This window comes from Yersinia massiliensis CCUG 53443 (genome assembly GCF_000312485.1).
GTDB classification, from domain to species: domain Bacteria; phylum Pseudomonadota; class Gammaproteobacteria; order Enterobacterales; family Enterobacteriaceae; genus Yersinia; species Yersinia massiliensis.
This window is the reverse complement of sequence record NZ_HE997643.1, coordinates 5,392-48,466: the sequence shown is the minus strand read 5'-3', so window position 1 is coordinate 48,466 and position 43,075 is coordinate 5,392. Positions and strand designations below refer to the sequence as shown.

Below are 43,075 nucleotides of genomic sequence, written 5' to 3'. Positions count from 1 at the left end.
TTGCACTTGCGCCATCAGCATCAACAACTGCCGTCATTTTTTGGTCAATAGCGGCGGTTTGGTCTTCAAAGGTCGCTGTAACAAGTAATTGATATTCTGCAAATGCTCTGGCCGCATCAGCCTGAGTCGTCCATAGCTCAACAATTCCCGCTTTATTCTCCCCATACTGCGCCCACTGCTGTCGAATACTGGCGTTATTAGCGTTTGCTGTTTCAAGAATAGCCTCAGCATTCATGAAGTCGTCGTTAAGTAGTTGCTGCCCTGCAACGGTGTTTGTAATGAACTCATCGCCCACAAACTCAAGGATCGAACTTGTGTCTGTACTGGACATGCCACGAACCCAATCTATCCAGGGCGACTGATTACCGGATTTATCCACGATCCGCGCGCGGAACCAGAACACTTGGCCCGCCCTTAACCCCTGCATGGTGTAGTTCCGTTGCGGATGCGGTACATCACTCAATAATAAGGGATCAGTGCCATCAGCAGACAGGCTATATTCAATCTCTGTTTTTAACGAATCTTCGGCCCCTTCTGGATAACCCCAGCTCAGAGTAATACCAAAGAGAATGCCGGTAGCCGCAAAGCCGACAGGCATAGGAGGGTTGCCCTCTTTGCCGTTTAATGTGGTTTCCTGCGCATTCGCCCAAATACTGGATATCTCTGAGGGGTTAATGGCACGAACACGAGCCTGATATTGTCCCGCATAAATCCCCTCAACTTGGAATCCTTGTGCCGATGTCCGTGGTGCTGATATCCAATTTCCGTTATCGCGCCGCCACTCTGCCTCGTATGCTATCGCGCTGGCTGCTGGTTCCCACGTAACACGCAAGGTAGTTACTGCGAGTCCTTGTGAGAGCGCGGAGAAACTATCGATGACCACATTCGTTGGTGGAGGTTGAACACCCGGCGGAATGACGCTGATAGGCCGTTCATCAATGCGAGCACCCGTATCAATTCGCTCATATTTGTCAGGATCATGCTGCACAGCAGAAATTGAGTAAGTGTTATCGTCATTATCAGAAATACCAGTAACCCGATATTGCTGAATGGCTAAATCATCCGCATCGATAGACCAGCCGCCCTCGGCCTCAGGTATTTCACTGTAAGCCGTAGTAACCGTGATTACTCTCCCGTTGACTGCCTGCACCGTCCTGCCCTGCGCTACACCGCTCGGTAAATTAACCAGTAGCCGGTCGCCAGCTTTTACATCAGCCACGCGATCAAGCGTGATATTGCGGCCCGATGCTGAGCTAATGCGCCCGCCCATCTTCCGACCAGATAACATCTCATCTGCAACGCCAATGATATGACCGGGTAACGGAATGGCCCCGTCTAATCCAACATTGAAATTAACGGTTCGGTCTTTGCTGTTCGTCAGTAGCGCCCAGCGTCCACGCCTATTCGCCTCAGTTTGCCGGATACAGCCGATAGCTGTCATATCAAGCTGATTGACACCGTAGCGACGAACCAAGTCGTTATCTGATACTGCCTCGATTGCATCCTGAAAGTTGTTCGCGGGGTCGCTCCAGCTAACCATTGCAGTTGTGTAACGCTTTTTCTCAGAACCACCACCATAGGTGAACTGTCCGTCAATCACACTGGCTCGTGTGAATATATAGTCCACATCGCGTGGCATATCTGCCAAAGCGCAAAGCTGATTATTTCCCCAGTAAGTCATGCCACGGAAAATGGCAGCCAAATCACGGAGTACTGTAAAAGCCTCAGCCTGAGACTGAATATACACGTCACAAGTAAAACGAGGCTCAGTACCACTTCCACCCCGCCCGTCTGGAACAAGCTGATCGCAATATTGACCGATTCGATACAGTTCCCATCTGTCTAATTGGCTCGCCTCAATTCGATGACCAAGTCCAAAACGTTCAGTTAATACGATGTCGTAAAATACCCAGGCCGGGTTGTTGGTGTAAGCCCATTTAAATGAACCATCCCATACTCCTGAATAAGTGCGCGTTTCCGGGTTATATGTCGTTGGGACACGAATGATCCGACCTTTTGGCTCACACGAAATAACCGGGATATTCTGAAATTGAGTCGCGTCAAATTCGATATAGAGAAGTGCCGTGTTTGGATAACGTAACTTTGCATCAATGACTTCAGAGATAGCCTCAATATTCATCTTATCGGCAATACGGCCAGAGTTAGCATTGGCGGTAATACGGCGAGAGCGGATCTGCCAGCCGGTCGTGGCTTTAGGCAAATTAATGCGATGAGAGCGCTCATACAACGTTGTTGTTTTCCCATCTATAGCTGTATTGAGTAGCGTCGAGTAAGCCCCGCCATCGGTCGATACATCAATTGCATATTCAATACGATAACCACCAACATCACCGTTATCCGCCTGGCGTTGCAATGAGGGCCATCCAAGGCGAATACGCGTAGCAGATAACTGGGTATTTGTGACGGAGCGAACCCACGGCGTATCTGATTTAAGCTCAGTGTTAACCGTTATCTCATTCTCAACATTTGGCATGCCTTGGATGTAGTCTTGAGCCTGAGTGCCGGGACGATATTCCCACGTTACACCGGTGAAGTTACTGGTGCCGTCAGAGTTCTTAATCGGAGTTCCATCAAGATAAATATTGGTTCCATCCAAGCCCCCTGCAAACTCCCCCTCACCGAGGGCAATTAATAACTTTGCTCTTGCGGTCGATTGAATGCTATCCGGTGATTCAACTGGTGTTGTGGCATTACTGCTCCCACCTTTACGGCCTTTAATCGGTTTACGTGCCATATTTCACCCATAAAAAAGCCCACTAGATGTGGGCATTGGCGTATTTATTGATCAACTCAATGGCGATTATCGGCTGATCTTCTATTGTGTAAGGTCAGCCCACTTTAGCCTTGCGCGGCTTGAGTGTTATCTATCGGAGGAATGGCTGATTAACTCTGAGATAAGGAAATGACATGTCTGATTCAATTAATTCAGAAAAAGTTGAGATATCGGAATTGCTTAAATTAGTTAGCGATCTAAGACGTGAGGTCAATGTTCTAAATGTAGCCTTTTCATATCTACCATTGTCTCTGCCGGATGATGCATTACGGGTGACTATTGAGGCTTTACGATATGAATCAAATAATATTAAATGGACAGTAGAGCAAAGAGCTGCATTTGAAAACCTTGTCACTCAGATGGATGAGCGGACAAAGGGGCAAATAACGATCCCGTAATCTTTTCACTATATAACTCACCACTACAGCTCACCGATTGCTTAATTTCGATGAGCTGTTTTTTCAGCTCTGACACCTGCAGTTCCAACTCAGAGACTCTTTCGCTTGTGTTATCTCCATCATTTGCGCGTACCATGCCGCTGAATGATATTTCTGATTTACTTTCCATAACTCACTCCTGCCTTTCGGCTTTAATTAAAATAACCACTCTTACATTTGATCTTCAGCGAAAATACCCGCAGAGATAACAGCCCCGCCAATTCGACGCTTGCCGTACAATACGCCCACCGGATTGCCCTGAGCCGTAGAGTTAACCGGGCCACCAAACGCATAGCTCGGCTTATTGTCCGGTGATTGCCTCATGGCTAACCCACTCTGCTGAGGTGATAGCATTTGGATTACGCCGCCTAGGGCCATGGATGCGCCCATCATTGCTGTAAAACCGGTAACCCCACCCGCACTGAACACACCTAAAGCTCCAACGCCAGCGGGGGCAAAAGCCATAGCTGCACCAATCAAAGCAATACCTAATATTGTTTGAAATAATCCGCCGCGCTTGCTGCCGATAATTACAGGCACAATACGAATCTCTTGGCCGCCGCTGGCTAGTTCTAATTCATCTTTACCAATATTGCGCTTACCTTTGAAAATGGCGAAAGTTAATCCTCTCTGCTTTGCAGTAGCTAAATATTGCTCAAATCCGGGTATCGTCACACAAAGCGCTTTAAACACTTCACCTGAACTGCTTACTAATCGCTGATGGTTGCGCCCAAACATCGCAGCAAGGGAACCACTTAACTTAATTGGCGTCATTACTTCTTCTGAAAACACGGTCATTAACTATCTCCAGATAATAAAAAACCCGCACTTGGCGGGTCTGGTTAATTCGTTTGATGGACTATATACAATTATTAATATCTTCCACTGTTTCGTTTATTCTTACCTTTGGCCTAATAGTGCTACCTGTTCCAGCACCATAATAAATAATATGCGTTTTAGCGCCGGTATTTGTTATATCTATAAATTCGATATTAGCTGCGATCGGCGATAGTGACACACCATGCTCAATAGGCTTAGATACAGTATTAATCCTTACACCATTAAACGTTCTCTCATCTAGCCGAGGAATGAGGCAGGTTGTTATATCAGTGACAGACTTACTGCTTTCAAACTTTGCTGTCGGTTGACTCTTTATCTCGCTTGGCGACATGCCGCACCCAGCCAAAACCAGAACTGCCAAAGATAAGATTAGTTTTTTCATTCAATTCTCACTTGTTTATCCAATATTTACATCTATCCTCAAACTCGTCCCTGATACTGCGTGGTAACTGGTTCTTTATTTTTTCTAAATCGTCAGCATAGCGAGTTTGAAGATTCATAGGGTGTACGCCTGGATTTACTCGTTTTAGTTTATTAACCATTTCCATAACTGCGTGGTCATTGACGTCAAATCCCTCTTTTCTCCTAATAAAGAATGACTCGAACGATAAGTGAGATGGATTGAATCCATATTCAATATTTGACGATATTGCTTCCGCTTCTGGTTTAACATCACTCCCGCAGTGTTTGCATTTAATGGCTTCAGGTTTGATTAGTTCAGCGCAAAAAGGACACTTTCTCATTCCGTTGTCTATTTGTTTCTTTTCTATTGTCTTATTGTCAGCGCTCATAACTATTGAGTGAACCAGTGCCACAATAAACAGTAAAGCCCCGTATAGCCACCATATGCCAAATGATCGGCCCTTACTATTTGCTATAATAGCTGGTATTAAACCAAGAAAAATCGCCGCTATGATAATTTCCAATCGTTCACCCTCCATGAGTAACAGTTCGTTACATCATATCAGGGGATCGCTGCAAAACAACGCAAAAACCCACAGTTAAGTGGGTTGGGCTTTGGTCGTAATACTTAACTAATTAAGCTACATCAGCACCGTGGATCAGGTGGCGCAGAGCTTCTACCCCGTTAGCGTTGTATCGGAACGCCTCAACTTGCTTGCTGCTATACGCAGACTTATCCATTACATAAATACCGTACTGGTCAGTCTTGAGGTTATTGGCGTTAGATATACGGCCGATTTTTTGAGCAGAAATACCAAGCATCTCGCCAACCTGACCGGCGGTGTAGAAATGTTCTTCCAGCTTTGGCAAAGGGATGGCTTCAAAACCAGCAACTGGGTTAATAATGTTGGCCGCAGCGCATTGTTTAGACAGCTCACTAAGGTTTGGCATCATGTCGAAAAGCTGATGAACTGCTTCAACTGACATTTTCAGCGTTCTCGCCCTGCGATACTCAGGCAGCCCTGATGAACTTTTTGCAGGAAGCGCCTTGCCAGTTTCCAGTTCACGCCAGCGTTTTGATACTTTGTGGCGGAGTGGAATGCTGTAGCCGGTGATCAGTGTCATGGTTAAATCTTCATCGAGAAGATATTCCTGATATACGCGCCCTTTTGCATCCGTGTAATCGGCGGAAAAGTCCGCCGATTGAATATTAAGCGCTTCGAACATTTTGCGGCAGTCGTGCAGCACATCTTTATGTTGCTTACCAGTAAGAGTCGCAATCTCTCGGCTAGACATTTTCGTGACATCAGATCTACCATTTGCTAAAGTTAATGCAGACATAAAACCTCACACGGTTTAGTTTATTGAGCCGCCAGCGCTAACTGGCGGTTTTTTATTGCCTGTGTTCCGGCAAAGTTAGTGGCATCCAACGGCTCTTTCTACAGCCCGAACCTTGTGACGCAACATTTGAACATGGTGTTGTAAAGAGAGTAGGTGAAACAATGCGGCGTCGACTTCATATCCAGCCTTCTTCATATCATCAAGTAGCCGTCCGCATGGGTTAGGGTAATCAGCATCGGGAGTGAGCATATTAGCCGGATACTCCCATGGTGAACTTAGTGCGCGCTCACCTATAATCCACCGGTAACTATCGAACCATGACATTGGGTAGGATATTTTCGGTGCTGGTAGTGCTTCCTGCTTGCCGATGAATTCACCCTCAATAGGAACTCGCGCTGCCAGTGAGAGAGCTTCCGTGAACTGGTCTTCATTAATTTCTTTGTAACTGCAACCAAAGTGAGTTTTCAATGCTGACCACATAGTGATCATGGCTTTGGCTTGGTTCTCTTTTGGCAAAGCCTTGCCGCGATTCATTACCAACTGTTTAATCGCTTCCTGCTGTTCGATGGTGATTTTACCGGGCAATGCTTTCTTGGTGGACTTACGTGGACTTTCATAGCTTCCTGTTTTACGAATCGCGGGAAGAACTTCGGCAGTGACCCACTTGCCTACTCGGTGAGGTATGGTTCCCGGCTTTACAGCATCACGGCAGCGGAGTATCAGTGTATACATTCCTGACTCGCTTACTATATTGGCCTCTTCATTACCACGACTTAAGCCCTGAATTGAAGTTAGGGCTTTCTCATCATCATCTAAATTCATGATGGCTTTGGTTGGGTTCGATAATTCGAGCACTCGGCATAAATCAGCAGCAACGAACCATGGCTCATTATGGATACTTAGCACCCGAACAGCGTGAGCATCAAAATGGAACTGTGATATTGCGGAAGTTTGCGTGTTATTTGCGTTTGACTTTGCTAAACTATTCATTGTTAGTTCCTTGGTAGATACTGACAAATTAGAAACCCCTGCGGCTGCAACCAATGGGGTTTCGTCGTTTTACTGGATAACAAAATCACCTTTCTTCTCCATCTCAATCACCCTATCCATCAGGTAGTCCATCATACCCTGTACTGAGCGATAGGTTTTTTCTGCGTTTTTCTCCAAAAAATCCCGCGCCTCTGGTCTAGGTCGATAAGAGATCTGCTTGCTGTTAGCTTTTGAATCAGCCATTATTCACCTCATGTGTTTTATAGACTCAATGGTTCATACTGCATGAGCAAGTATGCACCAGATCTTTTTATAGAGTCAATGAATTTTAAAGGTGCATATATGAGTTTTGATGATTCTTTCTATAAGCGCGTCGCAATAGCGCGCACCTCACTTGGTCTAACGCAATCCGAATTAGCTCGCAGAGTTGGAATTGTACCTAGGCAGATCGCTGCCTATGAGGGGGGAGAAGCAAAGCCTAGGTTAAAAGTGCTTCAAAACCTTGCTGCCGCCTTGGGGACTACAACAGATTGGTTGACAATGGGAAAAGGCAACGGGCCAGATGTGAGTAACGTTAAGCGCACTGTAACAGTTCGTGAAATTCCTGTGCTTACTCATGTACAATCAAGGTTCGAAACATTGGATGAGCTACTAAAAACAGCAGCAGTAAAGGACTTCATACCTGCCCCACCAGAGGCCAATGAAAACTGTTTTGCTGTTGAAATTCAAGGTAATTCTATGTCCTCAGGCGAGGGGATTAGCTTTCCTCATGGCTCAATTGTCACTTTTGACTCGTCAATTGAAGCTGTTTCAGGCGACTTTGCTTTGTGTGTTCTGAACGATGAAACTGAAGCGACATTTAAACAATTTATACTAGATCAAGGCCGAGTGTATTTAAAATCCCTAAATCCTGAATTCCCCATGATCCCAGCTGAATTTTTGAAAGTTATCGGTGTCGCAATACATTCTCAATTTCGCATCAACAGAAGAAAACTCATCTCTCCCATGCCCCATAGCGAAGTTGAAAAACTAGTTGAAGAAGCCCATAAGGTCAGCCAAGACTTTTGGAGTAATTCTAAATTCGACGAAAACACACACCTCGATGAGCGGCTAAAACGCCTTGATGAAATTGCCGAGCGACTTGAAAAGCTTGCTGACTACAACTTGAAAGATGGTAAATACAACCATTAAAAAGATAAAAACCAGCATATCAAATAAATAACCCACCGGCGCACGGACGCGCCAGAAAGCAAAAAGGCCCACCGGAGTGAGCCTTTGAGTATATCTATCACTTTTTATTGTGGCAGTGATAATCACCGGTTTTACTATTCGTGTGGCAACCATCTGCATTAGTACCACCAGAGTGTGCGAAAGCACTTCCTGTGGCTGTTGTCATTAAGGCCAGAGCTATACAAGCAAAAATAAACTTCTTCATTAACGATTCCTTGTTTCATTGCCCAATTAAATAGATTAATTTTTGTGCGCTCTTAAACTACCACATAACAACAAGATGGCTTGTGATGAAAGTCACTTAGCGTTGGGGAGCTAGAATGCAAAAACCCGCCGGAGCGGGTTTGAGCTGAGAAGTTACACAAAATCATTTGCGATTATTTGGTGACATTATTGATTCTGCAGCCTGCTTTGAAGCTGTCTGTCTAGCAGTAAATCTTTTCACTATATCTGGACCAATTAGGCTAAACACAACGGTGACTAACTGCCAAAGAGTCAGGGATACCAAGAGCCCATAAGATATCCCCCTAAAAGCAACTTTATGAAGAATAATCCAATCAAACTGTTTAAGTAATGGCGCCACAATCCCAATTAATAAAACTGTTGCTAAAATAGCCGTAGAATGAACTATTGGCGTGAAGAGTCTTTGAATGCCTCCTCCATTGCCGTCTGATACTCCTCCCCTAAACGATTTTTTTAACCTTTCAGGGTAAATTATTGCAAACCAAGCGCCTACTACAGCAAAAATAATAGAAGCCGTGGTTCTTAATGCTTCGAATAACGGCCACTGCACTGCAAAAGAGATATGGCGCCCCAAAAATCCTGCGGAAAAAACGATGCATGCAGCAAAAAAGATAAGCGCCAATTTAAATCTCATAGCAATCCCGCACCACCAATTATAAGGTTTTTCTTACGAATCAACTCATCAAGCAAGGACTGAGACTGAACGAATTCGTCATTCTCCCTTATTAAATCCAATTCAAATTGAGTTCTCGCTAAAGAGTTGCTCAGCCAAAATATCTTGTTCGGATCTCCTTCGAAAACAAAGCCATAATCGTTCACTTCCGACTCATCCGCATCCCAATCATCAATCATGTCATTAATATCTTTAAGATTTACATCTGGAGATATTGTATACCTTACTTTAGTAGAAATTCCGGCACCTTCTTGCTGCCCAAGGCTCACCCAATCCAGCATTTTTTGCCACAATCCAAGATCCTCTGGCTGTGCTAAATCTAGCTCTAGCACTCGCTCAATCTTTTTAACATTATTCGCCCGCTGTCTGATTTCATCATGTTTACCTGGATTCTTAACAAGGTGTGTCGAAAATCTTGGATAATAATGCTTACGGTCCTCGTTATCATCATCAGGATTAAGCATATAACCTGTAATTTTAACTTCATGAGACCCATCATCAAGCTCAACTAATTCTGACCGAACATGCTTAGAAGATTGCTTCAAGAAACATTGTAAATATTGCTGCAATGAGCTTTGTGCCGTTAATTTGTTGTGCAGCCTAACGGTTGCCATCAATCCAGAGTTTGGCATGAACCAGAAGTAAGTTGCATATCCCGGTATGCTCCCGTCCTGAATAGGGTTCATAATCACTTCCGGATCTTCACCAAACCGAGCATTCTCACTCAAAGAAGGCATTCGTTGACCGTTACTAGGCACTTCATTCCACAATAGTAGAACCCAGTCATCTGCATTATTTTTTGTATCTACTAAATATGAAGGGTATCTATCCTCGTTTGCTTCGAATGTTTTTGTCTGTTTCAACGTCTTTGGAGCAGCCCAGTTTTTAAGTTCAGTTAACATTTCGCTGGTGTTACTGAATGCAGGATCTGCAGACCCTGTTCTATAAAAACCTGCTTTCGAAATACGATAAAAAGTAAATGTAGCCTGCTCTACTGCCATAAACCTCTACCTTGAGTAATTAGGAAAAGGTTTAATTTAATATTATTTTTACTTATCAGTTAGCTGATCATTTAAACAGCCTTAAATGACTGTATAAATACACAGTATCAATTATAGAGAATACTAACAACAAGATTTTTCCTATCATCGTTATCAAGTTACCAATCTTACTACCTTCACTGTCCTTTCCTGCCAATAGCCTCCATAAGGCACCCTCTGGCTAAGCTGTCCGTATAAATGGTGCAGCATCATCCCATCGCCCAGCAAAATCCCCGCATGATTCGCAACAGGTGCTGAAACTTGCATGATGATCAGGTCGCCCGGTTGTGCTGGGCCACTGAACTCACGGAAACCGCACTCATGCCAGTTATCCATATAGAAGTTTTCCGTGCCAGACTCCCACCAGTGCCGGTCAACACGATAGTCGTTCAACTCAATGCCATGCGTTTGCTTGAAGTAAGACATTATCAAGCCCCAGCAATCGGTATGGCCTAATACGAACTGCCGGCCGATTAGCGGGAGGTCGCCGCGCGGCTGGATAGTCCGTAAATCCCCTTCAGGCCAACTCACAATGTGCCAAGGTAACTCGTTATTATCGCATTGGGCCATGTCCAGTTCGGATGGTTGAGTAGTGGCGTCAGGGTGGCTATGAACAATCGACGTGATGGTTCCCCAATCTTCTGCCGCCACATAGTCAGCGGGATCGAGGTGAAACTGTTCAGTCGGGTTTGTAGCCAAGTTATTGCACGGGAAATATTTTTCCACTCGCGACTTCTGCGCCACCACTCCACAACACTCTTTGGGGTATTCAGCCTCGGCATGGGCCAATATCGCTTTAAGCGTTTTATCTCTCATCTCTACCTCTTGATCAGGGCCGCGCCGGGGAACCCACCAAACGACAGCGGGTTGTCGGCACCAAATCGCTTTTTGCAATCGACCAATAGCCCTGAACATTTATCTTTGCTCGGGTCATCTGTCGGATTGCCTTTCACATCGAAATAAAGCGTTCCGGCATAATCGCAGCCATTACCTGAGCGATAATCACCGCGCATACACCAGGTGCAGAGTGAGTGGATTTGTCGGGTGGGGATAAGCAGTCCCTGCAAATCCGCAGGGCTGGAAAGAGCGAATTCAACAGTTTCATTGGTTTCTGTCGATTTACTGTCGATATAGTAAACCTGTACTTTCTCCTGCTCCGGGTCAGCCTCAGAATTGCCATCAGGGAAATTCACCGCATCCAGATAATGTTTGAATGTGTCGTGAACAATAACTTTAGCCTGCACCATGTCGTCAAATGCAAGGCACAGCGCGGTGATGCTCCCATCAAGATTCGCTACCGATAACTTTGGCTGTGCACTCTGCCCATCACTGGACATCTCAATGCCTTCAACCTGTACCGGCCATGCTGAATACTCTTCTCCCTGCCACCAGATAGATTTAGCTGGTAGTTTGGTTTCGTCGCCACCGGCCGCCGCAATATCTTCTGGGGTATGGGGTAATGTATCGGCATGGAAACGCAACAATGGCCCATCAAACTTAGAACCATCAACTTCATACAGGCGAACGCGGTTACCCGGCTCCAGTCGTTGCAAGTCAGTATTAATTGCCATATTGGGTTACTCGATATTAAGGCTTGAAAGATTGCTCGAAAGTGAAAGAGACAGACATAACATTACCGCCTACCGGTACGGCCTTGATGGAGTCAGCAGTGACGCGCCACAGGCCAATAACGCCATAAGGTGCAGTCCACTGGCAGGACTTGGTAGTATGCCTGCGAACAAACGCCAGGATTGGCATCATATCTTTTTCCAAACCCTGAAAAGTCAACGGCCATGACTGGGTTTCAGGGTTTATTCCATCACCAGCGACTTGCTTGTAGCCATCGCCGAACTGAGCAGTCCTGACTCGCTGGTTAAAGCTACCTTCAGGAACACCCTGCGTTCGCCAAAGAAATGTTTCAATTGCCATTGTTACCGTCCCGTTTTGTTAGCGACAAAATTGGTGATGCGTCCACTTTGCCCCATAGCGCGATCAAGCTGCTGCGTAACAATAGCTATGACTTCATTTCTCGCAGCCTTGCTAACCAACTCTCCATTATTTGCGCCGCTATCCTGCTGTTGGTTTCCCTGGGTGGTTATTGTCATGCCACTCAAATCGACTGATATGGCCGTCCCTCCGCCCTGCATGCCAAGCATTGGCGCGGTGGCAGTTACCGCATTACTGACCAGCCCACCATCGGCATAGCCCCGCATCATCTGGTAGAGATTATCGATACCAATTCTGTTGGTGGCTTCTTTGGTAAAGACAAACTCCCCGCCATGAACCACGCCTTTCGGTTCGAATTTACCGCCGTCACCTGTGTAGCCACCACGGTCATATTGCGGAATGTACCCACCATCATAGGCAAATGTGAGGTTGTTATACGCCCCACCGGAGAATGAACTATTGGCCGCTGCGCCAGTTCCAGCCGATGCCCCGCCACTCATCCACCCCATAGCAGCCTGAATGGCTTGGGCAATCAGTAACCGGTTAATGATATCGACAATGCTGGTCAGGAAGTTGGTAGCAAACTGCTTAACGTTAGCTGAGCCGGTTGTCATCATCTGGGTCGCCATGGATGTCATGCTACCCATTGTGGTTTGGGCCAGTTGAGCGGTAGCAGAGAAAACGTTATTGGCGGTTTCACCGTACTGTTCTAGCCCCTGAGTCATACCCGCTAACCAGTCACCTTCGTTCAAATCCTCCTGTTCAAATCCAGCATGCAACTCAGCTTTTGCCTTGCTGTACTCTGCTGTGATTTTCGCCAGTTGTTCAGCATCATTTATGCCCTTGGTATCCTTACGGAAAGTGTTATCAAGCTGAGCTTCCTGATCTACCCTTCCTGCCTGCTTAGAAGTCAGACCAAAGCGATCTTGGTTCTGCTTATTCTTTGCTGCAATGGAAGCTGTATACTCTTCCATCTTTTTCAGGGCTTCAGTGGCCTTCTTGCGCTCAACGTTTTCGCGTGAAAGTTGGGCTTCAAGCTGCATACTGGCAGTGATTTCACCAGAACGGGCCAGAAGTGATTTTTGGTCAGCAGTGAGGATGGTTTTGCTTTTCAGGTCAGCAATTTGCTGGGTGAATTTAGCTAGCTGCTTTTCCTGATCCGTCATGGTTAATGTGACGGTTGCCTGTTCACGCAAAGCGGCAACACGCGCCTGACTATCCAGTAATGCTTTAGTGGCCGCATCATCTTGGTAGGCTTTGGTTTTTGGTGTTTTGGGATCTTTGTTCTGTTTTTCAATCCCAGCGCGAGCTTTGGCAATTTCAGCTTCAGTGAATAACGCTACTGTTGCGTCTTCTGCATGAGCTTTCTTATTCGCTTCTATCCAGCGATTTAATTCCTTTTCCCCTTTTTCCCTTTTTTCTGCCGAGGTCAGCCCCTGCTGTATAAGCTTATTAACCTCTTGCTGCGCCTTTATCGCTTCTTGGTTTATTTGGGATATGTTGGTCTGCTTTTTCTCAACTGCATCCAGTGATGCCAGCTCTGCTTTCCACTGAGATAACGTTTCATTGGATACTGTAGGTGAGCCACCATTGGCACGGCGTGGATCATTTTCAGCAAAGCCTATTTTGGCAACAAGCTTAGCTCTTGCCTCAGCCTCGGATGGGTCGCGACCAAGTCCCCAGATCCCATCCCACATTTTTGATGCGCTTTTACCTATCTCATCAAAAAATGATGGCAAAGTACCCATAGAGTTCTTTATCTCTGCGGCCCTTTGCGCCATTGCCCCGCTAAGAGCTTCAGTAGCAGCCGTCACTGCTTGCGCTGTGTTTCCCTCCTCAGCAAGAGCGGCAATATGCTGATATTGCGCTGCGGTCAGATAATGAAGCTTCTCAGTCAGTGCGACTGAACCACCAACTGGGTCATCAGATAAACGAGCAAACTGCCCTACCAAATCGTCAATTGATTGCCCGGAGTATCGGCTGAATTCTACAATCGACTTCCCTGCGTCTTGGAGGTTTACCGATGTCTTGACACCGGCCGCCGTAAGCTTCGTTAAAGCCTCCGCTGTATCACTATAAACACTGCCAGACTGACTGATGTTATAAGCCATGTCCTTCAGTTGACTGGCGGTTACACCTGAATATCCCCCAGTAGTAATAATCGCCTTATTGAAGGCACTATTTTGCTTCTCCGCTTGAAAGTATGCATACCCCATAGCTGCAACGGCAGCCGTTGCCCCACCTAACAGAATAGTGGTTGGAGTGATCAGGGATGCCATAGCTTTAAGCGCATTACCAATACCGCCAAAACTATCTTTAATCTGACCGCCCTGCTGAATGGCGATCATGTACAACGGCATACCACCGGCGATTGAGGTGGCGATATCGGTAAATTGCATGGGCAATTGGCGCATAGCCATACGATACTGACCAGCAGAGACAGTACCTTTCTTCCATGCATCCTCTTGTTCTTTCAGCTTTGCGATAAATGGCGCGGCTTGCTCTGTAACCCCCATTTGCGCAGCTTTATATGCCTGAACCTCTGAAGCCGTTTTCCCTTGAAGTTCAGTTTGCTCACGTAAGCGAGTGATGAAGTTTTCTTTTGCTGTTGTGGCTGCACGGTCTGCTGCTGCCTGCTCTGCTGCTGCCCTTCCTGCCTTAGTACTCGCTTCCGCTGCTGCGGTTAGCTCCTGTCGCGCGCGCCCTATCGCCACCGCAGATTCTCGGTAGGTTCTGTCGTCAACAATCCCCTGAGAGCGGAATTTTGATAACTGCAACTGCATATCATCAAGTTTGTTCAGTGCGTTATTGACGGGATTAATTTTCGCCAATAAGTCCTGAAGTGCTTGCTGTTGCTGCTTCAGGCTCTCGTTGTTTTGCTTTTGACTCTGCGCCCCAGCCTTGAAGGCATCATTCAAGCCATCTGCTTGTTTGGTGGCCTTCTCCGCTGTTTGCCCGAAGTGATCTAACGCTTTATCGCCCTGCTCTAAGCTGGACGTGTCAGCGCGTAGTGATATTGTTGCGATATCTGCCATTTACTTGCTCCGCTTGTGAATAACGGACAGCGCAACGCTCTCCATATGCCTTATGTCATCAAATACGGTTGCTTTACTCTCTACACCTACCCAATCCATGACTTGCGATAAACAGCCATAGTCCAACCCAGTAGGCCCAGACATTCCGGTGCGCCACTGAGTGGACATTGCTCTAATCACATTGAAAGCAGGCCAGACATCCGGCCATATCTCGATAATTACATCGTCGAAATCATCAGGGGTGAGTCCATTACCTGCTAGTTCTTCGCGGGTGGGTTCAGGGGTGTAGAAAGCAGTGGCAACCGAGGTTAGTTTTTTTCGCGATTCCCGAGCAGTTCGTGATAAAAAGCACTGATGACATTCTCGATAGCTTTCGGGTAGTTATTCGCGAGCACTTCAAGATTTTCACGATTGAATGGCTCAGGAAGCGCCCAGCCTTCGATTATCTTTTCTGCGAAATCTAACCCTGTTTGCCCTTCTGCTTTCTCGATGTCCGATACTTTATTCAGTGGCAAATGCTTAAAGGTAAACGTTAACTCGCCGTCATCTAGGCCAGCGCGAGGGATTTTCACATCAGCTTTAAATGTCGGCGACGGTACGAGGGTGAATTTTACTGCCATGGCTCATGTTCCTTATGCGGTTACGGTGACGGCGCAAGTAGCGGTCTTCGCGCCATCTGCTGTTGTGTAAATGATATTGGCAGTACCAGTAGCAACGCCGGTGACAACACCAGTCACTGGATCAACCGTGGCTTTGGCTGGTGCTGATGATGACCATGTGCCGGATTTGTTAGTTGCGTTTGATGGTGCGATGGTTGCCGTCAAGGTTTCAGTGGCAGCCACAGCAAGAGAAGTGGTGGTCTTGTTTAAAGTGACACCAGTCACCGCTACGGTAGCGCCAGATTTATAGAAGGTCATCGCTTGAGATTGCAGGTTAAACACCACAGCTACCGTTTCAATGGCATTAATCGCCGTAATTGGGATGTCGTTAAATGACACCTTCACCGTTGAGTAGCGATTCTCTTTGGCTTTCGGCACATACATGTAGGTTGCCAAAGTTTGCTCTGTTTCATCGGCGGCACGTAATACCGGATAGATAGGCTGAGTGGAATCATGCGCCAACGTCAAGGTTTGAGATTGGGCCGCTTTAAACGTGTTCAGGTTGCGCTGGCGGGTATCACTCAGGAACTGAATTTGAATCATCTGCTGATCACCGCCGCTGTTCGTTACCTCGGTGATTTGCGGAATTTCAATCCAACTCGCGACTTTCTTAACTGTTCCTACACCACCACCGACCGCAAAGCGGTCTGTATTGGATGTATCAATAGAGCCAAGCGTTAACGTGGTGGAGGTTGATGCTGTCACTTTGGCAGCGAGGTCATTCAAAGCACCCCAGCCAGACGTAAGTTGCACAATATCGCCTTCAGCGATGCCATGCCCCGTTGCTACCGTCAGAACTGCGTCAACAGCATTAGAAACAGCCGTTACTGCTAACTCGGTTTCATATGTTTTAGCCAGGTAGATACCCGCGCCATTTGGTAGAGCAAAGCCCATGGTAATTCTCCGATTTTGGATATAAAAAAACCGGCATAGGCCGGTAGATGTGGGACTTATTGAGGTTTAAATGATGTCAGCGCGATAGCTCATGCTGATTGGCGTTGTGTATGTGGTGTCGTTAGTAATGCCGGGAAACTGGCTGGGGACACTGTTAATATAGCAGGCCACCACCCCATCCGTCAGCTCAGTATTGAGGTTAAACAATTCTATTAACTCAGCAGCAATGGAATGAGATTTTGATTTTCCGCTACCTGCTTTGGCGTTGATATTAATCTGATACACGCCTTTAAATACGCGTGATACCTGAGCCAGATCGATAGTGTCTGTCGTGGCTGGCATGACATGCGATTGCAGATACATATCACCAGTATCATCAAAACTAACGTTCTCGGCAGCCAGTGGAATGCCTTTAACCGCAGCCCATTCGCCAAGCCGTTTCTCAAGCAAAGCAGTGATTCGTTGAGTACTCACTTATTTACCTCATTAGCTGCTTCGGTAAAGTACTTAACAGCGTCCTCGGCGGTTATACGGACCATCCCATTCGGGGCTTGTGATGAATGACCAAATTCAAGCCGGTAAGCGTAAGGGACGTTGTTGGTGAAGTAGATAGCCTTGGTCCCGACCTTGAACTGCTCAAGCATATAATTGCCCACAGCCAGTGTCATATTGCCACTTTTATCAATGCGCCCTGTTTCGCCGTCCGGTTGAATATCTAAGCCAACCTGCCAGTTACCACGGAAGCGGCCACCGGTATAACCAGCAGGCGCTTTGATTTCCATGCCGTCCGTCACCCTAGTCCGTTTTTTCAGTCGTCCTGTTTTGGTGAGTTTGGCTAAGTCTTTCTTCATCTCTTCGTTATGTTCGAAAACTGCATCATTGTATGAAACGGCAGTATTATTGATTGCCCACAACTCAGGATTTCCAACCGGCGACATCGTGATCAACCGATTAAGAATTTTGATACCCGCTTTTTGAACTACCAATTCCTGATTACGCTTACCCTTTTCAATAAACGCATTAATTGAAGCCATGAAACTGGAGTTTTCAGCCATATCACGCCCTCAGTTGTGGTTTATAACAAATCAACAATGCAGCGGGTTTTACTGGATTAGGTTTAATGACTCGGTGTTTTTTGCCATCAACCATAATCAGATCGCCGATGCGAATTTCAATATCAGCAGTTGCCGACATTTTCACATCACCGTTTTGGATTAATGTGCCGTCAATCTCGCTGGGAGAGTAACTGGAAATGACGCCAATAATCGTATGAGCTTCGAGTGGGATATCAACCTCGATACCACCGATGAACTCTACACCGCCGCCGCGCGTGAGCTGGTAGGCAATGCCATTCTCAGTGAGTAATCGTGTTGCTGTCGCTCGCATCCGTGGGTAATTGATTGCCATATCATTCCCTTACCCGCATTGAAATCACATCCCCACCGGAGTAGAGATCTATTTCTTTCGCGAACTCGACCGCGTCATGTGCTGACTTACCCAACTTCATTGCAGACAATGCGAAGTTGCGCCCAGTCCCACCCGCCCACGGAATAACCACAAACATAGGAACAAGCCGTTCATCGTATTCAATAGGATTGCCAGTATCGGGTATGAAAATGGCATCAAAACTCTCTAGATTCGGTTTTTTATCATCAGGACTGCCATCGTTAATCCATTTTATAGCTAGAGATGCATCAACAAGACCACCAGCAACAGCCAGCACACCGCCTTTTACTTGGTGAATTTTATCAGTGTAGCCGTAAACGTAGCCACCCTCAGAGATGAGAGAATCAGCAGCCACATGAAAGCCATCAAAAGCAATAGTCGTCATCTTATCCCCTCACCATGCGAACTTGGTTTGTGCTGGTTATCATTCCGCGCAACAACCCGTTTAACCAAGTAAAGCTCGGGGATGAACCGCTGGAACCTTCTGCATATGAAACGCTAACCGCGCCAACTACTGTCTCTTGAGTCACTTCACCGCCACCGGCAAATGCTGGAGATAGGTCTATTTCCTGCGCTTCAACTGCCAGCCTGCATTGCGCCTGTATAACCTGCTTTGGAATGACGTCTTTAGGCAGCAGGTAACCATCGACCACAATCCCAATGCGCGGCCAGAACAAAGGTTGTTCAGCTACCACCCGGCTCCCTTTCCATATAAGACCTGCAAGGTAGTCCATTCCCTGTAACAGTAATTGTTCACAGGATTCGTCATCCACCGGTACGTCATATCCGCGAGACGCGGCCAAAGCTCTCAAGTCATCGACACTTGCGTAACTATTGAAGCTAGGAAAATCAGGGTTAGTAACCAACATAAGCCGCCCTTACTCGCTAATACGCCATTCGTCCAGCAACCATAACTCTACTGATTCAGGGTGAACATCTGCTTCAGTTGGCCCACCAGGCAGCATTGGTGATTCACGATTCATACGAATAAATGTGATGGGTTCAACAGGTTCAACAGGTTCAACAGGTTCAACAGGTTCAACAGGTTCAACAGGAAGATTAGTTGCCGCAGGGTCTGCCACGTTAGCAATCAGTTTCTTTGCTTCACGCTGCTCTTTCGTCAATCCGGCCATTTATTACTCCAAATAAGAAAGGGGCCGAAGCCCCTTGATAATTAGCCCAAAATGATAGTGCTATGCTCAGGCTTAACCGACGCGACGCCCCATGCCAAACCAACCTCATAACGCACCTGACGGTACTGACGATAAAGTGCGATCTGGAATGTAATGCCAGACACAGGGTCGGTAACATTCATCACGTCATCAGCGGTATCGCCTCCATCAGGCATTGCCGGAGTACGGGAGGCAAGCAGGAAAGCATTGCGGTCAAATGCCATGTTAGCGGTGTAATTACCCCCTACAGTCACGGCCGCATTATCTGCCAGCGCTTTCATCAAGCCAGGTGCAGCAATGGTGATAACTGATGAAGTGGCTGCGGCCACTACGTATTTGTGGTCATCGCCATCAAAAGTGACCACATCCCCCACTTTCACCGTACCAGTGCCAGTATCAACGGAGATCAGACGATCACCGACTGCATGACCACCAACCTTATTGACTAAGAAGCCTGCGCCACTACCTGCTGTAACTCGCTTAACACCGGCTGAGTTATGCAGATTGAACCCTTCAATTCGACCGATGATACCTTCACGCAGAAGCTCTTCAGTACCGGCTTCATTCACTTTAAACAGAACTGATTGTTTACCGCGAATGTTAGAGATAGCGGCTGAACCAAGTACCATTTGTAGGTCAGTTGTAGGCGCACCGTTATCTTCCAATACGCGACGAGAATCCGCGAAGTCTGACAAATCAGCAGCGATACCAAACGGTGTAGTACCCGCAGTACCGACAGCGCGAGACGAACCGTAATACAGTGCGCCAAGGTCAGCATCGACCTCATTCGCAAGAGCTCGGAACGCTTGTTTGAACTGATCGGCAAGAATGGTGTTGTATGTCCCTGCCGGTCCAATAGCGAGTTGCTCTTCGCCGTTCCATTGGACCGGTGCCATTTTGGATTTAGTGATCACAACATCCACATTACCAATCTCTTGCCCTGCGTCACCTGACGCAGTCGGGCCAGGGACAATATCAACCGTCTTGGCCGCTGGAGCGACTGGCGCTGATACTGTCTGTCCTTTTGCTGCTGAATCTGCCTTAGTATTTCGAGCTACTGCGGGGATAAAGCCCGTTTGCTCACGCGAAACGATATCCAACGCGGTGTAAATTGTTGGGATGAGGCCCGTTAGGGTATTTGTTGCTGCCATTTTATAGCTCCAATTAGTCTACGATCGCCACGCCGTCTTTGAGTGCGGCGCGTTGTTCTGCCATACCCATCGAATCAAACGCGGTGCGTTTCAGTGTTTTTTGTCCGTGCTGATGCTGCGTCTGCTGTTGTGAGCCGCCACCATTGTTGCCGGATGCCTTGAGGATGTGATCTTTCTGCGGGTACTGTTCGACCAAAAACTCCAGCGCCTCATCGAAGTCAGCAAGTTCACCAGGCTTAGTGCGAGAGAACACCTTATTGCCTGATGGGTCATAAGCCACAACCTTGCCATCTTCAATCTTGAATGACTGACCAAAGCGCGCCTGAACAAAGTCTGCTGGAATAGCGACTTTATCTTTGATGAATGTGGAACTACCGAAACGCCCACCAATCATCTCTTTATAAAGCTGATCCTCCAGAGTCTTATTCTTGCCGTTTGCGTCATCCAGTTGGGTTTGGAATGCCTTGGTAATTTCCGCTTTAACCTGATCTACCGCTCCCGCATCAATCAGTTTCTTCTGGTCGATTTTGGTTAAGGTTTGCAGGGCTTCAATCGCCTTAGCCGGGTCGTCGATGCCAGAGAATTTACCGAGTTGGGCTTCCGCCGCTTCCTTCGCTTCTCGATGAGTTTTAGCCTCGCCGTTTAGCGCAGTGATTTTGCTCAGTGCAGCAGAAGCATCGAATGGAATTTCTTTGCCGTCGTCATGGACATAAACCGGCATTCCGTTCTCAACAACTACTTTTCCATCTGCATCTAATTTCAATTTCATGGTTAATCTCCAAGCCTTCCGGCCATTTTAAAAAGGTCATCCGACCCGCTCGCCGTATTGCATCCGCTAACGACAGGTAATAAAAAACCCCGCTCGGTGGCGGGGTTGAATCAATTGGTGATTATTTGGCTAAATGTGTTATTTCATATTGGTCAGAACGGTAAAAACAGAAGGTTGCTGATAATATGATTTAGAACTACACGTTTAGTACTCTGATAAGCCACTATAAGAAATAAGCGAAATCTCTGTTTCTCCGTTTGAAAACTCAGTAATCGCAAACTTAATCTTATTTTGGTTTCGTATTGTGTCTTCCAACTCCTCTCGCTGTAGATGCCCATAGCCGTACTTCTCAAGAATACGCATCAGTCCGGGTATATCAGTCTCTATTCCGGTTTTCCCATTTTCAGCACTCTGGTTATAGAGTACATTTTCTATAACTTTGGCAATGTCCATGTATCATCTCATTCGCATAAATAAAGCATAATACTTCCATGTTTGAACCTTATTCGCTAGTGCCAGCAAGAAGATAATACCCAGTGTTCACAGTTCAATTTGTTGTAATTGCTTTAGCTTCAACCACTCGCCTGTATCACTAAAGAATTCATCTGTACGCATGCCACCGTCTCTCATCAGTCTGGCGCGAGTCTCTCCCAGCACCTGAACTTGTCGGCGGTAAGATTGCCGTTGCAACCACTCGCCGTATGTCGTTCCCGCTGGTACTTGCCCATCCATGCTGGCTCGAGTACCTTCGTCCATTTCGTCGATATCTATCCCCAACTCACGCCATGACTTAGTGATTAAAGTCTCCATCGAACGGCAGCAGAAATGAATGCGTCCCGGTCCTTGAAGATATGGAACCTTGTGCCCGATGGGTTTACCTTCCAGCGTGTATTTGAGGCGATCGCGGATAATGCAGTCGTGAGAGGTTTTATTGTCCAATGTACTGAGCCATTGTTTGGCATCGATAATATTGCTGTTGTTATCAGCAAACTTATCCCGCGCGACAGCAGCCAAGTGAGTGACAGCCGTTTTCACCACAGCAGTAACATTCTTCCGTCCCGCCTCTATTGCACCATCTTGATAGTTTCTTGCTTTAGTGCCACGAACCTTTCTCGCTATCTGCTCAACGGTATCACCAGCCAGGTAACCGTTTTTAACAGCATTGATAATACGGGTCATCCGGTCAGCTTCGATATTTTCCGCCCAGTCTCGCAATAATCGCCCTTGGAACGGCTGAGCCATTGCCGCGGCGTAAACCTGCTCTTGGGTGATTGCTACTAACGGGAATCGGTTTAAAACTGCCCCCGGCAATAGCGAGTCAAACAAACTCAACTGATAACCGGCCTCATGCTTGGCAAAGTCCAATAGTTCATCGGACAAAGAGACATACATCGCATTAATAGCTTGTTTATTCACTAGGCGCACACTCGCCAGCAAACTCTCCAAGCGCTTCACAGTGACACTGTTTGGATTAACCCCATCAAGAGCCACAATTAATCGAGTAGATAGCTCTACGTCGCTCTCGTTGAGCACCTTAACCATTTCACGGGCAACACCAGAACCATAACGAGATTGAAACAGGCTATGTGCTATTGTTTCATCACGTAGCCTTTCGTTAATCGTTGCCATTTAGCCACCTGCGATGGTTGGGCCCAAGTTGTTAAGCTCGTCCAATACTTCATCCGGCTTAGCGTCGGGATCGATAATCTTAAGAACTTGCAGGGCTCGAACCGCATCGATAGGTCGAATATCCCCACCTTGACGCAATGCCTGTATAGCTAACGCAGAGGTCGAATTAAACGCCTGCTCTGCCGTCTCCAGTTCAGTGCGAATATCAACACTGCCACCGTCATTCTCACCCGACCACTCCGCCATGATCTGCAGAATATTATCCAGTGCATCTTCAAGAGAGTTGGACATGGTATAGAGCGGCGATTGCTCTTGCATGCGCTCCTCAGTGACTTGATCCACCGCTTTCGTTGAAGTGTTCTCTGCGCGGAGCATCTTTGCCCCAGCTTGTCGCATTTGCTCAACTAAATCATTCAGTGAATCCTTCCCTGACTTGATAGCAGAACCAGTATGTTCTACATACTCAAGGCCTTGCTTTGAGCGGTCAGAGAATCTGGTGGCAGTTGATGCGCCAATCGTTAATTCTTGCCCATCTTCCAATCCAAATACCGTCAGCAACGGCACTCTGGCAACGTGAAGAATGTTGTCTTGCTCGCTTTGACTCTGCCAATGTTTGATATTCAGCAGTGCCAAGCTAATAAGTGGTGGTGTTGCACACATAAAACCAGTGCGTTTGGTGTAAAGAGTAACCAAGGTAATATCATTACGTGATGTTTCCCATGCATCATGAATAACCCACACATCACCACCATCTGCACTCTTGCCAGTTGACTTACGATGTAACTCAACAGCACCAGGAGTAAGCTTGCGAATTTGCTCAATCTTGTGCTGTGCGTAATTTTCAGCATCTTCGACAACAATTTCTTTTATCCGCAACTCAGTGAGCCTGACTTTCCCATCTTTAGTTTCTGACTTCCAGCCGATAACCTGACGCGGGTTAATTAAGACAACATAAGGACGTGCGCCAGTCGCTTTCTCTTCAGCTTTTGTTTTGATATCACCTACGCGGGGATAATCCACCAGAGCATGAGCAAGTCCATATTGCAGGGCGAGGCTGAAGTATTCCTGCGACCACACATCCAAGCGATTTCCTTCCAAGTCAAAATTCTTGGTGTAATCAATAATTACATCAGGCGTAGCCTCGCTAAGTTGTGTTGGCTCAGAAAATACCCGCCCAACGTTATTCTTAATCGTTTCTTCATAAGCTGGTAGCAATGTAGCTACGGATAGCCGCTGCTTGTAGCTATCACCATCTTCATTGGGCCATCTGGGTAAATGCTGCTCTCCGAGCTGGCGCATATAAAGCGTACCGCCCATCAGAGCGTCATTAATGTCCCACGCCTCGGTCATGTTCCCATAATCGAGATTGGGTGTTGAAATATCTGGCATGGGTTACATCCGTAGTTGAGTGACTTTGCCGGTTGGCTTGTAATGGACATGCAATACGCGATAGCGAGTGCCATCCCAGTCATGGTCTTCTTGAGTGGTATCTACGTCATCAGGGTTTTTATCATCACGGACAAGCGACGGTATGCGGCTTATCCAACCACGACAATAGTTGAAAACATAGAATGCAGGTTTCTCCGGCATCCCTGATTCAGCGGCTTTGCCTTCAACAACAGCCTCAAGCATGTCCGCGAATAGAGACGCACCGTTAATGCGGGACCCAGGTTTTTTATTCGCTGGAAGCCATTTAACACCCTGAGCTTCCATTTTTTGCGCGATTGATAACTCACTGTCTCCAGTATTGAAAATGGACCCATCAGCAGGGCCCGGAATAACCTTTTTGCAAATACCAGGCATGATATGCATCTGGCCTTGCCCTTTAGTTTCCTCAGGCTCAGCAATATCCTCACCAACAAGACGCTTATCCAACCATGCAACGCCTTTGGCAACGTTAGTTGATGACATGTTCAAGCCTTTATTCAGCTCATCAGTCGGGCAGCCATACCACTCGCCAATAAGAATCAGCGAACCGGCTGGCGGGCAGAACTTGGTGCCATCCGGTAGCGATGCCTCTGTACCATCGGCTTGAGCCCACCAAAGATTAGAAAATGGCTTCGACTCGCCCCAGTCGTGAGATCGGTCAACAGTCCAACTATCTGGTATGCGGAATGGCTTTATAACGTGAATGCTCTCATTCCACAGATGGTCAAACCGCCCGCCGCTGGTCACATCCCATGAGCCTTCGACCCAAGCTTTGCGTTTGTTGGGGTCTTTGATGTTCATCAGTGAGGCAATATAAACGGGGTCGAGATACGGGTTTTCTTTGAACGAGCCATGAATAGCCACCCTCGTAAGGGTTATTTCCTCATCCTGCTGAGTCTGCGGATTTGGCACCATCTGAGTATCACGGATTATCGTTCCGCGCGGCGCTGGCTCAATGAAGCGTTTCTTCACCCATGTATGGCCTATGCCAAACGGGTTGGTAGTATTGAATGTCTCAAGCGGGATGTTTGGCAGTAACGAGCCATCAGGTAGCGGGTAATCTTGTGGCCTGAACGATGACCGCCGACAGGAGAACATCGACTCATAGAAGTCTGCGTTAGGCTGCTTTGTCAGCTCATTAAAGCCGATAAACGGGAACTCTTGACCGTGATAGTCCCAATAATCGTTCTCTTCTTTACCAAACCTGAAAAGTAACTCTTCACCGGTGGGCCAGACCCAACGCAATTCCGATGCGGAGGCAAGAAAACGAGCGCCATCACCAAACAGGCGATACATGCGCTTTGACTGAGTAATAATATCGGCAAGGTTTTTATATTCTGTATCGAAGATGACACCGCGCCAGAACGTGCCGTAACCCAGTCCAACCTTTCGCCGAAAGCGAGCCAACTGAGCGGCTGTTTTACCCGGTCCTCGGGTTCCTTCGAAAAGGATTTCATCACACGGACAACTCAACGAAAGCGACTGAGAACCAGGTAACGGCTTCCAAACTACGTTGTAGCTCATTTGCCTAATACCTCGCTTTGCTGTTGCTGTGCGGCTGCCTCCCATTCGTCAGCGCTGTTACAGGTCGGGACTGGCATAATGTTGTGAGTTATAGATCCGGATTGCTCAATTTGTTCTTTGAATGCCATCACTGAGATGTGCTTACCGAGCAGTTCAAGGTTCTTCACCTTGTCCGGCCATTTGATCTTCTTGAGGATGCCGGCCAACTCTCGAGTGCCGCCCTCACCTGAGTTTTCGAACATCTCGGCGACGTCAAACCCTGAAATATAGCGCCGCCATGTAGGAGGCCATTCACTAACAGGTTTAAGAGAGAGGTCATCCTTCACGATATCAAGGACATCCATTTGGTCGATTTCAACCAAGCGTCTCAAAACATAAGCCGCGTCAATGTTAACCTGCTCATTGCGTTGTAATTTAAGTTCGGCGATTCTGTTCTGGACGTCTGGTTTTGTGAGGTTCTCACTACCAATCTTCCGGGCGGTATTTTCGCTGTACCCCGCCCGAATTGCCGCTTGCGTGGCGTTCAAATCGATGAGGTACTCGCGACAGAACATTTCTTGCTTGTCGGTGAGTGCCATATATACCTAGCTATAGGGAGATGTTATGAGTGACGAGTTTAAAGCAGGTGACATTGTTAAGTTGAAATCTGGAGGTCCAGACATGACCGTAAAGGTTTTCTTATCTTCTCAGGGTAACTCTTTCCTGTGTCAATGGTTTGCAGGAAAGAAACTTGAGCAAGGTTATTTTAAGCCGGACTCCTTGGAACTAGTCGTCCCAAAGCCATAGTCCCAAACGCCCACCAGTATTCAGTAGCTGATATTTCTTCTTGGATGATGGGCGAATTAAAAAATGACGGTTGCCTATATCAGCAGGACGTTGTTGATTACCTTGTGAAAGGCGGTCAAGAGCAGCACCTAAAAGAGAATGCAGATGGAAACCAAGCCCTATCGACTAAAGTCATTAATAAATTCAGAGTCGATAGCGGCATAGATGTTGTTTGGGTTAAGCCTGATAAGTACTGGCGCTATCGCGTTGCCGAAGATGAAGACGGCAGAGAAGCGCGAGGCTAGTAATTGTGGCGGCCAGTTTTCTTTTTGGTCGCCATTTAGAATATTCCGCTGGTTGGTAAAGTCTCCCACTCGGAAATGGCGAGACCAACACGATTGAAAACCTATATAAGATTCTGTCAAAGGCACTTGTGAGCACCTTTTGCAGAGTTTTATAAATAGCATCAAATAAAAAACCGCCCGTAGGCGGCTTAACTATTCTTGTATGTATGGCTTCCAGCGCTGGATTACAAAATTTCTATAGTTAATCTCAACAAAACCTTCGACATTTCTAATTTTACGATCTCCAGCATAATCACAAAGGATGTTGCCCTGATCACTCTGAACCCAAATGCGTTGATAAAGCGCTGGCTCTTCTACCTCTATGTCGATCCATTCCATCATTTACATCCTCGGTTAGTGTTCTCCTACACAATACCAAGGACCTGCTTCATTTTGTAATTGGTAATTAAAAGCCGTTGTGAAAGTGGCTCTCGATTGAGGCGGCTCCGATTTCAGAGCCTCCTATTTATCGCTTTGACCGCTTCTGGTCTTCTGTCGCCAGTAAAACATCGAGAAGGATCTCCGCCTTCTCAACATTCGATAAGCCAATAGATATCCGGCCACAATTCAAATACTGGAAACCATCCTTCAAGTAACGGCAGATAGTTTCCAGTTGCTGTTTCTCGCCGTTGGTCATGTTCGGGTTACCTTCCCTTTCCCTGTTTCAGCCAGCACGTAACAAATCAGCTCGTTGGCTTCCTGAACCAGTGATTTGATCTTTGATAAATGCCCCGCTTTCACGCCCTTCCACTCATTAAGTCCAGTGCCAAACATGCTGGCAATGCGCTTATCATGTTTCATGTCCGCACAAGCCTGGTTAAGTTCTTCCATGATGCTTTGTTTGCGGGGATTGATTGCTACGCCTTTAGTCCAGTAGTCATGCAGAGCAGCAAAGCACTCTTCTTGATATTCGACCAACTTACCCCGAATTGATGCCTTAACCCTTGCAGGGTTGATACTGAACAGCCAGCCGTTGAGTTTGCGTAGTGGAAGGCAGAGCATGTTTTGAATACCGCCTTTAGAAGGTATTGCGATATCACAACACCCGTACTTCTCGCGGTCTTTATTCAGCTTTACCGTCTGCGAAGCCCAGTCGAGGCCAATACTTTCCACAATTGGTTTCATCGCCACATAATCAATGCCGTTTTTTCGAACGGTTGTCAGATGATCACCATTGAATTCTACTTCTTTGATTACTGGATAATTCATAGTGTATTCCTTTTGGAAATGACCCTCAGTGCCCAGAAATGACAGCCCATAGAAGCTCACCAGCTATACCGGCATTCCTCTGAGGCTCATTTCCAAACAGGATCTATGGTTGGTTACGCCGGGCATGGCGTTAGATTTACTGCATAAAAAAAGCCCGACCTAAGTCGAGCCCTCTTATTCGATCTGCCGCTATAAAACGTCAGGTGATATGTGTGTTGTACTCAAGTTGCGACAAGCGCAGCTTTGCCACGTCTTCACAGAGTTGCTACACCACTTACGGCTTACCCGTCAGCAAGATGTGATCACACTCCTTGCGGGGTTGAACAATTCTATTTATCACCTTGTCGGGTTGATTCGATTTGTCGAATGCTCGCCTTATCTGCGTTGCACTGCTCTATCACCGTCAACAAGGTGTCATTCAGCAATAGGCTGTTACCCCAAGTTAATATCTCGGATATCTCTGGAGGGATGCAGTCAGAAAGTAAGCTTGCTGGTATCGGTACCTGTGGCACCTGAACGTATTTGATTTGCGTGTTTTCGCAGGAGGTCAGCAGCGGCAGCAGGAACAGGCTTATTAGTACAATCGTCGCCTTTAATCGCTTCTCGAATGTAAACAACGCGAGCCTCACCCGCTTGAGCAATTTTCTGTTTGTCATTCTCGTTGGCCTTGGCGATATCGTTGATGATGTTAACCATGCGTACCTGGTTGCTGAGAATGAACCGGACTTCGTCACGCTCTTTGGCTATTGCGTCTGCTTTCTCGTGCCACTCGTCAGCTTCGTGATAGTAGTAAAGCGATAAGCCAGCCAGAATGATGAGCAGTAGCGCAGGCAGATAGGTGAATATGTTCTTTATCCCGCTAAACATAATTCCCTCTCTATCTCGCGACGGTTCTGTAACCCCTTCCACGGCTTGCCACCGGCATATATCCAGCGGCGTAACTCATCGCAAGCGCCTTTGATATCGCCTGTGTTGAGCTTTTTAAGCAGAGTGGATTTAGTGAATGCGCTCTGGCCTACGTTATAAGTGAATGAGTACAAGGCAGCTTTCTGGTATTTGCTCAGTGGGACTTTTACCGCAGCATCTACAGTACGCTGTACTGGGGCCAAGTCTTTTTGCAATAAAGCGTCGCACTCAGCATCTGAATATTTTTTGTTGGGGATGATGTCTTTTCCGGTGTGGCCATCGCAGACCGTTAAAACACCAATGACATCGTAGTAAGCCACATGCTTGCGGCCTTCTAAACCATCGTCACCACCAAGCAATGCTCCGGCAATTGCCAATGCCCCGGCAGCCGATACGCCAATTATCTTATTGCGGAGAGCTGGAAACATTTGACCGCTCCCGTAGTTGGTATTCTTTGCGCTTGTAGTACCAGTTCACCCCGAACGTTCCGACAGTACAGGCGATACCAATGACAAGCGCCCACTCGTTTAATGACAGCGCACCGAGCATCGTGGTTATGCCGCCGAACCAGTAGGATGAGCCGCTTGAATATTTATCCATTCTCATAGTCTCCCCCTGCCAGTTGGCCTGGGCGTGTATTTGCTGTTTTGGGGAATATCCCACCGCCATGATCCATTCAGACCCGGAGTTTGTTTGAGGGTGATTGGCGCTGGCGGCGGGCTAAATTATTTAAGCGAGGCGTTACGCATTAACATTTCCACAATGGTCATGTCTTGGAACAAAATCTCAATCTCAAGCTTTTCAGCTAAAGAATATTCAGCCCGAGCGCCTGCGCTTGATTGCCAACCATCAAGCATGTAAATAGCATCAGCTCGTTGAAGCATTGCCATGCAAATGCACATGCAGTCAGGCTGAGATAATCCGTCAGGGAGAATTGCTGGATTCAGCGGGACGTGACCAGAAGCCGCTATCTCTTTGGCTGCCGCATTGAATGCAGAGCGATTGAAATTAGGCAAGCCAGTCATGGGGCCAGCGATATAAGTTTTCATTTTTCTGGCTCCAGAAATAAAAAAGGCCCACCGAAGTGAGCCTTAAAATAGATTTGCCACACATGACCAGCGTGCAGGTATTAACGATTGCCTACGGCTAGTGATGTGTGGACTTTTAATTGGGACCATATCGTTAACGTCACCGAAATGGTTATCCGTGATGATTTCATAACGGATAGTAAAATTGATAACGGATTACCACATTCGGCTGGATACTGTTTCACAACGATCGGATTAACCAATCCAGTACCCATGCGAATGTAGAAAGCAAAAAGGCCGCCTTAGCGACCTTGATAGTGATATTCGTAATGCCACTTTTGAGGTGATAACCGAACCATCTCTAGCTTGTAAATAAGTACGTCCACAGTCGCCTTGGGGTTTACATATATTGGTAACGGCGCTGTTAAAGGTTCAAGCTTAGGATACATATTTATGTATGGCAGCGGATGGCTTCCCACAGTGACCCACTCACCATCATACTGACCACCTACAATCATTATTTCCATATACAACCTCGTCTAGTTGCTCGCCATTGATTAAGAGGCAGGCGGTGACGATACCGCTTTTCGGGAGCTACCCTAGCCACTTAGTATTATATAGCAAAAAGGCCCAGCGATTAACTGAGCCTTCTTGATTGTGTAAGCTATGTGACGAACTGACTACTCTTATCATGATATTCAGTTTTTTACGTACGTAAAGATTATTTTTCATATCTAACGCATCCTTGCGCCAAGTGGTTTATCGTCAAGCAACGAGCCTGACTTGTTTATCCATTTCTAGCCTTACTTCTAGCGCCATCAGATAGCCGTCAATGACGCCCTCAGCGTTTTGTAGTTTCTTGCCGATATGACCATCAGAGCAGTGATGTTCTTTCGATAACTGCATGAAGGTTTTGCCAAATACGTAATAGTCAAACAACAAGTTATGAACCGCTGGGTGCTTACTATTTAATCCAGCCATAACACCTGAAATAATTAACCCGTCCTCATCACAGCATTGAGTTCTGCTACTTACTTTTGATGGGATTAGACCTGAAAATCCGGCAGCGATAGGAGGCCAATAGACATCTTCTCTATTGTCAGCGGCCCATGCGCCCCAGCGTTCTAGTACCTGTTGAATGTCACGCATTTATGCTGCCTCTCGAATTAACTGAAAGTCGTTCAGATACAGACCGCCGAAGCTATAGACGATTTCTTCACGGATATTTTCCAGCGTTGCGTATGGGAAGTGACTCAGAAAGAATTCAGCCGCCCTATCAGCTTCGCCGAGCAATTCAGATGAATTTCGTGGGTGAATAACGAAAATGACATCTTGAAAAATTGCTGCCGTTTCACATGGGTAGGTAATTTTGCTCATGATTCCACCCTTTCGTTTTGCCATAGCGGGAGAGGATCTTTGCATCCGGCCTTTCTGATTCTGGCTTTTGCATTTTTCTCTATCTGAATTAGCTTTTCGATATTCTGCCGCCGCTGCTTTTCCTCACGACGTAGATACTTCACGTTCTCCACGTATCTATTTTCGTATTCGCAAAGGTGCAAAATGTAATTGAATGGCTCTACTAGCGCATCACAGCGACGGCACCGTAACGTTCTCTCCTTTTCATTGACCAATACAGATTCGTGCTGGCATCGAATTTTACTTCCACCATCAAGGCGCATTGTCTGAGAGTCATTTAGGGATTCTTTTCTTTCCGGAAAGGCGACGACATTACTTAATTCACTTTCGGTATCAGTGCTCATGCTGACCTCTTCCTGTTAGCCGTCCCCACCATCAGCCGCCCGTTAACAATGGCGTGACGCTCACTCTTAGAGTCATTGGCGTATTTCTTTACCGTTGCACGTTGAGTATTTAGCTGGGCCGCTACAGTTGATTGGTTTCCATAGGCGGCAATTAGTAACTCGGGAATAGTTTTCACATCTGCTTTCATGCGGCCTCCTGAAGTTTTATAAACTCACGTAATTTCGCTCTGTATAGCTTTCTGATGGTTTCGAGTTCTTCGCGGGTGTATCGGTGAGGGGTATTGTTGTTTTCGAGCGCCTCAACGCGCTGAGTGCCGATTTTCTTTACAAGATTGATGCGGTACGGTGTGACATTTCCTGACTGATGGGTATTACACGCACTGCATTGTTTATTTATATTGTCCTCCACATATCGAATTTGGGATGCTTTAGCTATCGTTCTGAAATGCCCAGCGTGCCATTCAAATGCCTGATAAGTTCCGCAACTGATACAGGGCTCATCAACATCTCGACACTTGGTGATGTAGTCATTCACTGCACGCTGCGTCATATCCTCCCAATGCTTCAATGGCTTCAACTTAGCCTTGCGCTCTCTCCATGATTTCCTTTCTTCCAATGCCTTTTCAGCCGCTTTCTTTTCAGATTGCCGCTTTTGGTAAAGGTAAGCACAGTGACCACAGCAGACTATTTGGAGGGAGTTTCTAGGGGTGAACTTGGTGGGGCAGACTTTGCACTTCTTTTGCTTGGGCGGCTTATTCTTCGGCTTGCCGGTTATCATCGGCGTCCTCCTCTGGTTCGATGTAGTGACCCTCGATTGCCAGAGCCATTCTCTTTAGCCAGTCAGCAAGCTTTAGCGCTGCAGCTTTCTCAGTTTCCATGTAAGGGAATTCAGTAATAACCACTTCGGCCTTATAGCCAAAAGTGTTGCCATGAATAACCATCTCTTGTTCTAAAATGGTTTTTGCTGAATGTTTAACGAAATACCGGCTTTCTGATGTTTGGTTGGACCTGTCTTTTTTGAAGGCAATTAAATCAACCGTAGTGCGGGAGTCATCCTGTAATTTCTTAACTAAATCTCGAAAGCTACTCATCTTTTTTCTCCTTCGCTGCTTTATCAATGCATTTCTGATGAGCGTAGGTTTCACCCTTGTTAAGCATCAGGAAGCAGAAGATACATATTGATTGGGGGAGCTCAGGCATGGCTGCTCTCCTTCATCTTCAGGAAGACAATCATGGCGGAGCGGAGAATTTTGTCCGGTATAACGTGGTCCACAATTATCTGGTCGCACGGTGATGAAGCGAGGCACCACTCAGCATTACATCCATCCTCCAAGCTTCTGTCGAACATCAGGCTTATTTTATTTGCCATGATAATCGGCCATGCATCAGCGGGGTTGTTGCAGTAGTCATTCTGACCGGTTCCTACCATCACTTTGTCAGCAAAACTAATGTGCCCGCCCACCAATTTATTAATATCTTCGTCGCTCATCGCTGAATAGTCACTCATCGCGTTCTCCTTACTTTGTCGAATTTTGCTTGCAACAGCCCATGGAATAATCAAATGTCTTTATCTGGCTTGCGGGGATTGGGGGTTTAGGCTTGGTTCGGTGGGATACTTTAAAGATTGAATTTTCCATTACTGCAACTATGCTGCTTTGCCTTTGTCGCATGGTGTATTTCCCCATCGGTTGGCCCACTCCACTTCTCGCTTGGCATCATCGCTAAACTTCACGTTATGCTCAGTGCCGAACCAGTAAGCGGCCTCAATAATCTCTACCATCTCGCTCTTTCTCATCTGGCTTGTGCGATGACCAAAGCGAACATAGCCACCTGTAATGCCCGGTGCCTGTCTGCGTTCCTGCTTCTTGGTTTCTGCGACAAGGTCAGTGATTAAATCCTTCCAGTCCTCTTTGCTGTACTTCACACCATGCCAGAAAACCTGCTCAGCAATGTCAGTAAGCAGCGGCCACATTTTGTTATTCTGTGGAAGACTTCGTTTGGGTTCCTGGATGATGACTTCTTTGGGGGATTTGAAATCGAGCGGTGTGTTTCTGATGGCTGCTATTGCGTTATTTCTGATGCTTTCGTTTAGAAGTAAATACTTTTGTTTATCCATTTTCCTTCTCCCGCCACCAAATATAAAAGTGAAAGAACCAGAAACCGAAGCAAGGGATCGGCCCGTCCATCCAGTCTTTTCTATAACCGAAGTAACGTAGATGTCTCGGCAAGGTGTTCCAGCAAAGTATCTCGTTACGGTTTATTCGGATGTGATATTTCATGGATTCTCCGGTGCGGCGGCTAGCATATTTGCATAGCGCTCTTGCATGCTTTCAAAGCTTCCTGTCATCCCCAGCAGAGTGAGCATGGCTAAAGTTGCCTCTTTCGGTAATAGTTTCCAACCTTCCGGTATCTCCGGAGAGTTCAACTGGGGGGTGGTGTAGAACTTAGTTACTGCTAATTCTGGGCAATGCTCTTTAACAAAATCAGCCTTTCTCTTTTCCTGCGTCCAAATTTCACCAATTGCTCCACGCCATAGCCAAGCCTCAGGCTCAGCCCTCTTTGCAGCTAACGCGATTCGGGCTAGTGCCATCTGTTCGCAGCGAGTCAATCCGTTTTCTAGTGGCTGACGAATAAATTCTTCCAGTCTCTCTACAGTGAAACTATCTAACTCTTTCATCAGCATTTTCTCTCATTCAGTATTCTGTCGTGATAAACAATGGCCTTGGCTTTAGTGGCAATCCGCATCCCTTCAATTTGCTGCTTAGCAACCTTTGACCAATGCTGGGTATCGTCAAAGTAATAGCTATGCGTGAAAAGAATCGAATCCATTACATCAAGTGCTCTCTTTATTCGGCTTGGGATTGCTAACATTTCTCACTCTCTCCCTTGATTCGAATGCCGGCAGTGCGGACAACGGAATAACATTGAATAATTGCGGCTGTAAACCCGTTGGCATAATCACTCGTATGGCCCTGTTCAAGCGCCTCACGACAGGTCATTTCTTCAGGAATATCCACCTCGATGCTTTCTCGCGCAGCTTTCCATGCTTCAAAATACTGTTGCAATGGCATGTTCCAGTAACCGCCATCATCAAACTTTTCAGCAATCATCGTTTTGCTTTGGGGCCACCAAGTAACCACCCAAGCTTCAAAGTCAGACTGCGATTTAGTTATGTCCATCAGAAACCACCTTGTTGTTTGGATGACCGGCGATCTGATTCATCAGCCTTTGCTCTGGCTTGAGTCTGGTCACAGTCATAAATTGCCCCGAATAGCTGCTCAACATACACAATGCCGTTTTCACCGTGGCGATTAAGCTTCAGCAGCAGCTCTGTATCGTGTTGATTGGCGTTATCGTCGTAAGCGCCAGCGCGGTATATTCCGAGCCAGTAGTCGCAGTCCTGTTCGATTTGTCCGGTATCGCGGGAGTCGCTAGGGAGTGGGCGTTTGTTGTTTCGCTTTTCCAAATCACGGTTAAGCTGGGTTAGCAACACAACGACGCAATCCAGTTCTTTGGCGAGGTTCTTTAGTCCTTTGGTAATCATTCCGTAGGCCAAGTCGTTGCGATCGGCTTTCTCGGCTTTCATCAGCGTTAGATAGTCAACCAATACCATGCCAACAACGCCACGTTCACGCTTGATACGGCGGCATTCTGAAACGATGTGAGTCAGTGAAAGACCCGGGGTGTCGTCGATATAGAGATTACCGTTGGTAGCCAGCTCTACGCCCTTGGCAGAAGCCAGAGCAAACCGGTTATCGTCGTACCCATCAAGATAGAAATTCTTGCTTGATACGCCGGATATCTGGGTGATCATACGTTCGGCAAGTTGCAGGTCTGGCATTTCCAAACTGAATGCCAGCGCTGGCAGCTTCTCGTTCATCGCACAGTTGATAGCCATGTTGAGGTAGACCGTTGTTTTTCCCATCTTAGGCCGTGCACCAACGACGAACAGTGACCCTTTCACAATGCGCTTTGGTTCCAGCATGGCGTCGAGTGAAGGTATTCCGCTGGTTAGCCCGATAGCGCTTTGGTCGCCAGAAAATCGCTTCTCCACGACATCAACCCAGTCAGTAAATACATCTTCGAACCGGCGTAAGCCTCTCTGATTACCCGTCTTAGCGTGATCTGCTATTTGCGAAAACAGGGACTGAGCCGCTTCGAATTTCTCTTCAGCCGTCATGCCGTCATTGGCGTAGAACAGCTCAGTGATTTTGTTGGCCTTCTCAATGCCGTAACGCTTCATTGCTCGATCGCGGATCACGTTCGCATAAGCGACAATGTTCGCAGCGCTGGGCGTGTTCTTGGATAGCTCAGCCAGATAACCGAACCCGCCGACCGTATCCAGCTCACCACTATCACCGAGAGACTCCGATAACGTGATCAGGTCTAGCGGTTGCTGCTGGCTATCAAGACGACGCAAGCCTTCGTAAATAATGCGATGTGGGCGACTGAAGAACGATTCAGACTTGAGGATTGAAAACACAGTTCGGCACCGGTCAGTGTCACCGCCGTCAATCATCAGCCCACCAAGAACACTCTGCTCAGCTTCAAGGCTGTGCGGCGGTAATTTATAATCAATGGTCATCCTTGGCCCCCTCACGGACTAGCAGATAAGTTTCATCGTTCAGGAAATACTCCAGCCCTTTTTTCTGCCACGTCTTGCCAGAACGAGCATCAGGTCTGTTTTCCAGCATCCAGCGGCAGTTGGTGGAAATGTAAGTCAGGTAGGCTTTCCAGCTTTCCAGCGTGAATGGCTGGCTGTCCAGTTGCCGAGTTATCTTGCTGGCTTTCACCCAGAAGGTTTTGATCAGGTTACGTCGCTTGTCACTGAGTGCTCTTATGCCTTTGGCTTCTGGCAGAATGTCGTGATAAGCATTGACCACATCTTCACAACTGAATGACGGTTTTTTCTTTCCCGTTTTATCGGCTGAAGAGGGACTCTCTATTACGTTAGTAATAGAGTTATTAGTTATTTCATTGTTTGTGGCACTCTGTTGGTAATCTGTTGGCACAACCTCCGCGCCAGCGCTTGGTGCAAGCGGCTTTGCGTTGGCACTTTGTTGGTAATCTGTTGGCACAATATTTGGCTGATATTCGTCGTATTTTGTGACGTAAATTAGTGAGAATTTCTTGGTGGTTGACTTGGTGATCATCCCAAGTTTTTCAAACTTACCGATGAGATATTTGATGCGGTTACCGGTAATACCGGTTGCCAGTTCCAGCTTATTTCTGCCAGTCATAAACTCACCACGACGAACCATGACATCACCCAGCTCAGTATTAATTATTGCCGGTGCGTGATTGGCGATAAGTATGAAATGGAACCACAGGTGAACCGCTTCAGAATCCGTCCTGTAGAAAGGCAGATCCATTATTTTCCTATGCATCAAGGCAAACCCCTTACCGGTTGCCTCCGGCCTTACTGTGTCTGGTTGACGAAACGCTAAGACGTTACTCATTGGCTTTCCCCTGCATAGCCTTAAGCTCCTTGAATTTCTCAACGAGCTTGTGACCGAATATTGGATTGTCCACGCAGACCATGACTAACTCGTCAGGTTTGGCGGATCGCTGCTGAGTAACCTCTCGCTGCTTTGCGTTAGTTTTCTTTCGCATGTATAATTACCTCTGTAATTGGCTTGCATACCTGATTACCGATGCCCTGACAGTTCTAGCTGTTGGGGCATTTTCTTTAGAACAATGCTGATTGCTGAGACGCTTTAGCTTCACGATACTTAACCCGAAGCTCATCAGCCCTGTCTGATGCCGTTGTGTTCTTCTTGGCCCATTCCTTAGCCAGTCGCAGGCAATCGTCATATATCCGTCCCTTAGCACTAGCCTGTGATGCCCGCTTGTAATAATCCTCACCAAATGCTGCCCCCCCTTTTGCAATTGCTGGCGGGTACTTCAATTTGAGAAGCTCTTTCTCAATTTGGTCGTAAACAAACTGACTCCAGCTCATAAACACCTCTACGCCTTGATATGCTCCAGCATCGAAAGAAGCTTTTTAGCTTCCTCGCCTGTAATGACTATGTTTTGTTCGCATCCCTCCGGCGCTACGCTGTCGTTAGGCATGCCGAGAATGTGAACCATCTGACTGGCTAGCTTCGCTATGCGAGCCTTGTCACGGCTCAAAGCTGTGGGATGAATTCCCATCAACTTCGCCATTGCGTTATTGCCAAATTCCAATGCGGTTTTAAGCCAGTAGCCTTCGAGCACTTCTGGCTTACACGTGATTGATAAACTGTTGCGAGTAATTGCACGTTCCATGCGTAATACTTCCCTTGTGATTTGATTGGTACGTGACAAAGCTGTGAGCTTGTCACTTTGGTTTTCCATCCAGTGCCTTTTCGGCCAAAAGGATGAAGAGGTCAGATTGTTTAAAGAGCGGTAGTGCTTAAGCTGCTTTTTTGTTGCTTGGGAACGGGCGAACTTCTTCGCCTTTAACACTTCCATCAGGCATTACAGTCACGACAATGTGGCGACCTGCTCGAATGGCTTTACTGATTGCACACTGAATAACGCCAAAATCACTGGCAGCCTTTGCTTGTCCGTGAATTTCTGCGTAATCAGCCAAAGTCATTTTGTTCATAGACACACTCCATTTTTGTATCAACAAAAGAATACTACAGGTATTTATTATATTCAATACCTAAGATATTTCGCACTAAATACCATCGCTATTACAATGAGATTATGGAAAAGAGAAAGGAATTGACGACAGAACAGCTAGAGGACGCTAAGCGGCTAAAGGCTTTGTATGAGTCAAAGAAAAAATCCTTGGGAATTACTCAGTATACGATTGCTGATGACCTAGGAATATCACAAGGTGCTGTGGGGCATTACCTTAATGGTAGGAATGCACTTAACGCGCCGATAGCATCGGTGTTTGCAAAAGCCTTGCAGGTATCCATATCTGATTTTAGTCCATCGATTGCAAGAGAGATTTCTGACTATGCAGCTTCAAATACCGAAGATCCACAACGTCCGATAATCCTCGCCTACACGTACCCATTATTCTCTACCGTTCAGGCAGGAAACTTTTCTGCCGTGGGTTCATATACAGAGAAAGATGCAAAAGATTGGATTAGTACCACGAAGAAAGCTAGCGACTTAGCGTTCTGGCTTGAGGTTTCCGGACACTCAATGACCGCACCTCATGGCTTTAAGCCTAGCTTTCCTGAGGGAATGTTGATTTTGGTGGATCCAAAAGAAGATGTGACTTATGGCGATTTCTGTGTTGCTGGTATCCATAACGATACTGAGGTCACATTCAAGAAGTTTACATGGGATGACGGTTATCGCTGGCTTGAGCCGCTAAATAATAATCCTAGATATCAAAGTATACGATTTGACGAGAACTGTCGGATTATTGGGAAAGTGGTTAAAGCACAGTGGCCCGAAGATACATTCAACTAACCCACGGCTAACCCACTGCTAGGGTGGGTAAACTCCAACCGGCGTATAAAAGTTAGATAACAACAAGGACTGCCTTTACACCATGGATAATCGGATACTAAAGGTAAAAGAATTTGTGAGGCGAATCCCTGAGGGTTCTACGCGCCCTTTCTTATGCAAATGTGAGGATGGGGAACTCTATGTTGTAAAGGGTATGCCTAATCTGCCAAGAAAAGAGCTAATGGCTGAATGGATAGCAGGATGTTTAGCAAAAGCACTAGGGTTATCAATTCCTGACTTTAAAATTGTAGAAGTAGATCAATCATTAGTTGAGTTCGTACCAGACCTGAAAGGCGAGTTAAGCCCCGGCTACGCTTTTGCAACGAAGTTTATTTCTGGGGCTGGGGCCATTACGTTACAACAAGCGCATTCTAGTGTTGAAACACCACATCAAAAAAGAATATATCTTTTTGATAGATGGATAAAAAACTCCGATAGAACCCTGTCCGCTCGCGGGGGAAATATCAACATTATCTTTGACTATTTTAACAGTAGGCATTACTTAATTGACCATAACCTCGCCTTCGATCATGATGAAGCTGAGGCTGATGTAAAAATGCATGTTTATAGTCCACAACACAGAAGTTGGATTTTTGATATCGTAGATCGGCAAGAGTGCGAGGATGAAATCGAGCTAGCCAGAAATATTCTAGCTGAATGCATTGCAGAAATTCCCGAAGAGTGGAAACTTGAAGAGCCAGATGAGAACGATCTTTTTATCTCATACATAGAAGATACTTTAGCACGTGCATCGAATGACGTTTTTTGGAGCCAGATAACATGAGCACACCATGCCTATATAGCATAGTGAGATACGCACCATTCGCAGAAACTGAAGAGTTTGCGAACATTGGTGTAGTCATGTGCGCCCCCAAAAAGCGAACCTTTCACTTCATGCTTACTCAAAGCAATGATGCTAGAGTTACGGCATTTTTTAGGGATGATACAATTTTCCCTTTAGCTAAAGATGCCGTCGCAAGGGAATTAAAATATGCACAAGAACAAAGCCATAGATTCCGCACATCCGAAGAACTAGCTAATTTTTTCAATTACTTAACTGCAAGGCGGGAATCTATTTTTCACTTTAGTTCAACTAGGGTTGTTCTGGCTGATAATCCAGAAAGTGAGATTGTTAGGATTTATAATCAGTTCGTAAATCATTCTGATTACAGCAAAGAACGAAGAGAAGAGATACTTGCGAAAGAACTAAAGCGTAGATTAAATGCTCATGCTGAACTAAGACACGCATTTAAAAAAGAAACCTTTGGTGGAGATTTAACTAGATTCAGTATGCCATTCGTTGCAAAGAATGAAGATGAAGTCCTTTGTGCCATTAAGCCACTGGCGTTTGTACAAAAAGAGCCAGGGAAAATGATGGAGCATTGCGATTCATGGGTGGCACGCGTTAGCAGGGCTGCCGCAGAGAACTTACTAAATTTATCAAGTGTGCTTTTCACTATTGATGGACATAAAAGCCCATCAATTTCTGAAGCAAAAGCAATGAGCGAAATTAGAAAAACTTTTGATAACAATCATATTATGCACTTTAGGCATGATGATGAAAAATCAATAATTGAGTTTGCTAAAGCCTCTTTGTGACGCACAACCCGGCCCCGCTGCCGGGTTTTTTGTGCCTGCAATCTGACAATCTCACTCTTCCAGCAGCTTAACCGCCAGTTCCATTACCCGCAACTGATCGTCATCCCACTTATCTAATCCTTTCGCTAGCTCCGTTCGAATCACATCGGCTATAGCCACTCTTTTAGTCTCATGACCTTCTGCCACCATAGCGAATACCACATCGCCAACTATACGGCACATTTCTTGATATCGAATTTGTGCTTGCTCTTCGTAGTTCATACCTACCTCCGCATAAATTTCACCCAACTTAGCACACTTTTTACTCCTGACAGGTGAGTTCGATGTGCAAATCTGCATATCAGTAAAAATAAATCACGTTAAAAATCAATACCTAAAATATTCTTTTTCATTTTAAAATACCTTGGGTATTTACATATTAAATATCAATGGTATTCTTTAGCCATCGAAACGAAACATCGATGCGGACGACGGAACTACTCGCCGCGCCAGTCAGGACGACAGGCTGCTTATTTAACAATAGAGAAAGTCGGAAGGTCACAGAATCTCTGTCATCCCCCTACGCACAAATGCGACGTACCACCGAGCGCGATCCGGTCGATGGGAAGATTAGCCCCGCATGAGAATGAGAACGGGCGCGAATGGGCAGCACTGTATGGGTGAATGTGATAAGCGCAAAAATGTTTATTACAGGTCGTTTTGATAGCGGCCTGTGCTGAACAAGTGAGGTGACTATGAATTCAAAGCAAAAGAGACGGGCGTGGCGACACGAACGCAGGCAGAACGAAAGGGAAATATTGGCAGCTACTGGGGCGGTTATACGTTCAGCCATACCGGCATCATTGTTTTCAGCAGGCTTCCGTAAAGTTCGTGAAGATTGCTATCACGTTATTAAGTGAGAAATCATGCAACGAGAAATTAATGATTTTGTCGGCTGGGGATTAGATGGATACGGCAACGCTACCTTGTTCTGTAGTCACTGTCGGGCGGTATTTTACAAGACCGCTAATCAGTCAAAGATAATTCAGGCTAAACGAGTTTTCAGCAAAAAGCATAAATGCTAACCGGAAGCCCACCACATAGTTAAGGGGTAAGAGAATGCCGTACAAGTTAAATCAAAAAATAAAGAATCACATTGCCGATATGGCAACTCGCAGCAAACATAAAGCGGCATTTGATAAAGCATTTGCAGCTTTCAAAGAAGATGCATGTCTGCAGCTTTATAAGAAATATCAGAATGAATTGTTTGAGGGTGTTAGCCCTGTAGTTCTGGAAACTTGCGATAAGACAGACCGAATCGACTTATACAGCGATCGAATAGATGTCAGCGCCATATCGACAGCAATGCAGCTTCATTCAGACAAGCTAGAGCGATTTGGAATTGGTCGCTACGTGTATGGGAAGGGTTATGCATTTTACGCTAGTGACCTTTCTGACAAAACTGCGTTAAAGAAATTAATGACAACTGTCAGATCAATAATTCAATTCAGAAGTGATTTGCTCTCTGCCATGGCCCACTTCAAATCCGGTGAAAAGATGGTTGCCGCATTGCCTTGGACGGATAAGTTTTACCCAGAAGAAGACAAGACTCCAACCTGCAATATCGTGCCGGTTTCTGTAATCGAAAAGGCAAACAGCTTAATGGGAATTAAGGCTAACCCCTCCAACTAAATAGGTGAGATATGGGAAAAATGACTTTTGTCGTTGAGTTTGAAGATGGCAAAGAACCAGCGGTAAACAAGGCCACTGATATTCTTGGAGGTCAGTTAGTTCGGGTTGCATTTAGAGATAGCATTCTTAATGTTGACAGCCTAAATCAAGAGGCATTGGCGGTTGAACTTTGGAATGAGTTAACTGAACTTACCCAGAGTAGCGAAACAGAATGGGAGGATGAACCATACGCCGATTTTTATCGAGATGCCGTGACTAACCTTATAGAAAGCATCCAAAACCAATTTCAAGACTAACCTCCCCCACTAACTCCCCACTCCCACTACTAAATAACTGACTATAGTCGGTGTTTTGCTGTGGGCCAAATACAAGGAAATGAGCATGGCAGATGAAAGCACCGATTTGGCGGTAATCGACATAAAGCCTGAATCCTACCCGACTTTGTATATCCCGAACGGGCTTGATAGCTACCTTAACCAGATTCGACAGGAGGTTAATGAAGTCCCTGACCTATCAACAGCGAAAGGTAGAGCGCGGATTGCGTCACTAGCAGCTTCCGTATCCCGCAGCAAGACGGCGATTGAAAAGCCGGGCCGAGATTACCTGAAAAAGCTGAAAGAAGCTGTGAAACCTGCTGAAGCAGAAATTAAGCGGTTCGTTGATGAATGCGACGCATTGCGAGACGAAACACGAC

General features: G+C 46.4%; 63 protein-coding genes and 3 pseudogenes. 10 read left to right on the top strand and 56 right to left on the bottom strand.

All coding sequences use genetic code 11. The annotated features are described in order from the left end of the window. Nucleotides 1-2,755 (bottom strand): host specificity protein J (locus tag BN68_RS00355; RefSeq protein WP_019209167.1); only part of this gene is annotated, 2,755 nt, incomplete at its 3' end. Between the two features lie 173 nt (nt 2,756-2,928). On the opposite strand from BN68_RS00355, the gene BN68_RS23800 reads away from it, so the two are divergent. After that, entirely contained in the window at nt 2,929-3,192 is a 264-nt protein-coding gene (locus tag BN68_RS23800) for a hypothetical protein (RefSeq protein WP_145579336.1), read from the top strand. A gap of 210 nt (nt 3,193-3,402) precedes the next feature. Here the strand turns inward: BN68_RS23800 and BN68_RS00345 are convergent, their stop codons facing one another. From BN68_RS00345 to BN68_RS23795, 6 genes and pseudogenes are all read right to left on the bottom strand, one after another. Beyond that, a complete protein-coding gene (locus tag BN68_RS00345; RefSeq protein ID WP_019209165.1) occupies nt 3,403-4,029 on the bottom strand; it encodes a tail assembly protein in 627 nt (208 codons plus the stop codon). A gap of 61 nt (nt 4,030-4,090) precedes the next feature. Further along, the gene (locus BN68_RS00340) at nt 4,091-4,453 is read right to left on the bottom strand and encodes a hypothetical protein (protein WP_019209164.1); all 363 of its coding nucleotides are present in this window, start codon (nt 4,451-4,453) and stop codon (nt 4,091-4,093) included. A 7-nt stretch (nt 4,454-4,460) separates the two neighbouring features. Then, nucleotides 4,461-5,012 (bottom strand): zinc ribbon domain-containing protein, encoded by a 552-nt coding sequence (locus BN68_RS00335; RefSeq protein ID WP_019209163.1) that lies wholly within the window; start codon nt 5,010-5,012, stop codon nt 4,461-4,463. Between the two features lie 97 nt (nt 5,013-5,109). Further along, the gene (locus BN68_RS00330) at nt 5,110-5,814 is read right to left on the bottom strand and encodes a Rha family transcriptional regulator (RefSeq protein WP_019209162.1); all 705 of its coding nucleotides are present in this window, start codon (nt 5,812-5,814) and stop codon (nt 5,110-5,112) included. Nucleotides 5,815-6,150: 336 nt separating this feature from the next. Next, a pseudogene (locus BN68_RS00325) lies at nt 6,151-6,804 on the bottom strand (BRO-N domain-containing protein); the annotation flags it as partial. A gap of 69 nt (nt 6,805-6,873) precedes the next feature. Then, on the bottom strand, nt 6,874-7,047 hold the full coding sequence (locus BN68_RS23795; protein WP_019209160.1) for a hypothetical protein: 174 nt from the start codon (nt 7,045-7,047) through the stop codon (nt 6,874-6,876). 42 nt (nt 7,048-7,089) lie between these two features. On the opposite strand from BN68_RS23795, the gene BN68_RS00320 reads away from it, so the two are divergent. Then, nucleotides 7,090-7,995, top strand: coding sequence for a LexA family protein (locus BN68_RS00320; RefSeq protein WP_019209159.1), 906 nt, complete (start codon nt 7,090-7,092; stop codon nt 7,993-7,995). 97 nt (nt 7,996-8,092) lie between these two features. On the opposite strand, the gene BN68_RS23790 is transcribed toward BN68_RS00320, so the two are convergent. From BN68_RS23790 to BN68_RS00210, 23 genes and pseudogenes are all read right to left on the bottom strand, one after another. Next, nucleotides 8,093-8,239: a YHYH domain-containing protein gene (locus BN68_RS23790; protein WP_019209158.1), complete on the bottom strand. Its 147-nt coding sequence runs from the start codon at nt 8,237-8,239 to the stop codon at nt 8,093-8,095. Nucleotides 8,240-8,401: 162 nt separating this feature from the next. Beyond that, entirely contained in the window at nt 8,402-8,911 is a 510-nt protein-coding gene (locus BN68_RS00315; RefSeq protein ID WP_019209157.1) for a hypothetical protein, read from the bottom strand. After that, nucleotides 8,908-9,951: a hypothetical protein gene (locus BN68_RS00310; RefSeq protein ID WP_019209156.1), complete on the bottom strand. Its 1,044-nt coding sequence runs from the start codon at nt 9,949-9,951 to the stop codon at nt 8,908-8,910. The genes BN68_RS00315 and BN68_RS00310 overlap by 4 nt, the downstream gene beginning before the upstream one ends. Nucleotides 9,952-10,104: 153 nt before the next feature. Beyond that, on the bottom strand, nt 10,105-10,806 hold the full coding sequence (locus BN68_RS00305) for a C40 family peptidase (RefSeq protein ID WP_019209155.1): 702 nt from the start codon (nt 10,804-10,806) through the stop codon (nt 10,105-10,107). A gap of 2 nt (nt 10,807-10,808) precedes the next feature. Further along, nucleotides 10,809-11,561 carry a phage minor tail protein L gene (locus BN68_RS00300; protein WP_019209154.1) on the bottom strand — a complete coding sequence of 251 codons (753 nt, stop codon included), beginning with the start codon at nt 11,559-11,561 and terminating at the stop codon, nt 10,809-10,811. 16 nt (nt 11,562-11,577) lie between these two features. Then, the gene (locus BN68_RS00295) at nt 11,578-11,919 is read right to left on the bottom strand and encodes a phage tail protein (RefSeq protein WP_019209153.1); all 342 of its coding nucleotides are present in this window, start codon (nt 11,917-11,919) and stop codon (nt 11,578-11,580) included. A gap of 2 nt (nt 11,920-11,921) precedes the next feature. Further along, entirely contained in the window at nt 11,922-14,972 is a 3,051-nt protein-coding gene (locus tag BN68_RS00290) for a phage tail tape measure protein (RefSeq protein ID WP_019209152.1), read from the bottom strand. Next, nucleotides 14,973-15,209, bottom strand: a pseudogene (locus BN68_RS23060) (DUF1799 domain-containing protein); the annotation flags it as partial. It abuts the gene before it with no gap. 71 nt (nt 15,210-15,280) lie between these two features. Beyond that, on the bottom strand, nt 15,281-15,592 hold the full coding sequence (locus BN68_RS00280) for a phage tail assembly chaperone (protein WP_019209151.1): 312 nt from the start codon (nt 15,590-15,592) through the stop codon (nt 15,281-15,283). A 12-nt stretch (nt 15,593-15,604) separates the two neighbouring features. Then, nucleotides 15,605-16,525: a phage tail tube protein gene (locus BN68_RS00275; RefSeq protein ID WP_042806344.1), complete on the bottom strand. Its 921-nt coding sequence runs from the start codon at nt 16,523-16,525 to the stop codon at nt 15,605-15,607. A 66-nt stretch (nt 16,526-16,591) separates the two neighbouring features. After that, a complete protein-coding gene (locus BN68_RS00270; protein WP_019209150.1) occupies nt 16,592-16,999 on the bottom strand; it encodes a DUF4128 domain-containing protein in 408 nt (135 codons plus the stop codon). Continuing rightward, entirely contained in the window at nt 16,996-17,580 is a 585-nt protein-coding gene (locus BN68_RS00265) for a hypothetical protein (protein ID WP_019209149.1), read from the bottom strand. Before BN68_RS00265 ends, BN68_RS00270 begins: the two co-directional genes overlap by 4 nt. Before the next feature lies 1 nt (nt 17,581). Beyond that, on the bottom strand, nt 17,582-17,932 hold the full coding sequence (locus tag BN68_RS00260; RefSeq protein ID WP_019209148.1) for a hypothetical protein: 351 nt from the start codon (nt 17,930-17,932) through the stop codon (nt 17,582-17,584). Between the two features lies 1 nt (nt 17,933). Continuing rightward, on the bottom strand, nt 17,934-18,356 hold the full coding sequence (locus BN68_RS00255) for a hypothetical protein (RefSeq protein ID WP_019209147.1): 423 nt from the start codon (nt 18,354-18,356) through the stop codon (nt 17,934-17,936). A 1-nt stretch (nt 18,357) separates the two neighbouring features. Continuing rightward, a complete protein-coding gene (locus BN68_RS00250; RefSeq protein WP_019209146.1) occupies nt 18,358-18,840 on the bottom strand; it encodes a DnaT-like ssDNA-binding protein in 483 nt (160 codons plus the stop codon). A gap of 9 nt (nt 18,841-18,849) precedes the next feature. Then, nucleotides 18,850-19,104 carry a hypothetical protein gene (locus BN68_RS00245; RefSeq protein ID WP_019209145.1) on the bottom strand — a complete coding sequence of 85 codons (255 nt, stop codon included), beginning with the start codon at nt 19,102-19,104 and terminating at the stop codon, nt 18,850-18,852. Between the two features lie 41 nt (nt 19,105-19,145). After that, nucleotides 19,146-20,294 (bottom strand): P22 phage major capsid protein family protein, encoded by a 1,149-nt coding sequence (locus BN68_RS00240; protein ID WP_019209144.1) that lies wholly within the window; start codon nt 20,292-20,294, stop codon nt 19,146-19,148. Between the two features lie 13 nt (nt 20,295-20,307). Then, on the bottom strand, nt 20,308-21,063 hold the full coding sequence (locus BN68_RS00235) for a DUF6651 domain-containing protein (protein WP_019209143.1): 756 nt from the start codon (nt 21,061-21,063) through the stop codon (nt 20,308-20,310). Nucleotides 21,064-21,267: 204 nt separating this feature from the next. After that, nucleotides 21,268-21,516, bottom strand: a complete 249-nt coding sequence (locus BN68_RS00230; protein WP_019209142.1) for a hypothetical protein — start codon at nt 21,514-21,516, stop codon at nt 21,268-21,270. Between the two features lie 87 nt (nt 21,517-21,603). Beyond that, entirely contained in the window at nt 21,604-22,692 is a 1,089-nt protein-coding gene (locus BN68_RS00225) for a hypothetical protein (RefSeq protein WP_019209141.1), read from the bottom strand. Beyond that, nucleotides 22,693-24,081, bottom strand: coding sequence for a DUF4055 domain-containing protein (locus tag BN68_RS00220; protein ID WP_019209140.1), 1,389 nt, complete (start codon nt 24,079-24,081; stop codon nt 22,693-22,695). A gap of 3 nt (nt 24,082-24,084) precedes the next feature. Continuing rightward, a complete protein-coding gene (locus tag BN68_RS00215; RefSeq protein ID WP_019209139.1) occupies nt 24,085-25,644 on the bottom strand; it encodes a terminase in 1,560 nt (519 codons plus the stop codon). Continuing rightward, complete coding sequence (locus tag BN68_RS00210) at nt 25,641-26,222, bottom strand: terminase small subunit (protein WP_019209138.1); 582 nt, start codon at nt 26,220-26,222, stop codon at nt 25,641-25,643. Before BN68_RS00210 ends, BN68_RS00215 begins: the two co-directional genes overlap by 4 nt. Before the next feature lie 25 nt (nt 26,223-26,247). Between BN68_RS00210 and BN68_RS00205 the strand changes: the two genes are divergently transcribed. Further along, a complete protein-coding gene (locus BN68_RS00205) occupies nt 26,248-26,430 on the top strand; it encodes a YodC family protein (RefSeq protein ID WP_019209137.1) in 183 nt (60 codons plus the stop codon). A 32-nt stretch (nt 26,431-26,462) separates the two neighbouring features. Next, nucleotides 26,463-26,714 carry a DUF6953 family protein gene (locus tag BN68_RS00200; RefSeq protein WP_391592542.1) on the top strand — a complete coding sequence of 84 codons (252 nt, stop codon included), beginning with the start codon at nt 26,463-26,465 and terminating at the stop codon, nt 26,712-26,714. Between the two features lie 192 nt (nt 26,715-26,906). On the opposite strand, the gene BN68_RS00195 is transcribed toward BN68_RS00200, so the two are convergent. The 25 genes from BN68_RS00195 to BN68_RS00085 all read right to left on the bottom strand — a co-directional run bounded on the left by BN68_RS00195 (nt 26,907) and on the right by BN68_RS00085 (nt 38,245). Continuing rightward, a complete protein-coding gene (locus BN68_RS00195) occupies nt 26,907-27,092 on the bottom strand; it encodes a hypothetical protein (protein WP_042806342.1) in 186 nt (61 codons plus the stop codon). A 127-nt stretch (nt 27,093-27,219) separates the two neighbouring features. After that, the gene (locus BN68_RS23785) at nt 27,220-27,390 is read right to left on the bottom strand and encodes a hypothetical protein (RefSeq protein ID WP_019209134.1); all 171 of its coding nucleotides are present in this window, start codon (nt 27,388-27,390) and stop codon (nt 27,220-27,222) included. Then, complete coding sequence (locus BN68_RS00190; protein WP_019209133.1) at nt 27,387-27,962, bottom strand: phage antirepressor N-terminal domain-containing protein; 576 nt, start codon at nt 27,960-27,962, stop codon at nt 27,387-27,389. The genes BN68_RS23785 and BN68_RS00190 overlap by 4 nt, the downstream gene beginning before the upstream one ends. A gap of 329 nt (nt 27,963-28,291) precedes the next feature. Continuing rightward, nucleotides 28,292-28,474: an Rz1-like lysis system protein LysC gene (gene lysC, locus BN68_RS24640; RefSeq protein ID WP_455685167.1), complete on the bottom strand. Its 183-nt coding sequence runs from the start codon at nt 28,472-28,474 to the stop codon at nt 28,292-28,294. After that, nucleotides 28,437-28,829: a hypothetical protein gene (locus tag BN68_RS23580; protein ID WP_042806340.1), complete on the bottom strand. Its 393-nt coding sequence runs from the start codon at nt 28,827-28,829 to the stop codon at nt 28,437-28,439. The genes lysC and BN68_RS23580 overlap by 38 nt, the downstream gene beginning before the upstream one ends. After that, nucleotides 28,814-29,296, bottom strand: a complete 483-nt coding sequence (locus tag BN68_RS00180) for a lysozyme (RefSeq protein WP_019209131.1) — start codon at nt 29,294-29,296, stop codon at nt 28,814-28,816. Before BN68_RS00180 ends, BN68_RS23580 begins: the two co-directional genes overlap by 16 nt. Beyond that, nucleotides 29,274-29,474 carry a phage holin family protein gene (locus BN68_RS00175; RefSeq protein WP_042806445.1) on the bottom strand — a complete coding sequence of 67 codons (201 nt, stop codon included), beginning with the start codon at nt 29,472-29,474 and terminating at the stop codon, nt 29,274-29,276. The genes BN68_RS00180 and BN68_RS00175 overlap by 23 nt, the downstream gene beginning before the upstream one ends. Before the next feature lie 119 nt (nt 29,475-29,593). Next, nucleotides 29,594-29,917 carry a DUF4406 domain-containing protein gene (locus BN68_RS00170; RefSeq protein WP_019209129.1) on the bottom strand — a complete coding sequence of 108 codons (324 nt, stop codon included), beginning with the start codon at nt 29,915-29,917 and terminating at the stop codon, nt 29,594-29,596. A gap of 744 nt (nt 29,918-30,661) precedes the next feature. Further along, nucleotides 30,662-31,045, bottom strand: coding sequence for an antiterminator Q family protein (locus BN68_RS00160; protein WP_019209127.1), 384 nt, complete (start codon nt 31,043-31,045; stop codon nt 30,662-30,664). Beyond that, entirely contained in the window at nt 31,046-31,273 is a 228-nt protein-coding gene (locus BN68_RS00155) for a hypothetical protein (protein ID WP_019209126.1), read from the bottom strand. Continuing rightward, the gene (locus BN68_RS00150) at nt 31,270-31,656 is read right to left on the bottom strand and encodes a hypothetical protein (RefSeq protein ID WP_019209125.1); all 387 of its coding nucleotides are present in this window, start codon (nt 31,654-31,656) and stop codon (nt 31,270-31,272) included. Before BN68_RS00150 ends, BN68_RS00155 begins: the two co-directional genes overlap by 4 nt. Continuing rightward, nucleotides 31,653-31,844 (bottom strand): protein ninH, encoded by a 192-nt coding sequence (locus tag BN68_RS00145; RefSeq protein ID WP_019209124.1) that lies wholly within the window; start codon nt 31,842-31,844, stop codon nt 31,653-31,655. The genes BN68_RS00150 and BN68_RS00145 overlap by 4 nt, the downstream gene beginning before the upstream one ends. After that, the gene (locus BN68_RS00140) at nt 31,841-32,434 is read right to left on the bottom strand and encodes a recombination protein NinG (RefSeq protein WP_019209123.1); all 594 of its coding nucleotides are present in this window, start codon (nt 32,432-32,434) and stop codon (nt 31,841-31,843) included. The genes BN68_RS00145 and BN68_RS00140 overlap by 4 nt, the downstream gene beginning before the upstream one ends. After that, nucleotides 32,409-32,747: a hypothetical protein gene (locus BN68_RS00135; RefSeq protein ID WP_019209122.1), complete on the bottom strand. Its 339-nt coding sequence runs from the start codon at nt 32,745-32,747 to the stop codon at nt 32,409-32,411. The genes BN68_RS00140 and BN68_RS00135 overlap by 26 nt, the downstream gene beginning before the upstream one ends. Before the next feature lie 101 nt (nt 32,748-32,848). After that, the gene (locus BN68_RS00130; RefSeq protein WP_019209120.1) at nt 32,849-33,163 is read right to left on the bottom strand and encodes a phage protein NinX family protein; all 315 of its coding nucleotides are present in this window, start codon (nt 33,161-33,163) and stop codon (nt 32,849-32,851) included. Nucleotides 33,164-33,301: 138 nt separating this feature from the next. Next, complete coding sequence (locus BN68_RS00125; protein WP_019209119.1) at nt 33,302-33,772, bottom strand: recombination protein NinB; 471 nt, start codon at nt 33,770-33,772, stop codon at nt 33,302-33,304. A gap of 159 nt (nt 33,773-33,931) precedes the next feature. After that, nucleotides 33,932-34,333 (bottom strand): hypothetical protein, encoded by a 402-nt coding sequence (locus BN68_RS00120; protein WP_145579332.1) that lies wholly within the window; start codon nt 34,331-34,333, stop codon nt 33,932-33,934. Further along, complete coding sequence (locus BN68_RS00115) at nt 34,333-34,485, bottom strand: hypothetical protein (protein WP_154295269.1); 153 nt, start codon at nt 34,483-34,485, stop codon at nt 34,333-34,335. Before BN68_RS00115 ends, BN68_RS00120 begins: the two co-directional genes overlap by 1 nt. Nucleotides 34,486-34,520: 35 nt before the next feature. Then, nucleotides 34,521-34,835 (bottom strand): hypothetical protein, encoded by a 315-nt coding sequence (locus tag BN68_RS00110; protein WP_019209115.1) that lies wholly within the window; start codon nt 34,833-34,835, stop codon nt 34,521-34,523. Next, nucleotides 34,835-36,241: a DnaB-like helicase C-terminal domain-containing protein gene (locus BN68_RS00105; RefSeq protein WP_019209114.1), complete on the bottom strand. Its 1,407-nt coding sequence runs from the start codon at nt 36,239-36,241 to the stop codon at nt 34,835-34,837. The genes BN68_RS00110 and BN68_RS00105 overlap by 1 nt, the downstream gene beginning before the upstream one ends. Beyond that, nucleotides 36,231-37,115, bottom strand: a complete 885-nt coding sequence (locus tag BN68_RS00100; protein ID WP_019209113.1) for a hypothetical protein — start codon at nt 37,113-37,115, stop codon at nt 36,231-36,233. Before BN68_RS00100 ends, BN68_RS00105 begins: the two co-directional genes overlap by 11 nt. Then, complete coding sequence (locus BN68_RS23780; RefSeq protein ID WP_019209112.1) at nt 37,108-37,269, bottom strand: hypothetical protein; 162 nt, start codon at nt 37,267-37,269, stop codon at nt 37,108-37,110. Before BN68_RS23780 ends, BN68_RS00100 begins: the two co-directional genes overlap by 8 nt. 76 nt (nt 37,270-37,345) lie before the next feature. Further along, nucleotides 37,346-37,615 carry a hypothetical protein gene (locus BN68_RS00095; protein ID WP_019209111.1) on the bottom strand — a complete coding sequence of 90 codons (270 nt, stop codon included), beginning with the start codon at nt 37,613-37,615 and terminating at the stop codon, nt 37,346-37,348. 8 nt (nt 37,616-37,623) lie between these two features. Further along, a complete protein-coding gene (locus tag BN68_RS00090) occupies nt 37,624-37,992 on the bottom strand; it encodes a hypothetical protein (protein ID WP_231294015.1) in 369 nt (122 codons plus the stop codon). A 58-nt stretch (nt 37,993-38,050) separates the two neighbouring features. Then, nucleotides 38,051-38,245, bottom strand: a complete 195-nt coding sequence (locus BN68_RS00085; protein ID WP_019209109.1) for a Cro/CI family transcriptional regulator — start codon at nt 38,243-38,245, stop codon at nt 38,051-38,053. A 101-nt stretch (nt 38,246-38,346) separates the two neighbouring features. Between BN68_RS00085 and BN68_RS00080 the strand changes: the two genes are divergently transcribed. From BN68_RS00080 to BN68_RS00070, 3 genes are all read left to right on the top strand, one after another. Then, nucleotides 38,347-39,072 (top strand): LexA family protein, encoded by a 726-nt coding sequence (locus BN68_RS00080; RefSeq protein WP_145579331.1) that lies wholly within the window; start codon nt 38,347-38,349, stop codon nt 39,070-39,072. A gap of 82 nt (nt 39,073-39,154) precedes the next feature. Then, nucleotides 39,155-39,895 (top strand): HipA family kinase, encoded by a 741-nt coding sequence (locus tag BN68_RS00075; RefSeq protein ID WP_019209107.1) that lies wholly within the window; start codon nt 39,155-39,157, stop codon nt 39,893-39,895. After that, nucleotides 39,892-40,710, top strand: coding sequence for a DUF3037 domain-containing protein (locus tag BN68_RS00070; RefSeq protein ID WP_019209106.1), 819 nt, complete (start codon nt 39,892-39,894; stop codon nt 40,708-40,710). Before BN68_RS00075 ends, BN68_RS00070 begins: the two co-directional genes overlap by 4 nt. 51 nt (nt 40,711-40,761) lie before the next feature. Here the strand turns inward: BN68_RS00070 and fumD are convergent, their stop codons facing one another. Beyond that, on the bottom strand, nt 40,762-40,971 hold the full coding sequence (gene fumD, locus BN68_RS00065; RefSeq protein WP_019209105.1) for a fumarate hydratase FumD: 210 nt from the start codon (nt 40,969-40,971) through the stop codon (nt 40,762-40,764). A gap of 837 nt (nt 40,972-41,808) precedes the next feature. Between fumD and BN68_RS00060 the strand changes: the two genes are divergently transcribed. The 3 genes and pseudogenes from BN68_RS00060 to BN68_RS00050 form a co-directional block, all read left to right on the top strand. After that, nucleotides 41,809-42,381, top strand: a complete 573-nt coding sequence (locus BN68_RS00060; protein WP_019209104.1) for a hypothetical protein — start codon at nt 41,809-41,811, stop codon at nt 42,379-42,381. An 11-nt stretch (nt 42,382-42,392) separates the two neighbouring features. Next, entirely contained in the window at nt 42,393-42,677 is a 285-nt protein-coding gene (locus tag BN68_RS00055; RefSeq protein ID WP_019209103.1) for a hypothetical protein, read from the top strand. Nucleotides 42,678-42,762: 85 nt separating this feature from the next. After that, nucleotides 42,763-43,075 (top strand): annotated as a pseudogene (locus BN68_RS00050) (hypothetical protein); the annotation flags it as partial.

Excerpts from the sequence above, each read along its gene's own strand:
- BN68_RS23800 (WP_145579336.1), top strand. The coding sequence starts at position 2,929 with ATGTCTGATTCAATTAATTCAGAAAAAGTTGAGATATCGGAATTGCTT.
- BN68_RS00345 (WP_019209165.1), bottom strand. The coding sequence starts at position 4,029 with ATGACCGTGTTTTCAGAAGAAGTAATGACGCCAATTAAGTTAAGTGGT.
- BN68_RS00340 (WP_019209164.1), bottom strand. The coding sequence starts at position 4,453 with ATGAAAAAACTAATCTTATCTTTGGCAGTTCTGGTTTTGGCTGGGTGC.
- BN68_RS00335 (WP_019209163.1), bottom strand. The coding sequence starts at position 5,012 with ATGGAGGGTGAACGATTGGAAATTATCATAGCGGCGATTTTTCTTGGT.
- BN68_RS00330 (WP_019209162.1), bottom strand. The coding sequence starts at position 5,814 with ATGTCTGCATTAACTTTAGCAAATGGTAGATCTGATGTCACGAAAATG.
- BN68_RS23795 (WP_019209160.1), bottom strand. The coding sequence starts at position 7,047 with ATGGCTGATTCAAAAGCTAACAGCAAGCAGATCTCTTATCGACCTAGA.
- BN68_RS00320 (WP_019209159.1), top strand. The coding sequence starts at position 7,090 with ATGAGCAAGTATGCACCAGATCTTTTTATAGAGTCAATGAATTTTAAA.
- BN68_RS23790 (WP_019209158.1), bottom strand. The coding sequence starts at position 8,239 with ATGAAGAAGTTTATTTTTGCTTGTATAGCTCTGGCCTTAATGACAACA.
- BN68_RS00315 (WP_019209157.1), bottom strand. The coding sequence starts at position 8,911 with ATGAGATTTAAATTGGCGCTTATCTTTTTTGCTGCATGCATCGTTTTT.
- BN68_RS00310 (WP_019209156.1), bottom strand. The coding sequence starts at position 9,951 with ATGGCAGTAGAGCAGGCTACATTTACTTTTTATCGTATTTCGAAAGCA.
- BN68_RS00305 (WP_019209155.1), bottom strand. The coding sequence starts at position 10,806 with ATGAGAGATAAAACGCTTAAAGCGATATTGGCCCATGCCGAGGCTGAA.
- BN68_RS00300 (WP_019209154.1), bottom strand. The coding sequence starts at position 11,561 with ATGGCAATTAATACTGACTTGCAACGACTGGAGCCGGGTAACCGCGTT.
- BN68_RS00295 (WP_019209153.1), bottom strand. The coding sequence starts at position 11,919 with ATGGCAATTGAAACATTTCTTTGGCGAACGCAGGGTGTTCCTGAAGGT.
- BN68_RS00290 (WP_019209152.1), bottom strand. The coding sequence starts at position 14,972 with ATGGCAGATATCGCAACAATATCACTACGCGCTGACACGTCCAGCTTA.
- BN68_RS00280 (WP_019209151.1), bottom strand. The coding sequence starts at position 15,592 with ATGGCAGTAAAATTCACCCTCGTACCGTCGCCGACATTTAAAGCTGAT.
- BN68_RS00275 (WP_042806344.1), bottom strand. The coding sequence starts at position 16,525 with ATGGGCTTTGCTCTACCAAATGGCGCGGGTATCTACCTGGCTAAAACA.
- BN68_RS00265 (WP_019209149.1), bottom strand. The coding sequence starts at position 17,580 with ATGGCTGAAAACTCCAGTTTCATGGCTTCAATTAATGCGTTTATTGAA.
- BN68_RS00260 (WP_019209148.1), bottom strand. The coding sequence starts at position 17,932 with ATGGCAATCAATTACCCACGGATGCGAGCGACAGCAACACGATTACTC.
- BN68_RS00255 (WP_019209147.1), bottom strand. The coding sequence starts at position 18,356 with ATGACGACTATTGCTTTTGATGGCTTTCATGTGGCTGCTGATTCTCTC.
- BN68_RS00250 (WP_019209146.1), bottom strand. The coding sequence starts at position 18,840 with ATGTTGGTTACTAACCCTGATTTTCCTAGCTTCAATAGTTACGCAAGT.
- BN68_RS00245 (WP_019209145.1), bottom strand. The coding sequence starts at position 19,104 with ATGGCCGGATTGACGAAAGAGCAGCGTGAAGCAAAGAAACTGATTGCT.
- BN68_RS00240 (WP_019209144.1), bottom strand. The coding sequence starts at position 20,294 with ATGGCAGCAACAAATACCCTAACGGGCCTCATCCCAACAATTTACACC.
- BN68_RS00235 (WP_019209143.1), bottom strand. The coding sequence starts at position 21,063 with ATGAAATTGAAATTAGATGCAGATGGAAAAGTAGTTGTTGAGAACGGA.
- BN68_RS00230 (WP_019209142.1), bottom strand. The coding sequence starts at position 21,516 with ATGGACATTGCCAAAGTTATAGAAAATGTACTCTATAACCAGAGTGCT.
- BN68_RS00225 (WP_019209141.1), bottom strand. The coding sequence starts at position 22,692 with ATGGCAACGATTAACGAAAGGCTACGTGATGAAACAATAGCACATAGC.
- BN68_RS00220 (WP_019209140.1), bottom strand. The coding sequence starts at position 24,081 with ATGCCAGATATTTCAACACCCAATCTCGATTATGGGAACATGACCGAG.
- BN68_RS00215 (WP_019209139.1), bottom strand. The coding sequence starts at position 25,644 with ATGAGCTACAACGTAGTTTGGAAGCCGTTACCTGGTTCTCAGTCGCTT.
- BN68_RS00210 (WP_019209138.1), bottom strand. The coding sequence starts at position 26,222 with ATGGCACTCACCGACAAGCAAGAAATGTTCTGTCGCGAGTACCTCATC.
- BN68_RS00205 (WP_019209137.1), top strand. The coding sequence starts at position 26,248 with ATGAGTGACGAGTTTAAAGCAGGTGACATTGTTAAGTTGAAATCTGGA.
- BN68_RS00195 (WP_042806342.1), bottom strand. The coding sequence starts at position 27,092 with ATGGAATGGATCGACATAGAGGTAGAAGAGCCAGCGCTTTATCAACGC.
- BN68_RS23785 (WP_019209134.1), bottom strand. The coding sequence starts at position 27,390 with ATGACCAACGGCGAGAAACAGCAACTGGAAACTATCTGCCGTTACTTG.
- BN68_RS00190 (WP_019209133.1), bottom strand. The coding sequence starts at position 27,962 with ATGAATTATCCAGTAATCAAAGAAGTAGAATTCAATGGTGATCATCTG.
- BN68_RS23580 (WP_042806340.1), bottom strand. The coding sequence starts at position 28,829 with ATGTTTAGCGGGATAAAGAACATATTCACCTATCTGCCTGCGCTACTG.
- BN68_RS00180 (WP_019209131.1), bottom strand. The coding sequence starts at position 29,296 with ATGTTTCCAGCTCTCCGCAATAAGATAATTGGCGTATCGGCTGCCGGG.
- BN68_RS00175 (WP_042806445.1), bottom strand. The coding sequence starts at position 29,474 with ATGAGAATGGATAAATATTCAAGCGGCTCATCCTACTGGTTCGGCGGC.
- BN68_RS00170 (WP_019209129.1), bottom strand. The coding sequence starts at position 29,917 with ATGAAAACTTATATCGCTGGCCCCATGACTGGCTTGCCTAATTTCAAT.
- BN68_RS00160 (WP_019209127.1), bottom strand. The coding sequence starts at position 31,045 with ATGCGTGACATTCAACAGGTACTAGAACGCTGGGGCGCATGGGCCGCT.
- BN68_RS00155 (WP_019209126.1), bottom strand. The coding sequence starts at position 31,273 with ATGAGCAAAATTACCTACCCATGTGAAACGGCAGCAATTTTTCAAGAT.
- BN68_RS00150 (WP_019209125.1), bottom strand. The coding sequence starts at position 31,656 with ATGAGCACTGATACCGAAAGTGAATTAAGTAATGTCGTCGCCTTTCCG.
- BN68_RS00145 (WP_019209124.1), bottom strand. The coding sequence starts at position 31,844 with ATGAAAGCAGATGTGAAAACTATTCCCGAGTTACTAATTGCCGCCTAT.
- BN68_RS00140 (WP_019209123.1), bottom strand. The coding sequence starts at position 32,434 with ATGATAACCGGCAAGCCGAAGAATAAGCCGCCCAAGCAAAAGAAGTGC.
- BN68_RS00135 (WP_019209122.1), bottom strand. The coding sequence starts at position 32,747 with ATGAGTAGCTTTCGAGATTTAGTTAAGAAATTACAGGATGACTCCCGC.
- BN68_RS00130 (WP_019209120.1), bottom strand. The coding sequence starts at position 33,163 with ATGAGTGACTATTCAGCGATGAGCGACGAAGATATTAATAAATTGGTG.
- BN68_RS00125 (WP_019209119.1), bottom strand. The coding sequence starts at position 33,772 with ATGGATAAACAAAAGTATTTACTTCTAAACGAAAGCATCAGAAATAAC.
- BN68_RS00120 (WP_145579332.1), bottom strand. The coding sequence starts at position 34,333 with ATGAAAGAGTTAGATAGTTTCACTGTAGAGAGACTGGAAGAATTTATT.
- BN68_RS00115 (WP_154295269.1), bottom strand. The coding sequence starts at position 34,485 with ATGGATTCGATTCTTTTCACGCATAGCTATTACTTTGACGATACCCAG.
- BN68_RS00110 (WP_019209115.1), bottom strand. The coding sequence starts at position 34,835 with ATGGACATAACTAAATCGCAGTCTGACTTTGAAGCTTGGGTGGTTACT.
- BN68_RS00105 (WP_019209114.1), bottom strand. The coding sequence starts at position 36,241 with ATGACCATTGATTATAAATTACCGCCGCACAGCCTTGAAGCTGAGCAG.
- BN68_RS00100 (WP_019209113.1), bottom strand. The coding sequence starts at position 37,115 with ATGAGTAACGTCTTAGCGTTTCGTCAACCAGACACAGTAAGGCCGGAG.
- BN68_RS23780 (WP_019209112.1), bottom strand. The coding sequence starts at position 37,269 with ATGCGAAAGAAAACTAACGCAAAGCAGCGAGAGGTTACTCAGCAGCGA.
- BN68_RS00095 (WP_019209111.1), bottom strand. The coding sequence starts at position 37,615 with ATGAGCTGGAGTCAGTTTGTTTACGACCAAATTGAGAAAGAGCTTCTC.
- BN68_RS00090 (WP_231294015.1), bottom strand. The coding sequence starts at position 37,992 with ATGGAAAACCAAAGTGACAAGCTCACAGCTTTGTCACGTACCAATCAA.
- BN68_RS00085 (WP_019209109.1), bottom strand. The coding sequence starts at position 38,245 with ATGAACAAAATGACTTTGGCTGATTACGCAGAAATTCACGGACAAGCA.
- BN68_RS00075 (WP_019209107.1), top strand. The coding sequence starts at position 39,155 with ATGGATAATCGGATACTAAAGGTAAAAGAATTTGTGAGGCGAATCCCT.
- BN68_RS00070 (WP_019209106.1), top strand. The coding sequence starts at position 39,892 with ATGAGCACACCATGCCTATATAGCATAGTGAGATACGCACCATTCGCA.
- fumD (WP_019209105.1), bottom strand. The coding sequence starts at position 40,971 with ATGAACTACGAAGAGCAAGCACAAATTCGATATCAAGAAATGTGCCGT.
- BN68_RS00060 (WP_019209104.1), top strand. The coding sequence starts at position 41,809 with ATGCCGTACAAGTTAAATCAAAAAATAAAGAATCACATTGCCGATATG.
- BN68_RS00055 (WP_019209103.1), top strand. The coding sequence starts at position 42,393 with ATGGGAAAAATGACTTTTGTCGTTGAGTTTGAAGATGGCAAAGAACCA.